Consider the following 55,530-nt stretch of genomic DNA (forward strand, 5'->3'; position numbering starts at 1 on the left):
GTCGACGTAGCATCGCGTTATGTGGATCAGGCGCGCATTGTTCACCTGGCTGTTCCCGGCGGCGCTGGTGCTTCCGCTGTGGCTGCTCGTCGGCTGGGGCGTGTTCCAGAGCGGCTGGGCGATCCTGTGGGTGCTGTTCATCGCAGCGCCGTCCGTGCTGATCGGCGAGCTGCTGATCGCGTTCCTGGTGCGGGCGCGGGCCAGCGTCCGCCAGGCCAGGGCGGTGTCCTGGCAGGACGCCGCCGGCATCGTGCTGTGGCACGGACTGACGATCGCTGTCGGCTTCTTCCCGAGCGCGTTCGGATGGATCCTCACCGGCGCGATCGTCGGATTTCTCGCGGTGTTCTGGTCGACGCTGGCGCAGCTCTGGCGGGAGTCCGCCTCGGCTCTGCGGCGGGCGATGGATCCCGATCTTCTCGCCCCCGGCGCTCCCGCAGACCCGGGGCCGGCGCCTTCTTCGACGCCCGCCGGCGATGCCTCGTCGATGCGCGGTCAGGTGATCGTGATCGCCGAGAGCCCCGGCGCCGCGGGGGCCGCACCGCGCTGATCCCCGCTCGGTTTGGCGCGGTCGCGGATCCGTGCCAAAATAGGTCCTTGTGCCGTGACCGGTTCTGCCCCAGGGGAACCCGCGGACGCAATGCGCGCCGTTCAGCACACCACACCTCCTTTTCCTTCCGACATGCATGCGACCTGAGGCGAGTGCAGAGAGAGACGATCATGCAGATCCTCGACGCTGTCGACGCGGCTTCGCTCCGCTCCGACATCCCCGACTTCTTCCCCGGCGACACCGTCAAGGTGCACGTCAACATCATCGAGGGCAGCCGCTCCCGTGTGCAGGTCTTCCAGGGCGCCGTCATCGGCCGCTCGGGCGACGGCGTGCGCGAGACCTTCACGGTCCGCAAGATCAGCTTCCAGGTGGGCGTCGAGCGCACCTTCCCGGTGCACTCCCCGGTGATCGACCACATCGAGGTCGTCACCCGCGGTGACGTGCGCCGCGCGAAGCTCTACTACCTGCGCAACCTGCGCGGCAAGAAGGCGAAGATCAAGGAGAAGCGCGACGCGCGCTGACCCTCAGATTTCTTCTGAAGCGCCCCGAGACACGTCGTCTCGGGGCGCTTCTTTGTCGCCTCCGACGTGAGAACCTAGAGGGTGCCGTCGTGTGTGACGGCGAACGGCTGTGAAGGATGGCGCATGACGGACGAGATCGCGGCCGAGCAGACCGGCGCGCGCCGGGAGCGACGGGACGAGCCGAAGCGCCGCGGCTGGCTGATCTTCCTCCGCGACATCCTCGTGATCCTGCTGATCGCCGTGCTGGTGTCGTTCCTCGTGAAGACGTTCGTGGTGCGCAGCTTCTACATCCCCTCCGGATCCATGGAGAACACCCTGCTGGTCAAGGATCGGATCCTCGTCGACGAGCTGACCCCGCACTGGAACGGCTACCACCGCGGCGACGTGATCGTGTTCAAGGATCCGGGCGGCTGGCTGCCCGCCGCTCCGCCGCCTCCGACGCGACCGCCGCTGCTGGAGGCCGGGGAGTGGTTCCTCACCCTGATCGGGATCGCGGCCCCCGACTCCGAAGACCACCTGGTGAAGCGCCTGATCGGGCTGCCCGGTGACCACGTGGTGTGCTGCAACTCGCTCGGCCAGCTCACCGTCAACGGGGCGCCGATCGACGAGAGCGCGTATCTGAAGCCGAATGTCGGCGACGATCGCGCGTCGAGCATCCCGTTCGACGTGACGGTGCCGAAGGGGGCCGTCTGGGTCCTCGGCGACAATCGCACCCGCTCCGAGGATTCCCGCTATCACCAGAACCAGCCCGGCCAGGGATTCGTGCCGATGGAGAACATCGTCGGTCGCGCATTCCTGATCACCTGGCCGTTCGACCGGTTCGGGACGATCGACGGGCACTACGCCGTCTTCAACGGCGTGACGGATCAGAAGCCCAAGGGGCGCCGCCGTGCCGGTCGTCGAACCTAGCCTCACCCTCGAACGGCGGCTGCTGCGCGAGCACCCGATCCTGATCTGTCTCGATGAGGTCGGACGCGGGGCCCTGGCCGGCCCCGTCGCTGTGGGCGCGACCGTCGTCGACGCGGCCGCGGCTCGGCGCCGGGTCCCGCAGGGGCTCCGCGACTCCAAGCTGGTGCCGCAGAAGCGCCGTCCCGAGGTTGCCGAACGTGCGCAGGCGTGGGCGCCAGCCAGCGCCGTCGGATGGGCGGAGAGCACCGAGATCGACGAGGTCGGGATCATGCGGGCCCTGGGGCTCGCCGCATCTCGCGCGATCATCGCCGCGTGCGCGGACGCCTACGACGCGAGCGCGGCGCTGGTGATCCTGGACGGCAACCACGACTACGTGTCGGCCGTGCACCCCGGCCGGCTGGCGGTGCGCTCGATCATCAAGGCCGACCGCGATTGTGCGTCGGTGGCGGCCGCCTCCGTGCTCGCGAAGGTCGCCCGGGACGCGCTCATGGTCGATCTCTCACCGGCCTACCCGGCATACCAGTGGGAGCGGAACAAGGGCTACGCCAGCCTCGAGCACCGCGACGCGATCCGCGCGTGCGGCCTCACGCCGCACCACCGCTCGTCCTGGGCGATCGCCGACGCGCCGACGCTGTTCTGAGCGGTGCACGGGGCGGATGCGGCGGCCCCGATCCCGTCCTCGTAGGATGGGGGGACCATGGATGACGACGCCTTCGACGACTACGACCGCGAACTCGAGCTCGCCCTGTACCGCGAGTACCGCGATGTGGTGCAACAGTTCCAGTTCGTCGTGGAGACGGAACGGCGCTTCTATCTCGCCAACGAGGTGAACGTGGTGCGCCGCGACACGGAGCACGACTTCTACTTCGAAGTGTCGATGAGCGACGTCTGGGTGTGGGACATCTACCGCGCCGATCGCTTCGTGAAGGCGGTGCGCGTGCTGACGTTCAAGGACGTCAACGTCGAGGAGCTCTCCCGGCGCGAGTTCGAGCTGCCGCAGGAGCTCTCCCTCGACGGCGAGTGACGTCCGGGGGATTGCTCCTCCCCACCCGGCGCGCTGCGCGGGTTTCGCACCGGTTGCGCTTTCGCGGCTCCGCGGGCCGAGCGCGGCCGCGAGGCTGTCCGCATGGCAGCGAAAGACGAGCTCGGCCGCGCAGGTGAGAACCGCGCCGCCGAGCACCTGACCCGGCTCGGGTACCGGATCCTCGATCGCAACTGGCGGTGCGACCAGGGCGAGCTGGACATCGTCGCGCTCCGCGGCGGCATGCTCGCGTTCGTGGAGGTGAAGACCCGGCGGAGCCTCGATTTCGGGCATCCGTTCGAGGCGATCGACGAACGCAAGCGGCAACGGCTCTGGCGGCTGGTGCATGCCTGGGTGCGCGCGCATCCGCAGTCCAGCCACGGCCTGGCGCTGCGGCTCGAGGCGATCGGCATCGTCGGAGCCGATCCGGCCGTCGGATCCCTGGAGCACCTGCAGGATCTGCGATGACCGCGCGAACCTGGGCTGTGGCGCTCTCGGGCCTGAACGGGCACATGGTCGACGTCGAGGCCGATCTGTCCCAGCAGACGCCGGGCTTCGACCTGATCGGGCTGGGCGATCGTGCGCTGGGCGAGGCCGCGCGCCGCGTGCACAACGCGTGCCGCAACAGCGGGCTCGATCTGCCGCGGCGCAAGCTCACGGTGAACCTGTCGCCGGCCAGCCTGCCCAAGCACGGCACCGCGTTCGACCTGGCGATCGCGATCGCTGCGCTCGGCACGGAGGGAACGCTCGACGCGTCCTCGCTCGCCCGCACCGTGCACCTCGGCGAACTCGGTCTCGACGGGCGCCTGCGGCCGGTCGCGGGGGTGCTCCCGGCCCTGCACGCGGCCAAAGCCGCCGGATTCGAGCACGCGGTCGTGCCCGTCGGGAACGAGGCCGAGGCGCGACTCGTGCCGGGCCTCACGGTGCATGCGGCCGCGAGTCTCGCGCAGGTCGCCGTGTTGCATGGAGCCCAGCTCGACGATCCGGGCGATCCGGATCCGATCCTCATTCCCGAGGCTCCGGAACGGCCTGAGACCGATGACGACCTCGCCGATGTCATCGGCCAGGAAGACGCGGTGGCGGCACTCGTCGTCGCGGCGGCAGGAGGGCACCACCTGCTGCTGACCGGGCCGCCCGGCGCGGGCAAGACCATGCTCGCCCGCCGGCTCGCCGGAATCCTGCCCGACCTCGACGAGGAGGCGGCCCTGGAGGCGGCATCGATCCGGTCGCTGATGGGGGAATCGCTGACGACGCTGGAGCGGCGCCCGCCGTTCGTCGCCCCGCATCACAGCGCATCGATCGCGGCCCTCATCGGAGGGGGCTCGCGGATCGCGCGGCCGGGGGCGATCGCGATGGCGCACGGCGGACTGCTGTTCCTCGACGAGGCCGCCGAGGCGCCGCGCGCCGTGCTGGACTCGCTGCGACAGCCGCTGGAGTCCGGCACGATCGAGATCCACCGCTCCGAGTTCACGGCCCGCTATCCCGCCCGTTTCCAGCTCGTGCTCGCGACCAACCCGTGCCCCTGCGGGGCGTTCGGCGTGGTCGGCGAGGAGTGCGTCTGCCCGCCCTCCGCGATCCGACGGTACGCGTCGAGGCTGTCCGGTCCGATCCGCGACCGGCTCGACATCGAGGTGCGGGTCGCCCGCGTCTCGGCGGTGCAGGCGATGGCGCAGGAGCGCGGTCGGCTGAGCACGGCGCAGGCCAGGGATCGCGTCGTCGCGGCGCGCGAACGTGCGGCGCTCCGCTGGCACGGCCTGCCCTGGCGGCTCAACGCGCACGTGCCGGGGACGTGGCTGCGGCAGGGCGAGCATCGGATCGCGGCTGGGGCACGCGCGCCGCTGGACCGCGCGCTGCAGCGGGGTTCCCTGACGCTGCGCGGATACGACCGGGTGATCCGCATGGCCTGGTCCGTCGCGGATCTCGACGGCGCCGACGCGCCCGCCCTCGAGCACGTCGGCCGCGCCCTCTACCTGAAGAAAGGGATGATGACATGAGTACCGCCCAGAAGAGCCGCACGGTCAGCGGCCCCGAGCTGCGCCGGCGTCTGCGCCTGGTGCGCGAGGACGTCGCGATCCGCACCGAGGCAGGTCGCATCCGTGGGGATGCGACAGACGCGGGGGTCCTCGCCGCGCTGCTCTGGAACCTCCTCACGGAGCCGGGGGACGGGGTCGCGGGCGCGCTGGTGACCGCACTGGGCGCCGAGGGGGCACTGGAGTGCGCATTCGGAGCCGAGGCGGAGCCCAAGCCCGCCGCGGACTCCTCCGAGTCGCGCCCGGCGGCACGGGCGCTCCGAGAGGGGCGCAATCGGTGGGCGGCACGGCTCGAGCCGGAGTTCGTGCTCGCGTCGCTGCAGGCGGCCGTGCGCTCGCGATCGAGGTTGCTGCTGCCGGGGGACCCGGAGTGGCCGTCGTCGCTCGGCGACCTCGGCGACCACGCGCCGCTGGCGCTGTGGCTGCGGGGAGAGGCGGCAGCGCTGTCGGACAGATCCGTGGCGATCGTCGGGGCCAGAGCCTCGTCCAGCTACGGCGAGCACGTCGCGTCCGAGTTCGCCGGTGAGCTCTCCGGCGAGGGCTGGATCATCGTCTCCGGCGGCGCGTACGGCATCGACGGCACCGCGCATCGCGCCGCTCTGGGAGCCGGAGGGCGCACGGTCGCCGTTCTCGCAGGGGGCATCGACCGTGCCTATCCGGCCGGCCACGCGCAGCTGTTCGAGCGGATCGCCGCCTCCGGTGCGATCGTGAGCGAGGTGGCATGCGGGGGAGCGCCCACGCGCTGGCGCTTCTTGGAGCGGAACAGGATCATCGGCGCTCTGGCCGGCGTCACCGTCGTGGTCGAGGCGGGCTGGCGCAGCGGATCGCTCAACACAGCCGGGCATGCCGCCGCGCTGGGACGGCCGCTCGGCGCCGTGCCGGGCCCGATCACGTCTGCGACCTCCGCCGGATGCCACCGGCTGCTGCGGGAGTACGACGCGCGCTGCGTGACGTCTGCGGCCGACATCCGCGAGCTGCTGGGAGCAGGCGTCGAGCCGGCCGCCGCGCCGCCGGGGGAGGATCCGGACATGATCCGCCTCGCCGATGCGCTGAGCGCGAGGGCGCCCCGCACGAGCGATGACCTGGCACGGCGCAGCGGGCTCGGCCTCGACCGGGCGGAGGCGCTTCTCGGCATCCTCGAACTGGACGGCAGCGCGGTGCGATCGGCGACGGGGTGGCGCAGCCTGGAGCGGTGACGGGTGGGCCGAGCGGGGAACGGCGGGCCGAGCGGGAACGGCGGGTCGAGGCGGCGCGCCCGCCCGGTACGCGCCTGGCCCGCGCGTGCTCCCGGTGGGTCACGGTGACCAGGCGCATGCTGGACGCATGCGCGTATCCGAGGCCGCCGCGGCGTTCACGGCGCACCTCGCTCAGGTGCGCCGGCTGTCGCCCGCGACCGTGCGGGCTTATCGTTCGGACCTCGCCGACCTCGCCGACGCGAGCGCCGATGCGGAGCTGTCCAGCGTCGACCTGGAGACGCTCCGGGACTGGCTGTGGCGGGCGACGCAGCGCGGCGACGCGCGAGCCACGCTCGCCCGGCGGACGGCGGCGGTGCGCTCCTTCTTCGCCTGGGCGAGCGAATCCGGTGCGGTTCCGGCCGATCCCAGCCTGCGGCTGATCGCCCCGAAACGCGGCCGCACCCTGCCCGCCGTCGCGTCCGTCGACGCCATGCGGGTGCTGCTGGATGAGGCCCGCGACGCCGCGCGGGAGGGAGATCCGATCCGGCTCCGCGACAGCGCGGTCCTGGAGCTGCTGTACGGATCGGGTATGCGGGTCTCCGAGCTGTGCGGGCTCGCCGTCGACGACGTCGATCTGGACCGCGGCACGGCGCGTGTGCTCGGCAAGGGCGGCAAAGAGCGCGTGGTGCCGTTCGGCGGCCCGGCCAGGACCGCGATCGCGGCGTACCTGAGCCGCGCCCGCCCCACGCTGGTCGCCCGCGCCGAACGCCCGGGCCCGGCGCTCTTCCGCGGCTCGCGCGGGGGAGCGCTGGGCACGCGGGCCGTCTACGAGCTCGTGGCACGGGTGCTGGCCCCGGTGATCGGCGCGGACACGGTCGGGCCGCACGCGCTGAGGCACTCCGCCGCGACCCACCTCCTCGACGGCGGCGCCGACCTGCGTGCGGTGCAGGAGATCCTCGGACATGCGAGCCTCGGCACCACCCAGATCTACACGCACGTCTCCGCGGAGCGGCTCACAACGACGTACCGGCTGGCGCACCCGCGGGCCTGAGCCCCGCTGCGGGTCAGCAGCCGCCGGATCCGCAGGGCAGCAGCACGGCCCGCTCCACCCCGCCGAACAGCAGCATCGGGTTGATGTAGGCGCCGTTCCAGCGCACGCCCACGTGCAGGGCGCCGGCGGGGCTGTGCCCACCCGTCTCGAGGGATCCGACGACGTCGCCGCGATGGACCGCGGCCCCCGGCGAGAGCGCCGTGCGCACCGGCTCCAGGGTCGTGACGAGCCCGTTGCCGTGATCGATCGTGAGCAGCGGCCGATCCACGACCGTGCCCGCGAACGCGATCACGCCGTCGGCGGGGGAGCGCACCTCGCCCGCGGCCGCGATGTCGATGCCGCGATGACCCGGCCCGTAGTCGTGCGCGGGCGCGCGGAACGGGGCGACCACCGAACGCGGACCGGCCCAGGGCCAGACCCACCCGCCGTCGGGCAGATCGGGCGGCACGGCGGCGGCGGGCGTCGCCGTGAGCAGCATCAGCCAGACGCACAGCACGGCCGCGCCGACCCGGAACCGGTGGCCGCGCAGGCGGGCAGCGCCCGCAGTGCCGATCGAATGCATGTGCCGAGCATGCAGCAGCGGAGCAGGGCGGCAGCGCCCCCCGACGCAATCGGTGCAGGATCCGCGGCGGGCGCGCACTGTGCGGAGCCGAGGCGGAGCCCGCGCCCTGGTCCTGATATGCTTGACGGGCATCCCGTGTGACGGGGTGACTACGCGTGCCCACAGCGTTCAACGTGGCGAACACTCCACAGGTCCTTCGCGAGAAGGTGGAGTGCGCGCCGGGCACCAGGATCGCCGGTCGTCCGACCGGCAGCACAACCTCAACCAACAAGGAGTACGACCATGGCCGTCGTCACCATCCGCCAGCTGCTCGACAGCGGCGTTCACTTCGGACACCAGACCCGCCGGTGGAACCCGAAGGTGAAGCGCTTCATCCTCACCGAGCGCAGCGGCATCCACATCATCGACCTGCAGCAGTCGCTCGGCTACATCGACAAGGCGTACGACTTCGTCAAGGAGACCGTCGCGCACGGCGGCACCATCCTGTTCGTCGGCACCAAGAAGCAGGCGCAGGAGATCCTCGCGGAGCAGGCGACCCGCGTCGGCCAGCCCTTCGTGAACCAGCGCTGGCTCGGTGGCCTGCTCACCAACTTCTCCACGATCTCCAAGCGCCTCGCGCGCATGAAGGAGCTCGAGGAGCTCGACTACGAGGTCCCCGCGAACAGCGGCTTCACCAAGAAGGAGCTGCTGCTCAAGAAGCGCGAGCTGGACAAGCTGCACAAGTCGCTCGGCGGCATCCGCAACCTGACCAAGACGCCGTCCGCGCTCTGGGTCGTCGACGCCAAGCGCGAGCACCTCGCGATCGACGAGGCCAAGAAGCTCGGCATCCCGGTGATCGGCATCCTCGACACCAACGCGGACCCGGACGACTTCCAGTACCCGATCCCGGGCAACGACGACGCGATCCGCTCCGTCTCGCTGCTGACCCGCATCATCGCGGACGCCGCGGCCGAGGGCCTGCAGCAGAAGCACAACCCGGAATCGGGCGAGGCCGAGCCGCTCGCGGAGTGGGAGCAGGAGCTGCTCGAGGCGCCCGCCGCCGAGGAGACCCCCGTGGTCGCCGAGGCCGCTGAGGTCGAGACCGCCGCGACCGAGTCGGCCGATGACGCGACCGCCGCCGTCGAGCACGACGAGGCGATCGCCGCCGCGTCCGGCGAGGAGACCGCAGAGGTCGCCGCCGCCGAGGCCGCGGACAAGTAAGCATCCACCAGCACACGCACACACACGAAGCAAGGAGCCACCACAACATGGCCAACTTCACCATCGCCGACATCAAGGCGCTGCGTGAGCAGCTCGGCACGGGAATGGTCGACACCAAGAAGGCGCTCGAGGAGGCCGACGGCAACGTCGAGAAGGCCGTCGAGATCCTGCGCCTGAAGGGTGCGAAGGGCAACGCCAAGCGCGCTGACCGTTCCACCAGCGAGGGCCTGGTCGCAGCCCGCGAGCAGGACGGCGCCGTGACGCTCGTCGAGCTCGCCTGCGAGACCGACTTCGTCGCCAAGAACGAGCGTTTCATCGCGCTGGCCGACAAGGTCGCCGACGCGGCCGCCGCCGTCAAGGCGGACACCGTCGAGGAGGCCCTCGCGGCCGACGCCGGCGGTCAGAGTGTCGAGCAGCTGATCTCGGACGAGGCGGCCATCATCGGCGAGAAGGTCGAGCTGCGTCGCGTGCGCACGCTCACCGGCGACGCGTTCCAGGTGTACCTGCACCGCACCAGCAAGGACCTGCCTCCGCAGGTCGGCGTGGTCGTGGCCTACACCGGCACCGATGCGGAGACCGCCCGCAGCATCGCGCAGCACATCTCGTTCGCGAACCCCTCCTACCTCGCTCGTGAGGACGTCCCGACCGCGGACGTGGAGAAGGAGCGCGAGATCGTCACCGAGATCTCCCGCAACGAGGGCAAGCCCGAGGCCGCCCTGCCGAAGATCGTCGAGGGCCGCGTGACCGCGTTCTTCAAGCAGGTCGCCCTGCTCGAGCAGGACTACGCCAAGGACAACAAGCTGTCCGTGGGCCAGGTCGCGAAGGATGCCGGCATCACGGTGACCGGCTTCGCGCGCTTCAAGGTCGGCGCGTAACAGCATCGAAGGGGTTCGGATCCGACAGGGTCCGAACCCCTTCGTCATGCCCCCAGGTTTCTGCTGTGCCATGCACGGTAGTTTGATCACGATGAGAGGAAGCACCCCATGACCGAACGACAGGGCCGACGTCGCGTCGTCCTCAAACTCTCCGGCGAGGCCTTCGGCGGCGGGCAGCTCGGGGTCAACCCCGACATCGTCAGCCAGATCGCCCGGGAGATCGCCGCGGCCACCGACCGCGTCGAGATCGCCGTGGTCGTCGGCGGTGGCAACTTCTTCCGCGGCGCCGAGCTCAGCCAGCGCGGCATGGACCGCTCCCGCGCCGACTACATGGGCATGCTCGGCACGGTCATGAACGCTCTCGCGCTGCAGGACTTCCTGGAGCAGGCCGGCGCCTCGCCGCGCGTGCAGTCCGCCATCGCGATGACCCAGGTCGCCGAGCCGTATCTGCCCCTGCGCGCCGAACGGCACATGGAGAAGAGCCGCGTCGTGATCTTCGGCGCCGGCGCCGGCCTGCCGTACTTCTCCACCGACACCGTCGCCGCGCAGCGCGCGCTGGAGATCGGCGCCGATGAGGTGCTGGTCGCCAAGAACGGCGTTGACGCCATCTACACCGCCGACCCGAAGACGGACGCCTCCGCCGTGCGGATCGAGGAGATCACGTTCCAGGACGCGCTGGTGCGCGGACTGAAGGTCGTCGATTCCACCGCGTTCAGCCTCTGCATGGACAACGGCATGGACATGCGCGTGTTCGGGATGGAGCCGGCGGGCAACATCACCCGGGCCCTGCTCGGCGAGCCCATCGGCACCCGCGTCATCGCCTGATCCGGAGCCGCCTCGCGCCCGGTGCGGCACGTGCCGCGAGCCGTGGCTTCACGCGCACCCCCGATAGACTGAGTCGAACCCCCTGACGATAGGAGTCACCGTGATCGCGGATGTCCTCGCCGACACCACCTCCCGCATGCAGCGCGCCGTCGAGGCCGCGAAGGAGGACTTCAGCACGGTGCGCACGGGCCGTGCCAACCCGCAGATGTTCCAGAAGGTCCTGGTCGACTACTACGGCTCGCCGACCCCGCTCGCGCAGTTGGCCTCGCTGGCGAATCCTGAGGCGCGCTCCTTGATCATCACCCCCTATGACAAGTCGGCGCTCAGGGCGATCGAGCAGGCGATCCGCGACATGCCGAACCTCGGTGCGAACCCGACCAACGACGGCAACATCGTGCGCGTCACGATGCCCGAGCTCACCGCCGACCGCCGCAAGGAGTACGTCAAGCTGGTGAAGTCGAAGGGCGAAGACGCCAAGGTGCATGTGCGCGGCATCCGTCGCAAGGCGAAGGACGAGCTGGACGGACTCAAGAGCGACCTCGGCGAGGACGAGATCGCTCGCGGCGAGAAGGAGCTCGATGCCCTCACGCGCCAGCACGTCGATCTGATCGACGACGCTGTGAAGCGCAAAGAGGCCGAGCTGCTCGAGGTCTGAGGCCCCGGGATGAGCACTCCCTCCGGAGACGACGACGCCTCGGGGATCCCCCCACGCCCGCCCCTGCCGACGCGCACGGGTGACAACCTGCACGCGCAGTGGCAGGCGAAGAAGGCGGAGCTCGAGACGCACGTCTCGCACGCGCGCGACCAGATCGACCAGGCGAACGAGCGGATCAAGGAGCGCACAGGCCGCGACCTCGTGCTCGCGATCGTGGTCGGCGTGCTGATCGGCGCCGTGATCGTCTCCTCGCTGCTTCTCGTGAAGTGGTCGTTCGTGATCGTCGGGCTGGCCATCGTGCTGCTCGCGATTTGGGAGCTGGCGCTGGCGTTGCGCGTCGGCGGCCGCCACGTCGATGTCTGGCCGCAGCTCGTCGTCGGTGCCGCGCTGACGCTCGGCGGGTACTTCGCCGAGCCCTGGCTGTGCTGGGTGATGCTCTTCGTCGCCGTCTTCGTCGTGGTGGTGTGGCGCCTGCTCGGGCAGATGATCGTGCGTGACGGCCGCACCTATGGGGATGTCCTGACGGACGTGCTCGCGGGCGGGTTCATCCAGGTGTACGTGCCGTTCCTGGCCGCGATCACGTTCCTGCTCCTGCGTCAGCCACGCGGGGAATGGTGGGTGCTGGGCTTCATCATCGTCGTGGTCGTGGCGGACACCGCCGCCTACGCGTCCGGACTGCTGTTCGGGCGCGGGGGGCGCCACCCGATGGCGCCGCGGGTCAGCCCGAAGAAGACCTGGGAGGGGTTCGCCGGAGCCGTCGTCGCCTCCTTGGCCGCCGGCGCGTTGATCGGCCAGTTCATGCTGGACATCCCCTGGTGGGCCGGACTCATCCTGGGCGCCGGTCTGGTCGCGTCCGCGACGCTCGGCGACCTGGGCGAGTCCCTGCTGAAACGCGATCTCGGCATCAAGGACATGAGTTCCTGGCTGCCGGGTCACGGAGGGCTGCTGGACCGGCTGGACAGCATCCTGCCCTCGGCCGTCGTGGCCCTCGCCCTGTTCCACCTCTTCACACCCCTGGCGGCCGCATGACGAACTCCGCGCAAGAAGCGAACACCTCCGGCCCGAGCTTCCCGGTGCTCGGACGGCGCGAGAAGGGCTATCAGCGCGCCGCCGTCGACGCCTTCCTCGGGCGCGCCCGTCGCGCCTTCGAGGACGAGGCGGAGGGGATCGCCGCCGCCGACATCCGCGCGGCGTCGTTCCCGCTCGTACGCCGCGGGTATCAGATCGCCGCCGTCGATGCGGCCCTGGCTCGGGTCGAGGAGGCCTTCGCGCAGCGCGAACGGGCGATGGCGGTCGCCGCGCAGGGGGCGTCGGCCTGGGTCGGTCAGGCACGGACGGACGCTCAGGTGATTCTCGAGCACCTCAGCCGGCCTCAGGGCCACCGCTTCGCCCGGACGAGTCTGCTGACGTTCGGCTACCGGGTCGACGAGGTCGACCACGTCGCGAAGCGGATCGTGCGCTTCCTGCGCGACGGCGATGCGCTGAGCGCGGAACAGGTGCGCCAGACCGCCTTCCGCATGCAGCGCCGAGGCTATCGCGAGGAGCAGGTCGATGCGCTCCTGGACGCGACCATCGACGTGCTGCTCGCGATCCATTGAGCGATTCTCATGGCAGATTCAGGTTCGTCTGGCTAAACTCGGAGCCATTGTGACTCCCGATAACGATTTGATTGCGGCGCCTGCCCGAAGCGCCGCTCAGAAGGATTCCGGATCCGGCTTCCGCCGCGATACATCGCCACGACTTCGGCGTCGCCCGATGGCCGCCGTTCTGGCCGGCCTCGCGGTCGTAGGTTTCTCTGTCGCGATCGTCGCCCCTGCCGGTTTCGCGATGTCCAGCGCGGTGCCCTCCGCGGCGGCCGCCACGACCGCGTACTCGCTCGCCGCCCACGATGTGCAGAACATCACGGTCTCCGTGCACGGGGCGGCCCCCGCGCCGCAGACGCGCGACGTGTTCGAGGTCTACGTCACGCCCAAACCGACGCCGACGCCCGAGCCGGCATCCTCGTCCGACTCCTCCTCTTCCTCCTCGAGCGGCAGCTCGAGCAACGCCCCGCTGTTCTACAGCGGCGGCGGCGCTCCCGCCGAGTGGATGGCGGCGGCCGGCATCGCCTCCGGCGACTGGGGCTACGTCGACTACATCGTGAGTCGCGAGAGCGGCTGGAACCCGAACGCCACGAACGGATCCGGAGCGTGCGGACTCGTGCAGGCGCTGCCGTGCAGCAAGGTGCCCGGCAACGGATACGACCCGGTCGACAACCTGCGCTGGGGCAACGGCTATGCCGTGGGTCGCTATGGCAGCTGGGCCGCCGCTCAGGCGTTCTGGTCCGCCAACAGCTGGTGGTGAGCAGCGCTCGCCCATGCCACGCCCGCATCGACGACGTCCGACGCGCCCGCACGAGGACTCCCTGGACCGCCTCATCGCGGGCTGGAAGCGCACCGAGGTGCGTGGCGGCGTCGAATGGTATGTGCAGCCGCTGACGGCAGCCCAGGCGCACAAGGAGTATCGCTGCCCCGGCTGCTCGGGGATGATCCCGGCGGGCACCGCCCACCTCGTGGTGTGGCGCGCGGACGGCGTCCTCGGTGATGCAGCGGATCTCGCCGCCCGCCGGCACTGGCACAGCAGCTGCTGGGGGAGGAACTGACATGGAGATCCGCGGACCTCGCCAACTGCCCGCCTTCCGTGAGGAGATCGAACTGCACACCGGCGACGGGCTGTGCCTCGTCGGTGAACTCGCGCTGCCGGAGAGCGTGGATCCGGTCGCCACGCTCGTGACGCTGCACCCGCTGCCCACCGCGGGGGGCTTCATGGACTCGCATATCCTGCGCAAGGCTGCGGGGCGTCTCCCCGCGATGGCAGATCTCGCCGTGCTCCGCTTCAACTCGCGAGGCACCTCCTCTCCGCGCGGCACCAGTGACGGCGTCTTCGACGGCGGTGCGGCCGAGCGGCACGACGTGGCCGCGGCCATGGCTTTCATCCGCGAGCGCGGGCTGCCCCGTCCCTGGCTGGTGGGCTGGTCCTTCGGCACCGAGCTCGCCCTCAAGTACGGACGAGAGCACGACATCGAGGGCGTGATCCTGCTGTCACCGCCGCTGCACCGTGCGACGCCGGACGAGGTCGCGGCCTGGGCCGACGATCATCGCCGCGTGGTCGTGCTCGTCCCCGAGCTCGACGACTACCTGCGCCCGGCCGAGGCCGCGGAGAGGTTCGCGGCGATCCCGGACGCGACGTTCATCGCCGTCGCGGGCGGCAGGCACCTGTGGGTGGGAGAGACGCAGACCCGCCGGGTCCTGGACGAGATCGTGGCCGCCGTGAACCCCTCCGCGCTTCCGCTGCCGAAGGAGTGGCCCGCGGCCTGAGATCCGGCTATCTCTCGTTCATCCGCGGGATCAGCACCTGGCGGTAGATGATCAGGATGCTCGCCGCGACGGGGATCGCGATCAGGGCGCCGAGCAGACCCAGCAGCGCGCCACCGGCCAGCGCCGCGATGACGACCACGGCGCCGGGTACCGATACGGCCCGGTTCATCACGCGCGGGGAGAGCAGGTAGGCCTCGATCTGCATGTAGATGAGGTAGTAGATCGCGGCGACCAGCGCCGTCACGGGCGTGGAGCTGAGGCCCAGGCACACCAGCACGATGATCGTGGATCCGGTCAGCGTGCCGACCAGCGGGATCAGCGAGAAGAAGAAGGCGATGACCGCGAGCACGATCGCGAACGGCGCCTTGATGATCGACAGGAAGATCATGCTCAGCAGCCCGTTGATCACGCCCATCGTGACCTGGCCCATGACGTAGTAGCCCACGGAGGCGGTGATCTGCTCGGCGAGATCGATGAAGCGATCGCGCTTCGACGCCGGTACCACCTGATAGACGGCGCCCTTGAGAGAGGGGATCGCGGCGGTGAAGTAGATCGTCAGGATCAGGATGATGAACGCGCCGCTGATCCCGGCGAACAACGCCCCGCCCACGACGATCACGCCCTGCCCGATGGAATTGCTGATGTCGCCGAGGTTCTTGTTCACCCAGTCGTTCACGTAGCCGAAGACCGTGTCGACGTCGAGGTTCGGGAGCAGGCCCTCCAGCCAGTGCTTGAAGTCGGCCATGGCGGTGCCGCTGTTCACGATCGAGGTGATCTGCTGGACCAGGAGCGAGATCTGGCTCACCAGGATCGGGATGACCATCAGCACGATGCCGGAGAAGACACCGAGCACCACGAGGATGGTCACCAGCACGGCCGCCCAGCGGGGCAGCCGCCGACGCGTGAGCCAGCTCACCATCGGGTCGAGGCCGAGGCTGAGGAACAGTGCGGTGCCGACGTAGAGCAGGATCGTGGACAGCGACTGCAGGCTCTGCAGCAGGAGGATGCCCAGGCCCACGCCGAGCGTCGCCACCAGGGCGGTGCGGAACGGGTTGTGCAGCTTCATGTCGGGATCCTTCGCGCTCGGCCACCAGCGTAATCGGAGGAACCGACCAGGTCGCAGCGCATCGCCGTGCAGACGTCGCGCAGGCGACATGCAGACCGGACCGGGTCGCCTCGTGGCGTGCATACAGGTCGTTTCGCTAGTCTGAAACGTCGAGCGGAGATCCCGGGCGCCGGCCCGTGGATCGCGGAGGAGTCTTTTCGTGCGTTTTGTATGGGCCGTCCTGGCCTTCGTGCTGGCGGCCGTCCTGATCGGGGCAGGCATCGCGCAGCGAACCCTCTTCCTCGGACCGAAGGACGTCTCGGCGGAATTGAGCGTGCAGGCGCCGCAGGCCTACACCGTGATCGATTCCGCGGTGCTGCGCGCGCATCCCGGCGAGCAGACGCTCGTGGCGCACGGCGACGGCACGATCTTCGTCGCGCAGGCACGCACCGCGGACCTGAACGCGTGGCTGTCGGACGTGAGCTACAACCGGGTGACCCTCGCCAAGGACGGCACGACCCAGACCAAGGTCGTCGAGCCGAAGAGCGGGTCCGACGGCGCCAAGCCGCAGGAGCGCAACCCCGCAGGCTCCGATCTGTGGCTGGACAGCTTCACCGACAAGAACGCGCTCGTCGACCGGATGCAGGTGCCCGAGGGCGTGAGCGTGCTGGTCGCGTCAGACGGGAAGGCGGACGCGCCGAAGGATCTGGTCGTGTCCTGGCCCCTGGACAACGCGACGCCGTGGGCGGGACCGCTGATGGTCGCCGGCGGGGTGTTCCTGCTTCTCGGCCTGATCCTGTACGTGCTCGCGATCCGGCATTCCCGGCGTGGCCGGGGCCCCCGTCGCAAGGCGCCGCCGCCCCTGCCCGTGACCGAGCCGATCGACGTCGCCGATCATGCGGAACTCTCCGACGCCCGCTCCGAGGAGCCCCGCGAGGCGGCGCCCGCGGCGCCCGCCGCGACTCCGGACGGCCCAGAGCATGCTCCTCAGGGGGAAACGAAGACCGAGCGCCGTGCCGATTCCGGCCGGCGGCGCCGCGCGCTCCTCATCGTTCCGGCGGTCGGCGTCGCCGCCGCGCTGCTGAGCGGCTGCACGCCCGACGCGTGGCCGCACCCCGCCGTGTCGGCGACTCCGACGCCCACGACCACGGCAGCGGTCGAAGACGGCCAGCAGACTCCGGCCGTGACCGAGGCGCAGGCGTCGAGGATCCTGCAGGGCATCTCCGAGACCCTTGCCGAAGCGGACAAGAAGCTCGACGCGACCCTCGCGGCGACGCGCCTGGACGGTCCGGCTCTGGACGCGCGCAAGACCGCGTACGCGGTGCGCGGAAGCGTGACGGATTTCGCGCTGCCCGCGTCGATCCCGGCGGACAAGATCAAGATCCTGGTGCCGCAGGCGTACGACTCGTGGCCGCGCACCGTTCTGATGCTCGTCGAGCACGGCAGCGATCAGAAGGTCGCGCCGCTGATCATGACCATGACGCAGTCCGATCCGTGGGCGAACTACAAGATCTCGTACGTCGCCGAGATGCAGGCGGCCGCGAAGCTTCCGGGCATGGCGCCGGCCTGGCTGGGAGCCAAGCTCACACCGCCCGACTCGCCGTTCCTGACCGTCGAGCCGAAGGAACTCGCCGCGCACTTCGCGGACGTGATCGACAACGGCGACAAGAGCGCGTACTACGACGAGTTCGACAAGACGGCGCTGGACTTCGTCAAGTCGGTGCAGGACAGCCGCGCGGCCGTGCAGAAGGCGCTCAAGGACGCCAACGCCGACACGACGTCGAGCTTGGCGTTCGCCGCGGCAGCGGGAAAGGCCGCTCCGGTGTCGATGTCGACGATCGACAGCGGCGCGATCGTCTCGGTCATGGTCGATGATTCGCAGACGATCAAGCCGACCTCCGCCGATGCGGTCATCAAGCTCGACAAGAATCCGTCCGCGAAGGCGCTCACCGGGGTCGATCAGTCGGCGGCCGGCTTCGTGTCGATGTACGGCGTGCAGCTCTTCTTCTCCGTGCCCGTTCAGGGTTCCAACGGGAAGGTGACGCTGCTCGCCGCGTCCCAGCAGCTTCAGAGTGTTACGGAGATCAAGTGACCGAGATGTCCGCCGCCGCCCTGCGCGGCGCTGTCGATCTGTCCTCCCTGCGCAACCGTCCGGCCGCGCCGGCCGCGGACGCGCCCCGTCCTGAGGGCGGTGCGACCCCGCTCGTCGTCGACGTGACAGACGCGACCTTCGGGCAGATCCTCGAGCTGTCGCAGAGCGTCCCGGTGGTCGTGGACCTGTGGGCCGAATGGTGCGGCCCGTGCAAGCAGCTCAGCCCCGTGCTCGAGAAGGTCGTGATCGAACTCGCCGGGCGTGTCGTGCTGGCGAAGGTCGATGTCGACGCGAATCCGCAGCTCGCGCAGGGCTTCCGGGCCCAGTCGATCCCGATGGTGGTGGCGCTGGTCGCGGGCCAGCCGGTGCCGATGTTCACCGGCGCCGTCCCCGAGGAGCAGGTGCGCGAGGTGTTCGCGAAGCTGCTGGAGCTCGCCGCTTCGCACGGCGTGACCGGGACCATTCCCGTGGGCGACGCGGGTGACGAGGTCGATCCGGCCGAGCCGGTCGAGAAGCCGCTTCCGCCGCTGCACCAGGCGGCCTTCGACGCGATCGAGGCGGGAGACTACGCGGCGGCGATCACCGCCTATGAGAAGGCGCTCGCGGAGAATCCCCGCGACGAGGAGGCCAGGGCGGGTCTCGGCCAGGTGCGTCTGCTGCACCGCACGCAGGACCTGGACCTGCACGCGGTGCGCGCCGCTGCCGCAGCGGCCCCGGCCGATGTCGACGCGCAATTCGCCGTGGCGGACATGGACGTCGCGGGCGGTCACGTCGGCGACGCGTTCGACCGTCTGCTCGGCCTCTTCTCCGCGGTCGACCCCGAAGACAGGGGGCGGGTGCGCGAGCGCCTCGTCGAGCTCTTCGGGCTCGTCGGCGATGCGGATCCGCGGGTCGGGGCGGCCCGCAAGCGGCTGGCGACGCTGCTGTTCTGAGCGGGGCCCGGAGGTTCTTCCGGTGCTCGACGGAATAGCGCCCCGGAACATGCGGTTGAATCGTGGTGTGAGTGAAGCCATCTCGATCGACATCTGGTCCGACATCGCCTGCCCCTGGTGCTACATCGGCAAGCGCAATCTCGAGGCGGGGCTCGCAGCCACGGCCGAGGATGACGACGCTCCGCAGGTGTCGATTACGTTCCACTCGTTCGAGCTCTCTCCGGACACGCCCGTCGACTTCGAGGGCGACGAGACCGACTTCCTGATGGGGCACAAGGGCATGCCGCGTGCACAGGTCGAGCAGATGCTCGAGCGGGTCTCGGGGATCGCCCAGGCGGCCGGGCTGCAGTACCGCTTCGACCTGCTGCAGCACACGAACACCGTGAAGGCGCACGAACTGCTGCACCACGCCAAGGCGCAGGGGCGTCAGCAGGACATGGAGGAGCGGCTGATGTCCGCCTACTTCACCGAGGGCCGCCACGTCGGCCGGATCGATGATCTCGCCGATCTCGCCGAGGAGGTCGGCCTGGACCGTGCCGCCGCGCACGAGGCGCTGACGAGCGGGCGTCATCTGGACGATGTGCGGCAGGATCAGGCGCAGGCGCAGGCCTACGGCATCCAGGGCGTGCCGTTCTTCGTCATCGACGGGCAATACGGCGTGAGCGGCGCGCAGCCCCCCGAGGCGTTCGCGAACGTCCTGCGCGAGCTGTGGGCCAAGCGCGCCGAAGGCTCCCTCACCGCCTGACCCCCACCCCGCCCGTCCCCTCTGTGATGCGGGGCGGTCGGGGCCGAGCGGTTCAGATCAGGGCGGCCTCGATCGCGGCGACGATCTCGGGCGAATCGGGGACCTGCTTCGGACGGAACCGGCGCACGGATCCGTCCGGCGCGACGAGGAACTTCTCGAAGTTCCACTCCACGCGGCCGGCCTTGCCGTGGCCGTCCTCGGTCTGCTTCAGGGTCTTGTAGAGATCGGCGGCGCTGCGCCCGTTGACCTTGACCTTGTCGTTGATCGGGAACGAGATCCCGTACGTCGTCGAGCAGAACTCGAGGATCTGATCCATCGATCCGGGTTCCTGACCGAAGAACTGGTTGCACGGGAATCCGATCACGGTGAATCCGCGATCACCGAACCGGCGCTGCAACTCCTCCAGCTGCTCGTACTGCGGAGTGAGGCCGCATTTCGACGCCACGTTGACGACGAGGACCGGTCCTGTCCCGTAGTCGTCGAGCGTGCGAGTGCTGCCTTCGGCATCGATGAACGGGATCTGGCGCAACGCGGTGTCCGACATGTCCACAAGCCTAGGCGGGGCGGGGATCGACGGCTCCGGATCTGGGACAATGGAAAGGTTATGACTCTCGCCCCCGCCTCCGTCCGGCCCCTGCAGATCGGCCCGCTGCAGATCGACGTCCCCGTCGTGCTCGCGCCGATGGCCGGCATCACCAACACGGCCTTCCGACGGCTCTGCCGCGAGTACGGGGCAGGGCTGTATGTCAGCGAGATGATCACCTCGCGGGCGCTCGTGGAGCGCAACGCGATCACGATGCGTCTGATCCAGCACCACGAGAGCGAGACGCCGCGCTCGATCCAGCTGTACGGGGTGGATCCGACGACGATCGCCGAGGCCGTGCGGATCATCGTCGCCGAAGACCGCGCCGACCACATCGACCTGAACTTCGGCTGCCCGGTGCCCAAGGTCACCCGCAAGGGCGGGGGAGCGGCGCTGCCCTGGAAGATCGGCCTGTTCGCCGACATCGTGGAACGCGCCGTGAAGGCCGCGGGCGACGTGCCGCTGACGGTCAAGATGCGCAAGGGCATCAACAAGGACCATCTGACCTTCCTCGACGCGGGTCGGGCCGCGGAGGACGCCGGGGCCGCGGCGGTCGCGCTGCACGCCCGCACGGCGTCGGAGTACTACTCCGGGCATGCGGACTGGTCCGCGATCGGCGAGCTGAAGCAGGCGGTGACGTCCATCCCCGTCCTCGGCAACGGCGACATCTGGTCGGCGGACGACGCGGTGCAGATGATGGCGGAGACCGACTGCGACGGCGTCGTGGTGGGGCGCGGGTGCCTGGGTCGTCCGTGGCTGTTCGGCGAACTCGCCGGAGCGTTCGGGGACGAGCAAGGGGTCACCGTCGATGCGACGCTGGGCTTCGTCTCCGCCGCGTTCCGCCGTCACGCGGAGCTGCTCGTCGAGTTCTTCGAGGACGAGGATCGCGGTTGCAAGGACGTCCGCAAGCATGTCGCGTGGTACTTCAAGGGCTACCCGGTCGGCGGCGAGACCCGCGCGGCGCTCGCCCGGGTCTCGACGCTGCAGGAGATCGACGACCTCCTCGGCACGCTGGGCGACGCCCCCTACCCCGGCGCACCCGCCGAGGGCCAGCGCGGGCGGGCCGGCACGCCGAAGCGCACCGCGCTGCCGGACGGCTGGCTGGACTCGCGCGAGGTGGCGACGGAGACGACGGACATGATGCGAGGCGCCGAGGTCGAGAACAGTGGCGGCTGACGTGTCCGCATCCGGCGCGGCGCAGGGGACCGGCGCCACTGTCATCGACGGCGCGCCGCTGATCGACGGCTACGACGCCCACGACGGCGCCCGCTTCTTCGCCGAGACGCATCGGTCCGAGCGCGACGACTTCGCCCGCGACCGTGCGCGGGTGCTGCACTCGGCGGGCCTGAGGCGGCTGGCGGCGAAGACTCAGGTGCTGAGCCCCGCGAGCACCGCCGACTTCGCGCGCAACCGGCTCACCCATTCGCTCGAGGTCGCTCAGGTCGGGCGGGAACTGGCGATCGCCCTCGGCGTCTCCGCCGACGTCGTCGACACCGCCTGCCTCAGCCACGACCTCGGCCACCCGCCGTTCGGGCACAACGGCGAGCGCGCCCTGAACGACTGGGCCGAACACATCGGCGGATTCGAGGGCAACGCGCAGTCGCTGCGGATCCTGACCAGGCTCGAGGCGAAGGTGCTCGACGACCACGACCGCTCGGTCGGGCTCAACCTGACCAGGGCCAGCCTCGACGCCACCTGCAAGTACCCGTGGACGGTGGACAGTCCGGTGCCGGACCCGGGCGGACGGCTCAAGTTCGGCGTCTATCCCGAGGACGAGGACGTGTTCCGCTGGATGCGCGAGGGCGCTCCAGGCAGGCTGCGCTGCATCGAGGCCGAGATCATGGACCTCTCCGACGACATCGCCTATTCCGTGCACGACTTCGAGGACGCGGTCGTCAACGGCTACCTCGACGTGGCCCAGCTCGCGGATCCCGCCGAGCACCATGCGCTCGTCGGACGGATCCAGCAGTGGGTCGGCTACGACTTCACCCGGGAGGATCTCGCGGACGCGCTGTACCGGCTCACCCGGCAGCCGATGTGGCTGAACTCGTTCGACCGCTCCCGTCGCGACCTGGCGCGCCTGAAGAACCTCACCAGCGACATGATCGGCCGGTTCGCCCGCGCGGCGGTCGCCGCGACCCGCGAGGCCTACCCCGGAACGACGCTCGCCCGATACAGCGCGCATGTCGTCGTCCCCAAGGTGATCGAGGCCGAGATCGCCGTGCTCAAGGGCATCATGGGGCAGTCGATCGTCACGATCGACGCGCGCCGCGGTGTGTACAAGGAGCAGCGTCGGGTACTGAAGCGCCTCGCCGATGCGCTGTGGTCCACCGACGCGCTGTGGACCGCGGGTGCCGACGTGTTCGAACCGGCGTTCGCGGCGGACTTCCACGATGCCGGATCCGACGCGCAGCGCGCCAGGGTGGTCGTCGACCAGGTCGCCAGCCTCACCGATCAGACCGCGGTCGACTGGCACAACCGGCTGGTCGGCGACATCGATCCTGCCGAGGTCGGCATCTGGTCGCCCCGGCATGTCCGTCCCCGGGCCTCGCACGGTTCTCGCGCCGCCGCCCCCGATGCAGAACGCCGTGTGCCCTGATGCCGCGCATCCTGCAGGCCGACGTCGATGAGGTGAAGTCGCGCACGAACATCGCCGACATCGTGGGGGAGCGCGTCGCGCTGAAGTCCGCGGGTGTGGGGTCGATGAAGGGCCTGTGCCCGTTCCACGACGAGAAGAGCCCGAGTTTCCACGTGCGGCCGCAGGTCGGCTATTACCACTGCTTCGGCTGCGGGGTCTCCGGCGACGTGTACTCGTTCCTGCGCGAGATGGACCACGTCAGCTTCACCGAGGCCGTGGAGCGGCTCGCGGGGCGCGTCGGCTACACCCTGCACTACGAGGACGGCGGTCCCGCTCCGGAGACCAGCGGCCGCAGCCGGCTGTACGCGGCGAACACGGCTGCGGCCGAGTTCTTCCGCGGCCAGCTGCTCAGTGCCGAGGCGGAGTCGGCCAGGGCCTTCCTCGGCCAGCGCGGCTTCGATGCCGGCGCGGCGGCCCACTTCGGCGTCGGCTACGCGCCCCGCGGCTGGGACGGCATGCTCAAGGCGCTGAGCACGCAGGGCTTCACCCGCGATGAGCTCACGGCCGCCGGACTCGTGTCCGCCGGACAGCGCGGGGTGTACGACCGGTTCCGGGGCCGCGTGGTGTGGCCGATCCGCGACGTCACCGGTCAGACCATCGGCTTCGGGGCGCGCAAGCTCTACGACGACGATCAGGGGCCGAAGTATCTGAACACCCCGGAGACGCCGATCTACAAGAAGGCCCAGGTGCTCTACGGGCTCGACCTCGCCAAGCGCGACATCTCGCGCGGCGACCCCAAGCGGGTCGTGGTGGTGGAGGGGTACACCGATGTGATGGCCTGCCATCTGGCCGGCGTCACCACCGCGATCGCGACCTGCGGCACCGCGTTCGGCTCCGAGCACATCAAGCTGCTGCGCCGAGTGATGGGCGACGACTCGGCGGCCGGCGAGGTCGTGTTCACGTTCGACGGCGACGAGGCGGGCCAGAAGGCGGCGCTGCGCGCCTTCACCGAGGACGACCGCTTCAATGCGCAGACGTTCGTCGCGGTGGCACCGGACGGCCTGGACCCCTGCGATCTGCGCCTGCAGCGCGGCGACCAGGCCGTGCGGTCGCTGATGTCGGCCAAGGTGCCGATGTTCGAGTTCGTGATCGATCGGAAGATCGGATCCTTCGACCTCAGCACGGCGGAGGGGCGGGTCGGGGCGCTGCGCGCCGCGGCCCCGATCGTCGCCGAGATCCGCGATGCGCTGCTGCGCCCCGAGTACGAGCGGATCCTCGCCCGACGGCTCGGAATGGATCCGACCGACGTGCACGCCGAGGTCCGCCGCAACGAGCGCCGCCGCGGGCAGGGCGAGACCCCTGCATCGGAACGCTCCCACGGCATGGCGACGGCCGCGCCGAGCGCCGATGCGGCTCCGTCGGTCACTCTCGTGACGTTGCGCACCCTGCCACGCACGGGTGATGCGCATCTGGAGCGCGACGCGCTCATGGGCGCGCTGCAGTACGGTCACCAGCTGGACGCCGCGCTGCTGCAGCGCGCGATGAGCGCTCCCTTCACGGTGCCCGCACTCGACGCGGTGCGGGAGGCGATCACGCAGATCGCCGACCGGCAGCGTCCGGGGTGGGCGCTGCAGGCCGTGGACGCCGTCCGCGAGCCCTATCGCTCTCTGGCGGGAGAGCTGCTCATGGCGGCGTTCCCCGCGAAAGACGAGGAGAGCGCCAAGCAGTCATCCGCGGGCCTCTGCCGCCGGCTCATCGTGCGGGGGCTGGATCGGGAGAAGAACGAGCTGCTGGGCGCCATCCAGCGGCTTCCCGCCGAATCGGACGGTGCGCGTGCGATCGCCCGCAGGCTCGTCGAGATCGACGTCGAGAGGCAGAAGTTCATCGAGTCCTGACATGCTGCCGTCGGTTCAGGCAGGATGGAGCCATGGCGCGAGCAGCGGGGGAGGGATCGGCCGCGATCGTCTGCGAGGACATCGTGATCGATCGGATCGGGCACTCCGGTCCCACACGAGCGATCGACGGCGTCACATTCGCGCTCCCGGCGGGTGAGCTGATGTGCATCGCCGGGGCGACCGGATCCGGCAAGTCGACCCTCGTCGGAGCGCTGTCCGGCGCCGCCGACCCGTCGATCCGCATCGTCGGCGGAGGAGCGACCGTCTGCGGCGTCAAGGTGCGCCATCCCGGGCGGCGCCTGCGCGAGCTCACCTATCGTGTCGGATACCTGCCGCAGAATGCGGGGGCGCAGCTCACCCCGCAGCTCACGGTGCAGGAGATCATCGCGGAGCCGATCCTGCAGCGCGAGCGACGCGTGAACGTCAAGGCCCTGGCGATCCGGGTCGCGACGCTGCTGGATGAGCTGCACCTGCCGCTGGGCCTGGCGTCGTCGTTTCCGTACGAGCTCAGCGCGGGCATGCGGCAGCGCGTCGCGATCGCGCGGGCGTTCGTGCTCGATCCGAAAGTGCTCATCGCCGACGAGCCGCTCGCCAACCTCGATCTGGAGGTGCGCCCCGTCGTGTTCGCTGCGATCAGCCGGCGCCGCACCCAGACCGGGATGGCCGCGCTCCTGGTGAGCAATGACGCCGCGTTCGCCCGGGAGCTGGGCGCCGAGACCCTGATGATCCGTGGCGGGCACGTGGTCGCCCGAGGTGCCGGGGCCGACCTGCTCTGGACACCGGGGGTGGAGCGCTCCGCCTGACGCCGTTGCACGAGTCGCCCGTCGGACATGGGGCCCTTGCCCTCGCCGATGCCCGGTGCGAGACTCGGCGCATGAGTTCAGAAGCTGCCATCGCCGTTGCGATGTTCACCGTCGCCGACCAGGATTCCGCCGTCGCCTTCTACACCGAGGTCCTTGGCTGGGAGGTCCGCATGGACGTGAACTGGGGTGAGGGAGAAACCGCCGGACGCTGGGTCGAGGTCGCCCCTGCCGGGTCCACGGCACGCCTTGCGCTGAACCCGCCCATGGGCGGAGAGCCCGGAGGCGGTTCGATCGGCATTGAGGTGGCCGACCTCGCGGCAGAGAAGGCACGGCTGCAGGCAGCGGGCCTCGTGGCCGCGAACGAGATGCCGGCAGGCGGCCCCGTGCCCGCGATGTTCTCGATCAACGACCCGGACGGAAACTGGATCTGGGTGGTGCAGGCCGACTGACGAAGCCCCGTCGCGAGGACGGGGCTTCGGGGGATTGCTCCCCGGCTTGGACTCGAACCCGAAACCCAGCCCTATCGTAGTGCGGACGATTTCCCCGAGTGGCCGAGATGACGCCTACTTGAGTCGTCCTTGATCCCGCCCGATCACAAGCAATCTCGGCCAATTGTGGGCAGAATGTGGGCACAGGAAAGCCCCGTGCGATGGTGTCGTGTGCACGGGGCTGACCTGTACTGACTCAGTCCGCGGGGTGCGCATTCCTGTCGACCCAGTCGAGTTCCTCAAGCCGATCGTCCAGATCGAGGAAGAGCGCGAGCTGACTGATCAGGTCGAAGTGCTGGCAGAGTGCGAGCACAAGTTCGGCGCGGTCGATCTGGAAGGATGCGCTCTCGCGCCCGCGTGACCCGTCGGGGTTCACGATGTTCGAGTACAGAAAGACACTTCCGGGCTCATGCGGAACCTCCTCGAACGTGATCATGCAAGCCCGGTCGGTATCGAGTATCGTAGTAGACATTCCAGTTCCTCCATTGAATTGGGATCATGCCCCGGGATAGTTACAGCTATCGCCGGGGTTTATTTGTTGAGTTGTGAACATTCTACGGGGATTGCGCGTCGGAAGCAATAGGAATGCGTTGGATTAAGCGGTCCATTTTGAATCGCAAGGGCAGAGAGAGAACTCATATTTAAAAGAACTCATATGGGCGTAGCCGACTCTGGGCAGAATGCGCGCAGGATTTTTTCTTTCTAAATTTGTCAAATATCATTGAGGTAGCAATTCGGGTATCGATGACGTGTGCATCTTTGGCGGAGTGGTGGCTGCCATCGCCAACGACTACGCTCAGCGCCATGACCCGAGTCGCCGCGGCACTCCTACTCTCCGCAATGGTCTTCGCGCTATCCGCTTGCTCAGCTCCGGCAACCCCAGAATCGCGATTCGCCGAGGATGTCAAGGTGGCCGCATCCGCGGAAGGCGTCAACCTCTCTAAGGTCCCAGACTTTGTAGCGCTGGGGAAGTCGGCGTGCGACCTCGCGGAGACCGTTGCGGATCAGAAGAGCATTCTCGGAATCACGACCAAGCGAGAGCAGATCGACGCTGCCGCAGCCCTGGGATCGGTCGCTGATCCGAACGGCTACAACCGGATGCACGTGGTAGTCACTGCCGCGCTTGCCGACTTGTGCCCGAAGGTAGCCCTCCCCGCGAGTAAGTAGCCTGGGCGTTCTTCGGATCGGCCTAAGACTTCGACTCTGTGCGCGTCTAGGTTGCCTAGGAGACGAGGAACGACCTGATTGCCGGCGCGACATCCGGCGAAGTCCGTGGCACCCTGTCCGGGGCTTCCGGAGCGCCCCCGACAGCGTGAAGCCTCCATCCGCCAAGCTCAGGGCGCCAGACCCAGGTGAAGACGAATGCGATCTCTACCGATTGGGTAGCGGTGATCAGACCAATACTGCCCAGGCGAATCAACCAGACATAGGCGACATCTCGAGCCCCAGGTACCTGCCTGGCGGCGTCGACGAGCGCAAGTGGCTCCTGTCGACGGAGCGCATCGCCGACCGCGCGGAAGTCACCCCAGGCGCGCCTCGACTCCGGTGTGACGAACTCGCCGACGATGTGAAAGTCCTCATCACCTGTCAGGACGTTCCGGATCGCACCAGTGAGCTTGACGGGCTCGTTCTCTGGGAGCACCTCGAAGGCAACTCGTTCATCGTCGAGATCTGTCCACTGTTCATCCGGCACCGCGCGGAGTCTAGCCAGGCGTGTGCTGCGTGGAAAGTCTCTCCGAGGGAGGATTTGTCATCTCCTGTGCTTCGACGCCCTCATTCGAGGTCGATGACGACGGTGTCCCATCAAAGCCTTGGGACGAGAACGGCGAAGCACGGTCCGCGCGTCGTCTTCGAGAAGCTCGGTAGAGGCCATCGACGCCAGAAGCGTCCACGCGAGGCCGAGGACGGATACTCCCGTGCACACCCATGCAAGTGCGCCGAGGAGTCCAGAAAGTCCGTTCACGGCACAACCACTGATCGCAAATGCGAGCCCAAACAGGGACGCAGACAGGACCCATACCGCGATATCCCTAAACCACTTTCGCCTTCGCAACTTGATCGCCGTGCTTCGCCGCTCGAGTACCAGCGTGATCATTACCAAGGGAAAAAGCGATACGAGCGCCTGGCACGTCGCAGCATTCATCACCATGTGGAAGTGGTCCTAAAGGCAGTGGGCATCGGTTACCCGACTTGTGAGGTCGGGCGTTGCGTCGCCTGCGTATTTCAGTTCAACCACCGCTGGGTGCTGGGGGTCGAGGGCGCCAGTGATGGAGTTTGTTCTGCCCACGACCACGCCGTCGGAGGTTTCGAGGTTCGCCGCTATGTAGACCCCAGTCACGCATGGGCTAACAACCGCCACTGAAATCCACGAACACAGCAGCATGGTGGTGCAGCCCCCATCCATTGGCTTGATGAACACCTCGCCATCCGCCGTCGGTGACGGGAAGAATCCCGCCGCCACCGCGGCAGCGTCAGCCTCGGCCTTCAAGCGTGCGGTCTCAGCCGCTGCCGCTGCGACGGCTTGCGCAGCGGCTGCCGCCTCCGCGGCCGCGGCGTCATCCTTCGCCTTCTTGTCCGCCACCGCCTTGTCCAGCGCTTCCTTCTTCTTGAAGGCAACTGCATGCTCGGATTGCGCGATTGCGACCTGCGTCTGTTCGAAGACGAGAAACCCGCCGCTGCCGACAGCGACAAATAGTGCGACAACCAGCAAGAGCGTCACGCTGCCGCGAGCGAGGCGTCTTTCCGCAGGCCTCTCCACGGTCGCGCGAGACAGCGGTCGCGAAGTGGGCGGCTCCGGCGGGTCACTCATTTGTTGTCTTCTGCTCAAGCAGCGCCGTCTGATGCGCGATCGTGCGCATCTGCTGGTAGGCCTGTAGCCCCAGGACTCCCGCGCCGACGGAGCAGGCGAGTAGCAGCGCGGCCGCAGTGATCCATGGCCACGAGCGCCGCACGCGCTTCTTGCGCCACGGGATCTTGGCGCGACTCTCCCGTTTCGACCGGATGCCCTCAGCCTCCGTCTCGAGACGGTGTTCGGCGTCAGGCGTGGGCTCCCACCCATCCAGCCTCGGAGGTCGTACGTTCCATTCCTGGATGTACGCGATCTCGTAGCCCGTGAGAAACCACGGCCATCCGCCGTCGGGCGCTGGATTACGACCACGAACGAGGAGCGGGCTTGCTGGCTCAGCTCTTGACATGACATGCCTCCCCAGAAGGCTTGATTCACACAAGGTAGCGCCTTGACGGGTGGGGTAGCCAGGCCGGAACGGAGAGATGCCATTGTGATCGAGTCCTCTGCCCCGGTTCGAGTAGGGAGCGACGGGTGGTCCTCTCGGCACGTTCGCTGCCGTGCGGTAGTCGATAACATGTGTAAATGGGGAACGCCGCTGATGAGCTTCACGCGCTGTACTCTTCGTGGCGTGCCAAGGTCGAGGAAGCGTCCAACGTCGCGAATGCTCTCCAGGTTGGGGAGTCTCACGGGATTGCCGAGATTCGGAGAGCATTTGGACTACTCGGGACGATAAGCGGACAGCTGCAGATCCTCGGCGCCGCAGGTTTCAAGGTGCGCGTGTTCCAGCGACAGCTCGACGGCTGGTCGCGCGTTCCGCTTTCCCTCCCCGCCGGGTGGGCCCAAGGCGCGGCGCCCGATCATGTTGCCACGCTCGATCAGCTCGACCAGATCGAGGCATTGGCCGGATTTCTTGATGGCAAGGTGATCGACTTCGATGACGCTCGGCTTCAGGGGTTAAGACCGCTCATCGATCACGCGGATTCGCTGCTTACCGACGACGACATGGATCCCGCGCTGCGGTCGTACATTCGCCGCTTGATATCGGAGATCAGGCTCGCACTAGATGACGAAGCCGTAGGGCACACGTTCGACTTCACGTCCGCAGTTGAGCGGCTTCGGGTCGCGTTTCAGGCCGCTGCCGAGGCGGCGCCCACAGGAAAGAAATCTGCGTGGCGGGATCTGGCAACGCAGATCATCGTCGGCCTCGTGTCCACCGGTGCGGTTGAAGGTGGGCGGGCTCTTCTCTCCATCGCTATGGGCTCCTAGAACCCGCGCTTCGTTTCTGACACGAGTGGCATCATTGGCACTCAAGCGCCAAGTCGAGGCCACGGGTCTTCATCCACTTTGGCGTACATGGATGGCGAACAGCAGGGTACTAACTTGTGTCTATGGAACAGCAGCTACGAGCCTCGCAGCGGGACTTCTGGATGTCCGAGGCAGCCGCCGCGGAGGATCGGGCCAGAGCTGAGGGGCATCAGATCCAGGCGTGCCTTGGCCTTGGCGTGACGGTGATTGCCGGCGGGATCATCACTTCTGACATCAAGGTGCTGGACGTATCCCTCGTCGCGAGCATCGTGGTGTTTTCAATCTGGCTGTTGGCATTGATAGGCACTTTGCACTGGTCCGAGATGACTGCTTTCGCCACGAAGCGGTCTGTCGCGGAAGGCCGTGTTGCGAGTCTTCTTGAAGGGCACGACGCGGAACTGTACCGAGGCCTCCTGAACGAGACGAGATTCGGTCGGTTCTGGTGGGCGGGGCTTCTGGCAACGATTCTGATTTGCTCTTGCGTGTTCGGATACACCTTCGTCTTGAAGTTCTCGGAGGCACTCAAGCCCCTTGCTGGGTGGCAGACGCCCGCGGTCGGGCTAGGAACTGTCGTCGCGATCCTCACCGTGGTTCTGGTCGTGGCGTCTGGTCTGTCCCGGCGTAGGGCTATCCTCAACCATGCGGCGAGCGTTCCACAGTCTGCGGCGCCGCCTATAGCGTGACCCATCGGAGCAGCGGCGTGTCTTGCACGAGGATCACGCCTCTAACTCCTGGTGGCGCTCGATCTCAGTCCAGGCGAGCGTCATCGCCTCCAGGACGAGTTCATCCCACTTCTCCGCGTCGACGCTTTCGCGCAGCGCGCCTTTCATGTAAGTGAGCGCCAGGTCGACCACGTGACCGAGTTGGCGGCCCACGTTCTGGTTGTAGGTGTTCAGGTTGGTGGTCAGCTTTGACTGCCGCTTCTCAAGGCGGTCCAGCACGTCTTTCAGGTATGTGAGGAGCACCTTTGCCGCCTCGAGATCCTTGGACCCCGCGATCTGCTGGATGTCACCGATCTGGCGCAAGGCGATCGTGAGTAGAGCCTTCTCAGCCTCAGCGTCCTCGAGCCAGTCGCCCTCCTGGAGCAACTCTTTAACGCGCAGGCGGACCCGTGCCGGGGTGAGCGCGCCACCGATGCGCTCCGAGATGTCTTCGGGGGAGAGCTTCATCGCCGCGTAGACGATGATCTGCTCCTCGACGGAGCCTTTCGCGAGGTCTAGTTGCGCCATAAGGCGGCGTAGTTTAGTGGCCTGGCGTCATTGGCGCCACAGAAAGATGAGGCACCTTCCACGGCCCTCGCTGCCTGTCCATATCCCGAGCCACTCTCGAGATGATTCGCGAATCGTGCATCGTGGCCTGTCCGACAAGGGTGTGAGAACGTTACTTCATAGGGTCAGGGAGCGGGCCCCGCGCCCTTCCTCTACAGGCGTCCCACTGTGTCGATAGTGCGCGTGGCATGAATCTGGACTCCGCGCGCATGCTCAGTCGCTAGTACCTGCCCAGCGAATTGGCGGTAATGTTCGCTGCCCGGGCAGCGTTCCCAATCGCTTCGCTGCCGATCTGGAGGCTGGGAGAGTAGTAGGCGATTGCGCGCGCGAGCGTGTCGATGTCGGCCGGGTTCCAACGACCTCCATCGCTGGCACCCGAGAACCCCGCGAAGGATCCGTTCTTGCCCGCCATGTGCAGGCGGTCCATGAAGCCAACACCGAAGAAGTTCACGGCAGGTTTCGACATCACGTACTCGTCGCGGTGGACGTTGCCTGCGATGTCGAGAGGCGCACCCGCGCCCGTGTAGCCACCATCGGAGTAGTTACCGGAAGACAGCTGGGAGGAGAGTGCCTGGATCCGTGCGAGCAGGTCGTAGTTGCGGCTGACCTGCGAGTCGGTGCCCGCGTGCGGAAGCATGAGCGCCTGGAGGGCGGCGATCTGCGCGGTGAGCGCCTGCCCGCGGGACAGCTTGCCGTAGTCGGGCGCCTGGACATGGACGGGCACGTCGAGCGGCGTGTTGGCGATCTGCTGCTTGGCGCGGGCGAAGAACTCGCGCAGGGCCGCTTCGGCAGGTCCCAGGCCGGATACGCTGACGTTCGCGGGCGGGATGTTGTTGATCACCGTAATCAGGTCGTCGAAGTGGTTGGCGTACACGTCGATCTCCTGGCCGGAGAAGCCCATCTGGGTCGCCTGGGCGATGAACTCCTGCTTCAGCTGCGCGACGCGGACCTTCAGCTCGTCCTGAGACAGCCCGGACGCCGCGAGCGTCTTCACGTAGGAGTCGTAGGACTGGACGAGGCTGAGGATGTCGGACCGGTTCTGGATCGCCGCGGCAGAGTTGCCCTGTAGGGAGGCGGTCATCATGTCCTGTGCCTTGATGATCTCCTGCTGGTTGGCGGCCATCTGCGTGTTGATATCACCGATGTCCGCACGCAGCTGTGCGGCCTGCTTGGCGTCCCCGTAGGTCTGCGCGATCCCGAGCTGGTACTCCTTCGTCGACTTGGATGCGGCGAGTTGGCTCTGCTTGGAGTACAGGTCGGAGAGCTTCTGGTCGGCGTCCGCGATCTGCTGCTTGATCTTCGCCCAGCCCGAGGCGATCGAGTCAAGGCCCTGCTGGCCGCCGAAGCGGATGTCGAACGCCCGGGAGAACACTCCGCCGAGATCGTTCGCGTAGTCGATGAGCGTGCGGACCTCTTTGACAGCCTCCTGCGCGGACTTCTGGGCCGCCTTCGCCATCTGGTCCAGCTTGTCCTGCGCTTTCTGCGCGCCGGTGTCGATACCCGCGAAGAAGCTCGAGAAGTCCTGCACGGCAGGCTGGACGGTCTTGCCTCCAGCCAGGGAGGTGATCATGTCCTGGAGGAAGGAGAGCTGGTTCGCAGAGGCGTAACCGCCCTGCACGATCGTGTTGAAGAGTGCCTGGAGGTTGGAGGCGATGGTCTGCGAGTCACCCGGCGTATCCGCGGCGATCGCCTTCACCACGGCCATGAGCGCGCCCATGTTCGCACGTCCGGCCTCCGAGTAGACACTCCACTGGGCGCCGTTCTCCCCGAGCGCGGACCCCAGGCTGTAGACCGAGTTCTGGACGGCGAGCACCGACTCCTGCGCGTCGAGAATGTCCTTGATGGCGTTAGAGATGTCGTCGGCGGTCTGCTTCGACTGCTCGGCGAGGAGCTTCTGCGCGTTGACCCCGGTGCCGATGGCCGCGATCGCCGGCGCCATGTTGACGCGCCAGCCTTCCTCGAAGTCACGGGCCGACTGCCCGCCCGCGAGGGCCGCGTCTTTGGCGCGCTCTTTGAGTTGGTCGAAGGAGTCGAGAACCGCCTGCTGCTGGGTGGCCGTGCTCGCCTTGCTCCAGGCGTCCGCGTATGCCTGTGCAAACTTCTGGAGCTGGTTGATGGTGGGGTTCAGCCAGTCGTTCGCGAAGGCGAAGTCGGCCTGCTTCTTGCCGAGCGAGGCGAGCCCAGCGTCGAGTTGCTTCCCTGCGCTGTTCAGGTCGTTCTGTATGCCTGTCGTGATGCGCCCGGCCCTGGGTGCGCCGCTGCTGGTGGTGGCCGCGAGACCGTCCGCCGTCGACTTCCCGATGGCCTTGATCTGGGCGTTGATATCCGCGAGGTCCTGCTTGGAAGTGCTTCCGGAGGCAACTCCATTGAGCGCCTTCGCGAGGCGGTCAGCGTTGACGCTCGCGCCATCCGCCTCGAGTGCCCAGGAATGCAACTGATCGACGAGCGGTACCGCGATCATCGCGATGGCGGCGACGCCCAGGAACCGGAGTCCGATGCCGAGTGCGGCAACGGTCTTGCCCGCGCCTCCTGCGGCGGCTTCGGCGCCCAGGAGTGCGGTGGTGAGCGTGTTGACGGAGAGCGCGGATGCGGTGGTGGAGATGCCCATCTCCGTCGCGGCCGTGCGGACGGCGAACAGGGAGGCGGCGAACCGTGCCATGCCGCCCACGGCGATGAGGGTCACGCCACCGAGAAGCGTGATGGTCAGCAGGATGCCTGCGATCGTCGCGGAGAACGGGTTGTCGACGAGCTTCTGGAGCCAGCCGACCAGGCCGATCAGTCCGTCGACGAAACCACCCAGGACGGAGGTCGACTTGCCCACGTGCTCGATGAGCAACTGGAAGTTGTTGACGAGGATGCGGATCTTCTCCGCGATCGTCGACGTGATGACGTTGTAGTGCTGGGCTACGTCCGCGCCGGAGTCCCAGCCACCCTTGGCGTCTTTGAGTGCTTTCGCGAGCAGGTCCGTGTTCTGCGCGAGGCGGAGCATGGTGGGGATGTCGCGGGCGGACTTGACGCCGATGTCCTGGAGGGCCTGGATGGCCTGGGACTGGTCGAGGTTACCGATGCTGTTCAGGAGGGTCTGGAGGGCGCCCGAGGCGTCCGTGCCCCAGCTCTGGGAGAACTGCGCAGCGCTTTCGTTGCTGAGCCGGGCGAAAGCGTCCAGCTTCGTGCCGCCGTTGGCGACACTGGTGGCGATGTTGGTGAACAGGCGCGTGACGGTTCCGCGGGCAAGCTCCGGCTGGACGCCGAGGGACGCGAGCGCGCCGGACAGGCCGACCACCTGATCCGCGGTGAACCCGGCGACCCGCGCCATCGGGGCGATCTGCGTGGACAGGCTGAGGATCTGGGACTCGGTCGCGACACTGTTGACGCCGACACGGAGGACCGCGGAGCCGAAGTTCTGGAACTTCGCGGACGGGATGTCGAGCAGGGCCGCGAGGCGACCGAACGCGGTTCCGGCCTGGTCGACGGTGACATTCGTGGTCGCCGCGAACTGGGCGACGAGCTTCGTGAACTCGGCCACATCCTGGTTCGCAATACCCAGCTGTCCGGCCAGCGCGCCGATCTGCGTCAGGTCGCCCCAGGAGGTGGGGATCTGAGAGAACAGGTTGTCGAACTGTGCGCGTAGGGCTTCCGTCTGGTGCCCGGTCGTGTCCATGTAGGTGCCGGTGGTTCGCACGACATCCGCGAACTGGCGGTCCATCTTGATGGACACCGCGCCCACTGCGATCGACAGGCCCGTCATCGCGATGCCGGTGTAGGTGGCGGTCTGGGCTACGTCGTACAGCGCGTAGCGCAGGCGGGGGAGGGACTGGATGGCGCCCTGGCTGGCGGCGTCCAGCAGGCTGATGTTGGAGCCCTGCTGGAAGGCGTTCAGGTCGGCCTGTGAGACGCTCTTCGTGTTCGCCGGAGAGGCAAGGAACTGCTGCGCGCTGACGGGTGTCTGACCGGATGCGAGGCGAGCCTGGTTCAGTGTGCGGTACGCACCCGCGGCCTCGAGGACCTTCGCCTTCAGCGTGTCCCAGGATGCCGTGGAACCTGCGGGGATCGCGACGGCGGTCTTGGTGGTGTTCGCTACGCCCGCGAGTTCTTTGAAAGAGGTGCTGACTCCGCCGAGCGCCTTGTTCATCGCCTGGCTGGAGGTGCCTGTCTCCTGCTCGAGCTGGCGGACGAGCGCGACGACCTTCTCGAGATCAGCCTGGCCCTGCACGACGAGACGAAGAACGTTCTCGTTGACGTTGTCGGCCACAGATCACCTCATCCCGGCCTTGCGCGGCACGGCGCGGAGTCTAGGCGTCAGGGTGCTTCCTCATCCCGGCTCCAGCCGGGGCGTGGGGGGCGTGGGTCAGCAGAGTGTGCTTGCTGGCACCCTTCGCGCAAGCATGGGTCAATCCGACCGGCGCGCGGGATCGTGATTCTGCTGAGAATCCGCCGCATAAATCCGGCTCATGGCGTGGCGCACACGGCAGAAACCTGCTCCCGCATGCAAGCTGATGCTTGCCGGTAAGCACCCCGACCTGAAAGAGGACGCTCATGGCTGAAGAAGGTTCCCGAGAAGAGAAAGATGAGGCGCTGTTCGATGCGAGTGAGGGCGGGAAAGCCAGGGCGCGCAAGCTCAGCCCAGAACGTCGCAGGGAGATAGCCCAGCGGGCCGCGGAGTCGAGGTGGGACAACACGATCCCGCGCGCGACCTATACCGGGGCGATCATCATTGGGGAGCGCAGGATCGAGTGCGCTGTTCTGCCGGATGGGACGAGGGTGCTTTCACAGGGCACCGTGATGGCAGCTTTGGACCGAGCGACTAAGAGCGGCGTGCGACGCAACGCCGATACGCCTCGTCGCGCTCCGTTCCTCAACGCCAACAACCTGGACACGTTTACCCCGGAAGGGCTACATTCCGACCTGGAACCGATCCGATACCGACTTCCCAACCAGCGGTTCATCTCGACCGGGTATCGAGCAGAAACCCTTCCGAAGGTCTTGGAGGTATATCTCGCCGCCCGACAGGCGGGCGTGCTTCAGGACAGCCAACTCGGGGCCGCGCAGGCGGCCGAGGTGCTGATGCGGAGCTTCGCCCAGGTCGGCATCACGGCGCTAGTCGACGAGGCAACGGGTTACCAGGAGGTGCGAGCTCGAGATGAGCTTCAACAGCTCCTGTCGACGTATGTGTCAGAGATGTTCCGGCCGTGGGTGGCGGTGTTCCCAAATGAGTTCTTCCGGGAGCTCTACAGGCTCTACGGTTGGGACTACAAGGAGGGCAAGACCAAGCATCCGCAGTACATCGGCAAGTTCATCAACGATCACATCTACAAGCACCTGCCTGAGCCGGTGCTTGGTGAACTTCAGCGTCTTAATCCGCGCCGCGATTCCGGCCACCGAGCGCGCAAGCATCACCAGCATCTCACTGTGGACACCGGCATCGAGCACCTTGACAAGCAGATCGTGACCGTGGTTACGCTCCTTCAAGTCAGCGACGACATCGATCAGTTCCGTCAGCTCTTCGATCGTCGCTTTCCGCACCAGTCTCCGCGTCAGGCTCTGCGCGTCGTGGCGAGTGACACCCAGGGAGTGCTTACCGATTTCATCGACGATTGGCTCGACACGGACAAGTCCGACGACTGATCGGCCCGCCCCGTCTCCTCGGAGAAATGGGGTCGGCCTCGGTCAACGACGCGACCACCGCAGCTGGCAACTGTGACGATGAAACGCTTGCTCGCGTTAGAGGCGACCCGGGGTTCGTGTCGGCCAGCGGTCGAACTCCCACAGCCGGTCCAGTCACCGTGCCAAGGACACACGCCCCCGCCCACCCTCCTACACGAATTGTCTCACCCGTTGCCAGTCCGTTCCGCTGCGCGTTCGCGAGGAGCGCAGCTATGAGGCCACCGATCTCCGTTGCCCGCCGGCCTCGCCCAGCCGTGCACTCGGCACAGGATGCAACGGGCGAGTCTAAGACTCCGGCCATTGCACCTTTTCGACGGGTATGGCTCGCGCACGCTCCGGCGGCTCCCCGGTTAACGCCCGCTTTGCCACTACCGTGAGCGTAGACAGTCGCATTGTGAGGAGGGGGCATATGGCACAGCCTGGCCCGAAGTTGCGTGAACGTACGATCAACTTCTACGAAGTGGTGAAGTGGATCAACGTGACATCCAACGAACGTATGGAGCAGGCCGACTGGCAAGCCATCCTACGGGAGCTGGCGAGTGTGCCGCTCCATGATCGGGTCTGGAGTGGCCCTGATCGCACCCTCATTGGAGAGGTGATGCATGTAGGGGGCGCCTATCACCTGAAGTTGATGCTTGTCCGGGATCAGGACGCCTGGCTCGATGTCTACAACGAGCAGAAGGATACGATTGGCGAACTCGAGTTGGACGAGGCTACGCAGCTTGTCGAGCCGTCGATCATCGCGTTCCTCGACTTTGGCAACGTGATCGGGCTCATTCAGGGTTCAACGACAGCCCCGACGCCGAGCTCCTTCACCTTGTGGCTCAACAACTTGAAGATTCTGGGGGACGGATTCGTCGTGGACACCGAGCCAATGGTGTCGCATGAGATACAACAGATGATCAACCAGTCCACTGAACTTGATCGTATCTCGATCAAGGTGCACACCAACAAGGCCGATGCGCTGGAGAAGCGTGGATCGAAGCTCTCGAACGTGCTCCGGGCAGTTAAGGAGGAATACGGCTCGATGGTTGTCACCGTGATCCTGCAGCCGGGACGGGCGAAGGATATGGCCGAGGGGCGGAAGGCGGTTCGCGAGGAAGCGAAGGTGATCGCCGAGGCGTCCGACAACAACGAAATTCGTAGCGCGAAGGGGCGACTCGTCTACATCGAAGCCGACGACAAGCGACATGGCGTAGACGTAGACTTCGCGAAGCAGAAGATCACCGCGAAGAGGAAGATTTCCACGACCGCGGAGGACGGAAGCCCGATCCGAAACGAATCGGCCGTCCGCGCGATCATCGACGCGGCTCAGGAGCATGAGCAGGAGTTGCGCAAGATCGTGAACGCCTGACCCGATGTCGGTGGCCGCTGCGAGAATCGGGGCGGGATCGGAGAGGAGAGGGCATGCGTGACGCAACAATGAAGGCTGCGGCGAACGTCCGTGACTTCTGGATTGACCGCATTTGGTTGGACTACCTGATCACCGTCGCCATTCTTGGAGCGCACCTCCTCCTGATCCAATGGTGGCCGTGGCTGGACATCCTCGCCGCCGCTTCAGCGCCCGATCGGCGTGCCGTCTATTCCGCTGTGGCGATCGTTGTGTCGCTGCTCGGATCTTTTAGCGCGGTCGCCATCGGCCAGCTCAGTTCGGCGAAGGGCGAGCGCGCTGACATTCTGCGCGAGGCAGGCGGTGCGGACCTTGCTCATAACTGGCGCAGCGTATTCCGCACGGCCTTGCTATGTGCGCTGATCGCGATCTTCGGGCTCCTGCTTGACCCGTCCAATCCGCCGACGGTCACTGCGGCCAGCCCCCAACCGCTGACCCCGGAGATCATCCGGTGGGTCTTCGAGGCCGGTCTGATCTTGGCGATCGTGCGATTCGTGCGCCTGAGCGCGTTGTTCGTCGAGGTACTGGATGTGGCCTCCCGCGGCGGGTCTGATGCTCCCGGTAGGCTGGCCGCCCCACCGGTGCCTGACCCTGACTGGGCGAAGCGGCGCAGGGCGGGAAACGGGGCCTGAGGTCTTCAGTGGGCGATCGCTAGAAGTGTCTGACGCCCTGCGTCGGGGAGATTTGGCCTCTCCAACCCCCTCTTGTGTGATGTCTCGGAATCTCGGTGGCGAACTGCATCAGAAGATCCGTGGTGTTCTTGTCCCAGCCTGCGTTGCGAAGCCCTATCCGCTCAGCGCCGGCGGCTCTTGAGTGGCGTTCCTTCGTTCGCTTCGCCTCGTCGCTGGTGCGCGCACTCGTCTCCACGCATCCACGCGCGGAAGCAGGGCTCTTCCACATGCCAGGTGCCGCGCTTGAGTCGCTGTCCACCGTGAAGCTCGCCGCGCTGAAGGGCCGACATGATCGTCCAGCGGGAGAGGCCGCTCTCGGCGACCATCTCCTGGATACGCAACGGTTGGCGGCTGATGTGGATTGGCTCGGAACCATCTGCCGTCGGTAGCGACCGAGTCAGACGCTCTTCGATCAGGACGGTGATCGCGTCGCCGAGCAGATCGGCGAGGCGGTGGACGACGGCGTCCTCCCACTCCCGCGGAATGCGTTCTTCGTTCATGGGCGGAGACTATTCGCCTAGAAGGAGGCGGAGCTGGTAGTCCCAGTCGACATCTTTCTCGAGGTCGCTGAGTCCCATCTCCTGCTTCAGGAGGCGAAGGAGCTTGCTGCCGTCGAAGACGAAGCAGTGTTCCCCCTCGTTGCAGCCGCCGTCCTGGCAGGGAAACGAGATAAACACCCTTGTGAAGCCGTGCTCGTCTGTCCCGACCTGCTTCGCGAGCAACTCGATTTCACGAGCACCTTCGATTTGTTCCCGGACCATCGTTGCCATCTTGCAGAGTCCTTCCACACGAATACCCCTGGGGGGTATAGATTATCGGGGATATTCGGCCATGGCAAGAACCTCTGGCACATATCCCCACTTCATTCAGGGACCTAGAAGGTGCGTAATCCCCGGGCCAGCGAAAGCATCTCCCTATATCCCCCACTCCCTATAAGGGGGATGTAGGGGGATGATCACTCGGGGGAGTCTCCGGTCGAAGGGAGGGCGACCGAGAACAGTTTCTTGTTGCCTTCCGTGCGGACGTTGAGTTCTCCGTTCTCAACTGCGTTCCGCAGGAACAGCGAAACTGTGTTCTTGGAGATGCCGCGGATGCCGAGCTGCTCGATCTGTCCGCTGGTCATCTCTCCTCGCACCGATAGCGTGGTCTTCAAACTGGACAGATGGGTGTCGGCGATGACGCTTCTAGCGTCAGCCGCAAATGCGAGCCTCCTGCCGTCGTAAAGCGAAACGAGCCCACGCGGAAGATCTACATCGCGACCCTGGGCTTCGAAGAAGCGGAAGGCGCCGGGATCGTTCGGGTCCTCCCTCTGCAATTTCCAGATCGCGTCGGGCCAGTCTTCGAAACGAGAGTCGCCCCGGGCGTTGGTACCTGCGTGGCCCATGTGATGGACCACAACTCCTTCCGAGATACCCGCTTCAGCCTTGAGAGCATCGAACGCGCTAAGAAGCTTCCCCGCCTCACGGTTCTCGTCCAGCCCGAGCGAGTCCATCAGCGGTCGTACCGGGTCGAGTATGAGTACGTCGAACCCCCGGAGCTGTTCTGCCCACCGCGCGCGAGTGGAGGGGTCGGTGATCCGGAATGTGCCGCCCTTGCCGCGGAGGGGGACCGTACTGAGCGCGTCGGTTCTGACGATGCCCTGGCCGTCGAGCCAGGTCAGGGCGGTAGCACGACTCATCTCGAAGTCCAGGATGGCGACGCGACGAGGCTCGCTCACAGCGAAGCGGTCGAGGAACGGCACGCCGTCAACCAGGGAACGCGCGAGGTTGTTCACCATGCTCGTCTTGCCGGTCTTCCGCTGCGCTGCGAGAAGAACGTTGCCGCCGCGGTGCATGAGCCCTTCGATGATCCAGGGCTCCTCGCGGATTTCGCTCGCCAGGAGGGCGCTGAGAGTTTGGAGGGGAGGGATCTCCAGCATTTCCGCCTTCTCCGCGTCGAGGTAGGCCTTCCCCATTTCTCGCGCACGGAGGTTGACTACCTCCTTTTGCATGGGCTGGGGGAGTCGCTTGTCTTCCTCGCCGAGGATGACTGACCGCTCGTGCAGGTCCGCGATCTTCGCGCGCTCGAGCGTCTCCTGGTGCTTCTGTTTCGCGGCGAGCGCTCGTCGGCCGACCTCGGCTGCTTGGAACTCAAGAAAACGTCGTTCCACGTCCTCCTTGTCGTACCAGGCATCGCTCGCGTAGGTCGCCGCGTCGGGATGGAGGTTCAAAGGCGCTCCTTGATGATTCGCCCCTCCAGGCGCGCGTCGGCCACGTTTGCGCGAATGATGAAGTCCCGCGACTCGGGGCTGCGCTCGAGCATGTGTCGCTCCAGGTCGCTAGGGAAGAACGCATAGGCCTCTGGGAAGCCGCCGGCTGCTTCTGCCGTATCGACGAGGCGGCCCACCACCTCGCGAACTGCCGCGCGCCGCACGGACGCCCACATGTCATCGATAAGTTGATCCGTGTAGACCGCGGGCTTCGTCGCCTCCTGGAAGGCGTGCTCTCGCGCCTCGAGGAACCGACGGAGCAAGTCTCCTTCGGGGCCTGCCAGGCCAGCGAGCAGGTCGAAGAAGGTTGCGTCAGTCTCCGCGTTCTCCTTCCGCTCTAGGGCTGCGGGCCCCAGCTCTCGGAACAAGTCTTGACCGCGCGACACCTCTGCTTCGGTAAGCCCTGCTTTTGTCATCGCTGTCGTCATCGACTGCGCAACCGTTGCAATTGTAGGAGGCCACGCCTGGAGCGCGGCCGCTTCCACCTCGGATCGCAGCTCGGTGTGGGCGGAGCCGTCATATCGAAGCTTCCAGTCAAGCACTCGCACAGAGCGGATCCGGTCCAGCTCCGTGCAGACGAAGGAGGTGAACTCCGTCTCGATCAGGAAGTAGATGGCTTCTTCCCTCGGATAGGCCACATACTCTTCGATGGCGCCGTCGGCGACGCGCTTCAGGTGCTCGAGGTAGTCCTTCGACTTGGAACCTCGCCACTCGTCTCGCATCGCGATCACTGTGGGGTTGGGGTTGCTTGTTCGCGTGCTGTCCTGAACGCTCATCATGCGACCTCTCGCGTGCTCGTGAACGCGGAGCGCTCGAGCCAGTGAATGACATCGTCCCGGCGATAGAGGACCAGCTTTGCGGTGGGCTTGAGATACGTGGGTCCGAGACCGCGGTATCGAAGCTGGGCAAGCGCCGCCTTCATCATGCCCGGGATGAGGAGCGCGACCTGCGCCGGCGTCAGGTAGACCTCTTCTGGTGTCGTGGTGGGGTGAATGTCCGTCAACGGGAACCTCCTCATGTTGATCGATCTGGGCTGTTGTCACTCTCAGTCTATCAATATGATCGATCGAGATGATAGGGTTTGGGTATGGCTGAGACAAACACCGGACGGGCGAAGGTCGTCGTCGGACCTATGGGCGAGTACCTTGCCGGCAAGGTGCGCGAGATCCGCGAGGAGAAGGGACTCGGTTACGCCGAGCTGTCGCGGCGAGCCGGAGGCCGACTTGCCGATCTTGCTTTTCGCCGTATCGAGAACGGTCAACGTCGTGTGGATGTCGACGACCTCTTCGTCCTGGGGCAGGCGCTAGGAGTTCCACCGGTCGACCTTCTCGGGTTCGGCGTTGCCACTGAAGTTAGTGTCGACCCGCAACGTGATCTTGATGAGGCGGAGGCGCAAGATCGGCACATGCGATCCCTTGAAGAGCGTGTCGCGGCGCTCGAAGCACGGCTGGGGTCTGATGGGTAGTATCACTCCTTATGCGACCGATGGCGGCAAGCGCTACCGGGTTCGCTTCCGGAATCCCGATGGGCGTCAGACCGACAAACGGGGATTCCGCACGAAGCGCGAGGCTGAGATCTTCCTCGCCTCCATCGAGGTGGCCAAGGCGCGCGGGGACTTTGTCGATGCGGCCGCGGGACGGGTCAAGCTCGAGGATCTGGCGAACGACTGGCTGACCTCGGCGGAGGCGCGTCTGAAGCCGTCCTCATATGTGTGGCTCGAGGGCGCATGGCGCGTGTACGTTCAGCCGAAATGGGGATCGGCGCGGATCGCTGAGATCCGGCACTCCGACGTGCAGAAATGGATCACGGCTCTCGCGGATGGCACGGCGCCCAGCACGAAACCTATCAACAAGCCGCTGAGCGCCTCGAGCGTCCGGCGGGCCCACAGTGTTCTGCATGCGATCCTGAACGGCGCGGTCAAGGACCGGCGGATCTCGTTCAATCCCGCAGCCTCCATCGCCCTCCCTCGGAAGACGGGCAAGCGACGGCTCTATCTGACGCACACCCAGGTGGAACGACTCGCGCTGGAGTGCGGAGACATGGGCGTCATTGTGCGCGTGCTTGCGTACACGGGGCTGCGGTGGGGGGAGCTGATCGGCCTGCGGGTTCGTGACCTCGATCTCACCAAGGGTCGTCTGAATGTCACGGAGAATGCTGTTCGCGTCAACGGACGCATCGAGGTCGGGACGCCGAAGACGCACCGCACACGTTCCGTCCCGCTGCCGGCGTTCCTGCATCCCGCGCTGCTGCGAGTATGTGAGGGCAAGTCTCCCGAGCATCTGGTCTTCGGTGACGGGCGCACATATCTGAGCCAGCCCACCCACCGGGATGCTTGGTTCACTCGACATCTGAACGCGCTGCGCGCATCTGATCCGGCGTTCCCGGCCGTGACGATCCACGATCTTCGACACACCGCAGCATCCTTGGCTATCTCCGCCGGCGCGAATGTAAAAGTCATCCAGCGGATGCTTGGTCACGCTTCCGCCGCCATGACTCTCGACACGTACGCTGACCTCTTCGATGATGATCTTGACGCCGTGTCGCGGGCGCTGGATGCCGCACGAACCGCAGCGAATGTGGGCAAAATGTGGGCAGAGCGTGCCCTGAACGCGCCTGACGATATCGTGACGTACCCACAACCCGCGGAAACACAAGGGGAAAGCCCCGACCCAGGGACCTGGATCGGGGCTTCACAAGCTCCCCGGCTTGGACTCGAACCAAGAACCTGCCGGTTAACAGCCGGCTGCTCTGCCAATTGAGCTACCGAGGAATGTCTCCCGCTGCGCGGGCAACTCGACAACTATAGCAAAGGTTGCACATCGGCTCCGCCATCGGCTGACGCCCGGGCGCGTCGCGCCGGAGTGTTCCGTTCAGCCCTCGAGGTGCTCGACGCCCGGCGTCCAGCTGACTCCTGGACGGCCCCAGCCGCGCTTGCGGGCGATCTTCTGCACGGTCTTCCAGTCCCCGTCGTCGAGCCGGTCGACGTACAGGATCCCGTCCAGATGGTCGAACTCGTGCTGCATGATGCGCGCCCGCCAGCCGTCCACCTCGATCCGCACCTCGTGACCGCCGAGGTCGGTGCCGGTCACGAGCACGCGCTCGGAGCGGCGCAGCGGGAACCGCTCGCCCGGGAACGAGAGACATCCCTCGGACTCCAGATCGGGATCCGGCGCGCCCGGCTCGAGCGGCGCCATCCAGAGCACCGGGTTGATGATCTCGCCGCGCCACGGGTTCTCGTCGTCATCGACGTACGAGTACACGTAGATCCGCAGGCTCACCCCGACCTGGGGCGCTGCGAGGCCGACGCCGGGGGCGACGTCCATCGTCTCGTGCATGTCGGCCACGAGCGTGCGGATCTCATCCGTGATCTCTGCGACGGGGTCGGCGATGGAATGCAGGACGGGGTCGCCCATGATGCGAATCGGAAGCACAGCCACGCGTCAACCCTAGCCCGCGCGAATGGCCGGGTAAGGTCGAAGGGTGCACGGAGACCTGACCCTGATCATGGCGGGCAACGTCGGTGATCACCTCGCCGGTGTCTTCGGCAACCCAGGGCTGCTGTTCGGGATCCCGCTGGCGCTGGCCGGCGCGGTGTTCATGTCCCTGGGTGCGCAATACCAGCATCGGGGTGTGCAGAAGGTCGAGCGGCTGAGCGGCTCCGACGCCGCCACCGGCCTCAGCTGGGCGCAGGTCAGAGGGCTGCTCACACGTCCGTCCTGGATCGCCGGCACGCTCATGCTGGCGCTGGCCGTCGTCTGTCAGCTCGCGGCGCTGACCAAGGCGCCCCTGATCGTGGTGCAGCCGCTCGGCGCGATCGCCCTGGTGATCACCACCCTGCTCAACGCGCGCGTCAGCGGCGTCTCGCCGACGAAACGCTCCGTGATCTCGATCGTCGCGTGCGTGGGCGGCATCTTCATCTTCGTGCTCTTCGCGGCGCTGTTCGCAACCGAGCACGAGATCAGCGAGATCCAGCTGTTCACGATCCTCACGATCCTGCTGCTCGTGATCATCCTGCTCGGCACCTGCTGGCTGATCCTGCGACGCCGCATGCGCGCGCTCTTCTACGTCACGGGCGCGGGGATCCTGTACGGCTTCGTGGCGACGCTCGCGAAGGTCGTGATCACGCGGATCCAGTTCAGCCAGTTCGACTGGCTCACGGTGGTCTGCGTGATCGCACTGATCGCCGCCGCAGCCGCCGGCGCGTACTTCGTGCAGACCGCCTACGGGTCCGGTCCGCCCGACCTCGTCATCGCGGGTCTCACGGTCGTCGACCCGATGGTCGCGGTGCTGATCGGCCTGCTGGTCCTGCAGGAGGGATCCGCCGCTCAGCCATGGGTGTTCTTCGTCTTCGGCGTTGCCGGCGCTATCGCGGGCTGGGGCGTGGTCACGCTCGCGCGCTACCACCCGCAGGTCGTGAGCGAGAGTCAGGAGCTGCCGATCGTCCGGGGAAGCTCCGGCAGCGCGGGGCCGGCCGCCGCGCCGAGCACGGCTCCGTCGAGGTCGCAGGACGGTCCGGCTGCGCCCGAATGGCCCTCGAACGTCGCACCGCTCCATCGTGACGATCGGTCCGCCGCCGACCACGCAGACGAGCACGACGGCGGATCCGCCGGTCGCGCGCAGTGACCGACGCCGCTCAGTAGTCGATGTCGATGAGGTCGGGAGCGACCTCGGCGGCCGCGGCCTCATCCACGAAGAACACCGTGCGCTTGCGCCCCTTGGCGCCGGCCGCCGGCACGTTCTCGTAGTTCGCGCCGGCGAGGGCGAGGCCCAGGGCCGACGCCTTCTCGGCTCCGGTGAGCACCAGCCAGACGCGCTGGGAGGCGTTGATCACGGGGCGGGTCAGCGTGATCCGCTCCGGCGGCGGCTTGGGGGAGTTCCGCACCGGCAGCACGGCCGCATCGGTCACCGTGATCTCCGGGTGGTCCGGGAACAGCGATGCGACGTGGCCGTCCGGCCCGACCCCGAGGAAGCAGACCGCGAACGACGGCCAAGCGCGCTCGTCATCGCCGAAACGCGCGAGCTCGCCAGCGTAGGCGGCGGCGGCCTCGTCCAGGCTCAGACCCGCATCACTGGCGGCCATCTCGTGCACGTTCGCCGCCGGCACCGGGATCCGGTCCAGCAGCGCCGTCCTGGCCTGCCCGGCATTGCGATCCGGATCCGCGGCGGGTACGAAGCGCTCGTCGCCCCACCAGAAATGCACCAGCGACCAGTCCAGGCCGGCGGCGCGGGAATCCTCGGCCACGGCGCGCAGCACTGCGGATCCCATGCTCCCGCCGGTGAGGGCGATGTGCGCGAGGCGGCCGTCGCGGATGCGCGCCTGGACGCGGACCAGGAAGCGGTCCGCGACGAGGCGGGCGAGCTTCGCGGGATCCGCCGCGATCACGACGCGCTTGGCGGGGTCGCCGGCCATGTCAGGCCGCCGGTTCCGGCGCGGACAGCTGCTCCCAGCCGTCGGTGATCACGCGGCCGTAGAGCAGATCCGGATCGAGCCGGCGCAGCTCCTCGGCGAGGCATTCGCGCAGCGTGCGGCGGGGGAGGTGCAGCTCGTGGTCGGGCTGGCCGGGCTGGGTCAGCAGGGCGGATCCGGGAACCGGACGCTCCAGCAGGATGTCGCCGCTCGCGCGGGACAGACGTACGGACTTGATGCCGTGCGCCCAGTGCTGCGGTTCCTCGTACGCCCAGCGGACGGGGACGTCCAGCGCCAGCCCGAGCCAGCTCGCGAGCAGAGCCGTCGACGGTGAGGCGGCGGACCCGCGCACCTCGACGGAGGTGACCTCCTCGAACGGCGGCTGGTCCAGCACCGCGGCGAGCTGCTCGCGCCAGTGCGTGAGGCGGGTCCAGGCGAGATCCGTGTCGCCCGGCACGTGCGTGCGACCGAGCACCTCGAGCTGCGCACGCACGTTCACGGCCGTGGCCGCGTCGGTGATCCGCCGCTGCGCGATCCGGCCCAGAGGCGATTCGGCGGGTGCTTCCGGAGCCTCGGTCGGCCACCACACCACGACAGGGGCGTCCGGAAGGAGTAGGCCGGTGATGAGGCTCTCCTCGTTGCTCGCCGCGTCGCCGTAGGCGTGCAGCACGACGACCTCGCTCGCGCCGGCGTCGCCGCCGACCCGGATCTGAGCGTCCAGCCGGGCCTCTCCCGTGCTCGTGGTGAGCACGATCACACGCATCGGATGCTCCCGCGAGGCGTCGTTGGCGGCGTCGATGGCCGCCTCCACGCTGTCGTCGGGCGAGGCGATGATCAGCGTCAGCACGCGACCGAGGGCGACCACGCCACCGTCCTCGCGGGCCTTCACCAGGCTCTTCGCGACCTGACTGGTCGTGGTGTCGGGCAGATCGATGATCACGGGCGCCTCCAGACACGTCCGTCGCGGGCGAGCAGGGCGTCGGCCGATGCCGGGCCCCAGGATCCGGGTGCGTACTGCTCGAGCGGCGTGTTCTGCGCCGCCCAGTAGTCCTCCACGGGGTCGAGGATCTTCCAGGACAACTCGACCTCCTCATGTCGCGGGAACAGCGGCGGGTCACCGAGGAGCACATCCAGGATGAGCCGTTCGTACGCCTCCGGGCTGGCCTCGGTGAACGCGTGCCCATACCCGAAGTCCATGGTCACATCGCGCACGTTCGTGCCGTTGCCGGGAACCTTCGATCCGAACCGGATCGTCACGCCCTCATCGGGCTGCACGCGGATGACGAGCGCGTTCTGGCCGAGCTCCGAAGTCTGGCCGCTGCCGAACAGATGCTCCGGCGCGCGCTTGAAGACCACGGCGATCTCCGTCACCCGGCGGCCGAGGCGTTTGCCGGTGCGCAGGTAGAACGGCACGTCGGCCCAGCGTCGCGTGTTGATCTCGAGTTTGACGGCGGCGAACGTCTCGGTGGTCGAGGCGGGGTCCATGCCGTCCTCGTCGAGGAAGCCGGTGACCTGCTCACCGCCCTGCCAGCCGCCGGCATACTGCCCGCGTGCGGAGGCGAGGGACAGATCCGCGGGCAGCGACACCGCGGCGAGCACCTTCTCCTTCTCGGCGCGCAGGTGCGCGGCGGAGAGGCTGATCGGCTCCTCCATCGCGGTCAGCGCGAGCAGCTGCAGCAGGTGGTTCTGGATGACGTCCCTGGCCGCGCCGATGCCGTCGTAGTAGCCGGCCCGACCGCCCACGCCGATGTCCTCGGCCATCGTGATCTGCACATGGTCGACGTAGTTGCGGTTCCAGATCGGCTCGTACAGTTCGTTCGCGAAGCGCAGCGCCAGGATGTTCTGCACCGTCTCCTTGCCGAGGTAGTGGTCGATCCGGAAGATCGAATCGGCGGGGAACGTGCCCTCCAGCGCGTCGTTGAGCGCCCTGGCCGACGCGAGATCGTGACCGAACGGCTTCTCGATCACGACGCGACGCCAGTGGTCGGCGTCCGCATGTCCGTCCACGAGCCCGGAATCGCGCAGCTGCTGCGCGACGAGCGGGAACTGGTTCGGCGGGATCGAGAGATAGTACGCATGGTTTCCCATGGTGCCGCGTTCGACGTCGAGCCTCTCGACCGTCTCGCGGAGCCGCCGGAACGCGTCCGGATCTCCGAACTCGCCGGAGACGAAGCGGATGCCCTGCAGCAGCTGCTCCCACGTCTCCTCGCGGAACGGCGTGCGGGCGTACTGCTTGACTGCGTCGTAGACGACCTGGGCGAAGTCCTGATCCTCCCAGTCGCGGCGGGCGAAGCCGACCAGGGCGAACCCGGGCGGGAGCAGACCGCGATTGGCGAGGTCGTAGACGGCGGGCATGAGCTTCTTGCGCGACAGATCGCCGGTGACGCCGAAGATCACGAGGGCGCTCGGCCCGGCGATCCGGTTCAGCCGACGGTCGTCGGGATCGCGCAGCGGATTGTGTCCGCGGGAGACGGGAACGGTCATCAGTGGGGGATTCTCCTGGATACGGGGGAGGGGACGGCTACTGAGCAGCCTCGAACAGTTCGAGCACGTCGTCCTGCGGTTCGGTGATCGTGAGCGTCACGACGGGGCGGCCGTGCGCGGCGAGCACGCCGGCGTCGCCGGCGGCCTGCGCCTCGATGAGCTGGCCGAAGGTGAACGGCCGATCCGGGATCTCCAGGTCGACGTCGCCGCGCTCGGTGATCTGCAGGAACACGCCCTGGGCCGGCCCGCCCTTGTGATACTGACCGGTCGAGTGCAGGAAGCGGGGTCCCCAGCCGAAGGTGGTGGGACGGCCGGAGTCGGCGGCGACGAGCTCGCGCAGACCCTGCAGCTGCGGCATCTCCAGTCGATCCACGTAGGCCTGGATCGAGACGTAGCCGTCGTCGGCGAGCCGGGACCAGAGCGCGTCCAGCACGCCGGCGATCGTGCCGGACGCGACCAGCGCGGGATCCGTCGCGCGCACCTCGACACCGTCCTGCACGAACGCGGCGGGTGCGGCCTCGGGGCGGGCGTCGAGCAGGCCCCGCGCGGCGACCTTGGCCGATTCCACATCGGGCTGATCGAAGGGGTCGATGCCGAGCAGGTAGCCGGCGATCGCCGTGGCGTACTCCCACACCAGGAACTGCGCACCGAGGGTGCCGCTGATCAGGATCTCGCCGGGGTGGCGCTCACGCAGGTGGAACTCGTCCGCGTCGTCGACGAATCGCACCAGCTGCAGGTCGGACGGCGTGTTCTCGACCTCGGGGGACACCGGGAGCAGCACGACGGGAAGGATCCCCGTGCCCGCCTTGCCGGTGGATTCCGCGACGAGCTGTTCGATCCAGTCCGGCAGGCCCACGATGTGCGTGCCGTCGGTGATCAGGCCCAGTTTGTCGCGGCGCGGGCCGTCAGGGCTCTGCCTGGTCGCGGCGATCGCCGCGCCGAGGAGCAGCGCCGGGTTCTCGGCGGAGTCGATCGCGACCTGCAGCAGCGAGGCCTCCGCCTCGTCGAGCAGCTCGGAGATGTCGACGCCGGCGAGTCCCGAAGGGACCAGGCCGAACGCGGTGAGCGCGGAGTACCGGCCGCCGACGTTCGGATCCGCGGTGAAGACCCGGTACCCCGCGGCACGCGCGGATTCGTCCAGGGGGGAGCCGGGGTCGGTGACCACGACGATGCGCGAGACCGGGTCGATGCCGATGTCGCGGAATGCGGCCTCGAAGGTGCGGCGCTGCGAATCGGTCTCGACGGTCGATCCCGACTTCGAGGACACGACCAGCACGACGTCCTGCAGGCCTGCGTCGATCGCGGCCAGCACCTGCCCGGGGGAGGTGGAGTCCAGGATCGTGATGTCGATCCCCGCGGTCTGCGAGATGACCTCGGGAGCGAGCGAGGATCCGCCCATCCCGGCCAGCACGACACGCGTGACGCCCTGCGCGTTCAGCTCCTCGCGCAGGGCGACGATCTCTGGCACCAGCGGACGCGAGACGGAGACCGCGTCCACCCAGCCGAGGCGGACGGCGGCCTCCGCCTCCGCCGCCTCGCCCCACACCGTCGGGTCGCCGGCCGTGATCCGCGACGCGATCAGGTCGCCGACCAGGTGCGGGACGATCTCGTCGATGGCCGCCTTCGGCGCCCCCGAGGTGTGGATGTGGAAGCTCACCGCTGCGCGTCCAGTCCTTCGCGGACCTGGGTGAGCAGGTGGTGCCAGGAGTCGATGAACTTGGAGACGCCCTCGTCCTCCAGGGTCTGGGTGACGTCGGCGAAGTCGACGCCCACGGACTCGAGACCGGTGAACACGGCCCGTGAGGCGTCGTACTCGCTCGTGATGGTGTCGCCGGTGATGACGCCGTGGTCGAAGGTCGCCTCGAGGGTCTTCTCCGGCATGGTGTTGACGACGTTCGCGGCGACGAGCTCGGTGACGTACAGGGTGTCCGGCAGCGCCGGATCCTTGACCCCGGTGGAGGCCCAGAGCGGGCGCTGACGGTTCGCGCCGGCGTCGAGGAGAGCCTGCGCGCGGTCACCGGCGAACGTCTGCTCGTACAGCTCGTACGCGAGGCGGGCGTTCGCGAGACCGGCCTTGCTCTTCAGAGCCAGGGCCTCGTCCGTGCCGATCGCGGCGAGGCGCGCGTCAGTCTCGGTGTCGACGCGGGACACGAAGAACGAGGCGACCGACTGGATCGTGGACAGATCGATGCCGGCGTCCTTGGCCTGCTCGAGACCGGACAGGTACGCGTCGATGACCTCGGCGTAGCGCTCCAGGCTGAAGATCAGCGTGACGTTGACGCTGATGCCGGCGGCGATCGACGCCGCGATGGCGGGCAGGCCCGCCTTGGTCGCGGGGATCTTGACGAGCAGGTTCGGACGGTCGACCTTGGCCCACAGCTCGGCGGCCTGGGCGGTGGTGCCGTCGGTGTCGTGCGCGAGGTCGGGGGAGACCTCGATCGACACGCGGCCGTCGACGTGACCGGTCTGCTCCCACACGGGACGGAACACGTCGAGGGCGTCACGCACGTCCTGCGTGGTCGCCTCGAAGATCGCCTCCTCGGCGGTCGCGCCGCGCTGGGCGAGCTCTGCGACCTGGGCGTCGTAGGAGGTGTCGGACGCGTCGGTGATCGAGTTCGCGAAGATCGTCGGGTTCGTGGTCACGCCGACCACGTTGCGCGACGCGATCAGCTCCGCGAGGTTGCCGGAGTGGATCCGGGTGCGGGACAGGTCGTCGAGCCAGATGCTGACGCCGGCGGCGGAGAGGGCTGCGGTGGGGGTGGTCATGCGTTCTCCTCGAGAGTCTCGCGCGCCGCCTGGACGACGGCCTCGGCGGTGATGCCGAATTTCTGGAACAGGGTCTTGTAGTCGGCGGAGGCGCCGAAGTGGTCGATGCCCACGGAACGTCCGGTGGAGCCGACGATGCCGTGCCAGGACAGGGTGGATCCTGCCTCGACGGAGACACGCGCCTTGATAGATGCGGGCAGCACCGACTCGCGGTACGCCTCGTCCTGCTCGGCGAACCACTCCAGCGACGGCGCGGACACGACACGGGCGTTCACGCCCTCGGCGGCCAGAGCCTCCCGGGCGGCGACCGCGAGCTGCACCTCCGAGCCGGTGCCGATGAGGATCACATCCGGCGTGCCGTTCGGCGCCTCGGCGAGGACATAGGCGCCCTTCACCGTGTTCGATGCGGCCGCGAATGTGTCACCGGATGCCGCACCTTCGCCACGCGCGAAGTTCGGCACGTTCTGGCGGGTCAGTGCGATGCCGGTGGGACCGCCGTGCCGGCGCAGGATCTGCAGCCACGCGGCGGCGGTCTCGTTGCCGTCCGCAGGGCGCACGATCGTCAGGTTGGGGATCGCGCGCAGGGCGGCGAGCTGCTCGATCGGCTGGTGCGTCGGACCGTCCTCGCCGAGGGCGACGGAGTCGTGGGTCCAGACGAACACGCTCGGCACGTTCATCAGGGCGGCCAGGCGCACCGCGGGACGCATGTAGTCGCTGAAGATGAGGAAGGTGCCGCCGAACGGACGGGTCGGGCCGTGCAGCACGATGCCGTTCAGGATCGAGCCCATGGCGTGCTCGCGGATGCCGAAGTGCAGCACGCGGCCGTACGGGCTGCCGTCCCAGTCGTGCGTGGACCAGGTGGCGGGGATGAAGGACTTCGCCGCGGCGATCGTGGTGTTGTTGGAGCCGGCGAGGTCGGCAGATCCGCCCCACAGCTCGGGCAGTTCGGGGGCGAGGGCGTTGATGACCTTGCCGGAGGCTGCGCGGGTGGCGAGCTCGGTGCCGGCCTCGAACACGGGGAGCGCGTTCTCGATGCCCTCGGGGAGCTCGTGCGCCTCGAGACGGTCCAGGAGCGCCTTGCGCTCCGGGTTCGCGGCGGCCCACGCCTCGAAGTCCTGCTGCCAGGCGGCGTGCGCCTCTGCTGCACGGGCGCCCAGCTCTCGGGTGTGCGAGATGACGGCGTCCTCGACCACGAAGGACTTCTCGGGATCGAAGCCCAGCACGACCTTGGTCGCGGCGACCTCGTCGGCTCCGAGCGCGTTGCCGTGCACCGACTCGGTGCCCTTCTTGTTCGGTGCCGGCCAGCCGATGATGGTGTTCAGGATGATCAGGGACGGCTTCGACGTCTCCGCCTTGGCCTGCTCGATCGCATCGAACAGCTCCTTCACGTCCTCGACATAGGTGCCCGTGCGCACCCAGTCCACGTGCTGCACCTGCCAGCCGTACGCCTCGTAGCGCGCCCGCACGTCCTCGGTGAACGCGACGTTCGTGTCGCCCTCGATCGAGATGCGGTTCGAGTCGTAGATCGCGATGAGATTGCCCAGCGACTGGTGGCCCGCGAGCGAAGACGCCTCGCTGGTCACACCCTCCTGCAGGTCGCCGTCGCCCGCGATCACGTACACGTAGTGGTCGAACGGGCTGGTGCCGGCTGCCGCGTCAGGATCGAACAGACCGCGCTCGTAGCGCGACGCGTAGGCGAAGCCGACCGCGGAGGCGAGTCCCTGGCCGAGCGGACCGGTGGTGATCTCGACACCCTTGGTGTGCCCGTACTCGGGGTGGCCGGGAGTCAGCGATCCCCACGTGCGCAGCGCCTCGAGATCGGTCAGCTCCAGGCCGAAGCCGCCCAGGTACAGCTGCACGTACTGCGTGAGGGACGAGTGCCCGACGGAGAGGACGAACCGGTCGCGACCGATCCAGTGCGTGTCGGCCGGGTCGTGGCGCATCACGCGCTGGTACAGCAGATACGCCACCGGTGCCAGGCTCATCGCTGTGCCGGGGTGGCCGTTGCCCACCTTCTGCACGGCGTCCGCGGCCAGCACTCGGGCGGTGTCCACCGCGCGCCGATCGATCTCATCCCACAGCAGTTCTGACACTCCAGAGCCCTTTCCAAGACAGTGAGTGCGCCCCGCTGTCTGCGCGCCACCCGCGTCTTCACGGAGGGCTGGCACGTTGACGGGCGCGCGAGTGGTTTCAGCATAGTGCGGTCGCGTCGCGCGTGTCCGGTCACGTCGGATTGTTGCGCGACCCGACCCGGTCAGGCGTCGAACGGGCCGGCACGAGCGGGGCCAGGCGGTTCCGTGGCGTAGGATCGAGGTGTTCCCGTGTGCGCAAGAAGGAGGCGGTCAGCATCGCGACCACCATCGAGTCCCCGGCTGCGGAGCGCTCCCTGAAGCGGACCTTCCAGGCCTATGTCGTGCTGACGAAACCGCGCGTGCTCGAGCTCCTGCTCGTCTCCACCGTGCCGGTCATGTTCCTCGCCCAGCACGGTCTGCCGAATCTCTGGCTGGTCGCCGCCACAGTGATCGGCGGGGCGATGAGCGCGGGATCCGCCGCCTCGTTCAACATGTACATCGATCGCGACATCGATGCGCACATGCATCGCACCGAGAACCGCCCGCTGGTCACCGGCGAGGTGAGCCCGCGCGGCGCGCTGATCTTCTCCTGGACCCTCGCGGTGCTCTCGACCGTGTGGCTGTGGCTGACCACGAACTGGCTTGCGGCGGCGCTGTCGGTGGCTGCCATCTTCTTCTACGTCGTGATCTACACCCTGATCCTGAAGCGCCGCACCGAGCAGAACATCATCTGGGGCGGGATCGCCGGCTGCTTCCCGGTGCTGATCGGCTGGTCGGCCGTCACCGGTTCCCTGGACTGGCCGGCTTTCGTGCTGTTCGTGCTGGTGTTCCTGTGGACCCCGGCGCACTACTGGCCGCTGTCGATGAAGTACAAGCACGACTACGAGGATGTGGACGTCCCGATGCTGGGCGTCACGCGGTCGGCGTCTCAGGTCGGCCTGCAGGTGATCCTGTACGCCTGGGCGACGCTCGCCTGCTCGCTCCTGCTGATCCCGGTGGCGGGAATGGGGCTGGTCTACTCGGTCTCCGCCGTGGTCTTCGGCGGCTGGTTCGTGTACGAGTCGCACCGCCTCTATGCGCAGGCCGTCAAGGGCGCCTCGGCCAAGCCGATGCGCGTCTTCCACGCCTCCATCACGTACCTCACGCTGGTGTTCGTGGCGATCGCGGTGGACCCGCTGCTGCCCTTCTGAGCCCGCCCGCTGAGACACCGACGCGAAGCGCCGCCCGCGGATCGCGGGCGGCGCTTCGCATGCGCGCGGGATTATCGCGTGCCGACGGGTTCGATCTCCTCGGCCTCGGCCTCGGCCTCCTCGGCGCTGGCCTCCTCGGTGACGGCATCCTCGACATCGGCGACCTCCGGCGCAGGCGCGTCGACCGTTTCGGCAGAGTCGGAGAAGTCCGTGAAGGGCTCCGCAGCGGTCTCTGCGGCCACGACCGGGGTGGCGGCGGCGACGAGGGCGGTGGCGGCCGCGAGGGCGAGGGCGAGCAGCACGCCGAGCACACCGGTGCCGAGCAGGGTGGCGCCGACCACGATCCACGACTGGCCACCGTAGACCTCGAGGCCGGTCGCGCTGCCATC

At 67.7% G+C, this 55,530-nt stretch carries 57 protein-coding genes, 1 tRNA gene and 1 pseudogene (1 of these 59 cut by a window edge); 36 read left to right on the forward strand and 23 right to left on the reverse strand.

Annotation, left to right across the window (positions count from 1 at the left end; translation table 11 throughout):
• Positions 1-19: 19 nt before the first annotated feature.
• The 9 genes from ABD882_RS05145 (at position 20) to ABD882_RS05185 (ending at position 7,254) form a co-directional block, all read left to right on the forward strand.
• Entirely contained in the window at positions 20-547 is a 528-nt protein-coding gene (locus tag ABD882_RS05145; RefSeq protein ID WP_345185030.1) for an MFS transporter permease, read from the forward strand.
• Positions 548-717: 170 nt separating this feature from the next.
• Complete coding sequence (gene rplS, locus ABD882_RS05150; RefSeq protein WP_345185032.1) at positions 718-1,068, forward strand: 50S ribosomal protein L19; 351 nt, start codon at positions 718-720, stop codon at positions 1,066-1,068.
• Positions 1,069-1,191: 123 nt separating this feature from the next.
• Entirely contained in the window at positions 1,192-1,977 is a 786-nt protein-coding gene (gene lepB, locus ABD882_RS05155) for a signal peptidase I (protein WP_345185034.1), read from the forward strand.
• Complete coding sequence (locus tag ABD882_RS05160; RefSeq protein ID WP_345185035.1) at positions 1,958-2,617, forward strand: ribonuclease HII; 660 nt, start codon at positions 1,958-1,960, stop codon at positions 2,615-2,617. Before lepB ends, ABD882_RS05160 begins: the two co-directional genes overlap by 20 nt.
• A gap of 57 nt (positions 2,618-2,674) precedes the next feature.
• Positions 2,675-3,001 carry a DUF2469 family protein gene (locus ABD882_RS05165; RefSeq protein WP_345185037.1) on the forward strand — a complete coding sequence of 109 codons (327 nt, stop codon included), beginning with the start codon at positions 2,675-2,677 and terminating at the stop codon, positions 2,999-3,001.
• A 102-nt stretch (positions 3,002-3,103) separates the two neighbouring features.
• Complete coding sequence (locus ABD882_RS05170; protein WP_345185039.1) at positions 3,104-3,466, forward strand: YraN family protein; 363 nt, start codon at positions 3,104-3,106, stop codon at positions 3,464-3,466.
• On the forward strand, positions 3,463-4,992 hold the full coding sequence (locus ABD882_RS05175; RefSeq protein WP_345185041.1) for a YifB family Mg chelatase-like AAA ATPase: 1,530 nt from the start codon (positions 3,463-3,465) through the stop codon (positions 4,990-4,992). Before ABD882_RS05170 ends, ABD882_RS05175 begins: the two co-directional genes overlap by 4 nt.
• On the forward strand, positions 4,989-6,224 hold the full coding sequence (dprA, locus tag ABD882_RS05180) for a DNA-processing protein DprA (protein ID WP_345185042.1): 1,236 nt from the start codon (positions 4,989-4,991) through the stop codon (positions 6,222-6,224). The genes ABD882_RS05175 and dprA overlap by 4 nt, the downstream gene beginning before the upstream one ends.
• A gap of 127 nt (positions 6,225-6,351) precedes the next feature.
• Positions 6,352-7,254, forward strand: coding sequence for a tyrosine recombinase XerC (locus tag ABD882_RS05185; RefSeq protein WP_345185044.1), 903 nt, complete (start codon positions 6,352-6,354; stop codon positions 7,252-7,254).
• Positions 7,255-7,267: 13 nt separating this feature from the next.
• On the opposite strand, the gene ABD882_RS05190 is transcribed toward ABD882_RS05185, so the two are convergent.
• On the reverse strand, positions 7,268-7,816 hold the full coding sequence (locus ABD882_RS05190; protein ID WP_345185045.1) for a murein hydrolase activator EnvC family protein: 549 nt from the start codon (positions 7,814-7,816) through the stop codon (positions 7,268-7,270).
• A 282-nt stretch (positions 7,817-8,098) separates the two neighbouring features.
• Between ABD882_RS05190 and rpsB the strand changes: the two genes are divergently transcribed.
• The 9 genes from rpsB to ABD882_RS05235 all read left to right on the forward strand — a co-directional run bounded on the left by rpsB (position 8,099) and on the right by ABD882_RS05235 (position 14,727).
• The gene (gene rpsB / locus ABD882_RS05195) at positions 8,099-9,016 is read left to right on the forward strand and encodes a 30S ribosomal protein S2 (RefSeq protein WP_345185047.1); all 918 of its coding nucleotides are present in this window, start codon (positions 8,099-8,101) and stop codon (positions 9,014-9,016) included.
• A 47-nt stretch (positions 9,017-9,063) separates the two neighbouring features.
• Positions 9,064-9,891 carry a translation elongation factor Ts gene (tsf, locus tag ABD882_RS05200; RefSeq protein WP_345185048.1) on the forward strand — a complete coding sequence of 276 codons (828 nt, stop codon included), beginning with the start codon at positions 9,064-9,066 and terminating at the stop codon, positions 9,889-9,891.
• 108 nt (positions 9,892-9,999) lie between these two features.
• Positions 10,000-10,716: a UMP kinase gene (gene pyrH, locus ABD882_RS05205; RefSeq protein ID WP_345185050.1), complete on the forward strand. Its 717-nt coding sequence runs from the start codon at positions 10,000-10,002 to the stop codon at positions 10,714-10,716.
• Positions 10,717-10,816: 100 nt separating this feature from the next.
• On the forward strand, positions 10,817-11,371 hold the full coding sequence (gene frr, locus ABD882_RS05210) for a ribosome recycling factor (RefSeq protein ID WP_345185052.1): 555 nt from the start codon (positions 10,817-10,819) through the stop codon (positions 11,369-11,371).
• Between the two features lie 9 nt (positions 11,372-11,380).
• Positions 11,381-12,400, forward strand: a complete 1,020-nt coding sequence (locus ABD882_RS05215) for a phosphatidate cytidylyltransferase (protein WP_345185054.1) — start codon at positions 11,381-11,383, stop codon at positions 12,398-12,400.
• Entirely contained in the window at positions 12,397-12,969 is a 573-nt protein-coding gene (locus tag ABD882_RS05220; protein WP_345185055.1) for a DivIVA domain-containing protein, read from the forward strand. The genes ABD882_RS05215 and ABD882_RS05220 overlap by 4 nt, the downstream gene beginning before the upstream one ends.
• Positions 12,970-13,126: 157 nt before the next feature.
• Complete coding sequence (locus ABD882_RS05225) at positions 13,127-13,714, forward strand: aggregation-promoting factor C-terminal-like domain-containing protein (protein WP_345185057.1); 588 nt, start codon at positions 13,127-13,129, stop codon at positions 13,712-13,714.
• Positions 13,715-13,727: 13 nt separating this feature from the next.
• Positions 13,728-14,012, forward strand: a complete 285-nt coding sequence (locus tag ABD882_RS05230; RefSeq protein WP_345185060.1) for a hypothetical protein — start codon at positions 13,728-13,730, stop codon at positions 14,010-14,012.
• Between the two features lies 1 nt (position 14,013).
• Complete coding sequence (locus ABD882_RS05235) at positions 14,014-14,727, forward strand: alpha/beta hydrolase (protein ID WP_345185062.1); 714 nt, start codon at positions 14,014-14,016, stop codon at positions 14,725-14,727.
• Positions 14,728-14,734: 7 nt separating this feature from the next.
• Here the strand turns inward: ABD882_RS05235 and ABD882_RS05240 are convergent, their stop codons facing one another.
• Complete coding sequence (locus ABD882_RS05240; protein WP_345185064.1) at positions 14,735-15,793, reverse strand: AI-2E family transporter; 1,059 nt, start codon at positions 15,791-15,793, stop codon at positions 14,735-14,737.
• Positions 15,794-15,992: 199 nt separating this feature from the next.
• Between ABD882_RS05240 and ABD882_RS05245 the strand changes: the two genes are divergently transcribed.
• The 3 genes from ABD882_RS05245 (at position 15,993) to ABD882_RS05255 (ending at position 19,541) form a co-directional block, all read left to right on the forward strand.
• On the forward strand, positions 15,993-17,864 hold the full coding sequence (locus tag ABD882_RS05245) for a DUF8094 domain-containing protein (RefSeq protein ID WP_345185066.1): 1,872 nt from the start codon (positions 15,993-15,995) through the stop codon (positions 17,862-17,864).
• A 5-nt stretch (positions 17,865-17,869) separates the two neighbouring features.
• Entirely contained in the window at positions 17,870-18,796 is a 927-nt protein-coding gene (locus ABD882_RS05250) for a tetratricopeptide repeat protein (protein ID WP_345185833.1), read from the forward strand.
• Positions 18,797-18,863: 67 nt separating this feature from the next.
• Positions 18,864-19,541: a DsbA family oxidoreductase gene (locus ABD882_RS05255; protein ID WP_345185068.1), complete on the forward strand. Its 678-nt coding sequence runs from the start codon at positions 18,864-18,866 to the stop codon at positions 19,539-19,541.
• 52 nt (positions 19,542-19,593) lie between these two features.
• On the opposite strand, the gene ABD882_RS05260 is transcribed toward ABD882_RS05255, so the two are convergent.
• On the reverse strand, positions 19,594-20,085 hold the full coding sequence (locus tag ABD882_RS05260; protein WP_345185069.1) for a glutathione peroxidase: 492 nt from the start codon (positions 20,083-20,085) through the stop codon (positions 19,594-19,596).
• Positions 20,086-20,145: 60 nt separating this feature from the next.
• Here ABD882_RS05260 and dusB point away from each other — a divergent pair, with 60 nt between their 5' ends.
• From dusB to ABD882_RS05285, 5 genes are all read left to right on the forward strand, one after another.
• On the forward strand, positions 20,146-21,300 hold the full coding sequence (gene dusB / locus ABD882_RS05265) for a tRNA dihydrouridine synthase DusB (protein WP_345185070.1): 1,155 nt from the start codon (positions 20,146-20,148) through the stop codon (positions 21,298-21,300).
• Between the two features lie 43 nt (positions 21,301-21,343).
• A complete protein-coding gene (locus tag ABD882_RS05270; RefSeq protein ID WP_425563339.1) occupies positions 21,344-22,723 on the forward strand; it encodes a deoxyguanosinetriphosphate triphosphohydrolase in 1,380 nt (459 codons plus the stop codon).
• Positions 22,723-24,597 carry a DNA primase gene (dnaG, locus tag ABD882_RS05275; protein ID WP_345185072.1) on the forward strand — a complete coding sequence of 625 codons (1,875 nt, stop codon included), beginning with the start codon at positions 22,723-22,725 and terminating at the stop codon, positions 24,595-24,597. Before ABD882_RS05270 ends, dnaG begins: the two co-directional genes overlap by 1 nt.
• Before the next feature lie 32 nt (positions 24,598-24,629).
• Positions 24,630-25,400: an ATP-binding cassette domain-containing protein gene (locus ABD882_RS05280; protein ID WP_345185073.1), complete on the forward strand. Its 771-nt coding sequence runs from the start codon at positions 24,630-24,632 to the stop codon at positions 25,398-25,400.
• Positions 25,401-25,471: 71 nt separating this feature from the next.
• Positions 25,472-25,849, forward strand: coding sequence for a VOC family protein (locus ABD882_RS05285; protein WP_345185075.1), 378 nt, complete (start codon positions 25,472-25,474; stop codon positions 25,847-25,849).
• A 235-nt stretch (positions 25,850-26,084) separates the two neighbouring features.
• Here ABD882_RS05285 and ABD882_RS05290 read toward each other — a convergent pair whose 3' ends face one another.
• Entirely contained in the window at positions 26,085-26,324 is a 240-nt protein-coding gene (locus ABD882_RS05290) for a hypothetical protein (protein WP_345185076.1), read from the reverse strand.
• 368 nt (positions 26,325-26,692) lie between these two features.
• Between ABD882_RS05290 and ABD882_RS05295 the strand changes: the two genes are divergently transcribed.
• Positions 26,693-27,055: a hypothetical protein gene (locus tag ABD882_RS05295; protein ID WP_345185078.1), complete on the forward strand. Its 363-nt coding sequence runs from the start codon at positions 26,693-26,695 to the stop codon at positions 27,053-27,055.
• A gap of 55 nt (positions 27,056-27,110) precedes the next feature.
• Here ABD882_RS05295 and ABD882_RS05300 read toward each other — a convergent pair whose 3' ends face one another.
• The 3 genes from ABD882_RS05300 to ABD882_RS05310 all read right to left on the reverse strand — a co-directional run bounded on the left by ABD882_RS05300 (position 27,111) and on the right by ABD882_RS05310 (position 29,082).
• Positions 27,111-27,581 carry a hypothetical protein gene (locus ABD882_RS05300; protein ID WP_345185079.1) on the reverse strand — a complete coding sequence of 157 codons (471 nt, stop codon included), beginning with the start codon at positions 27,579-27,581 and terminating at the stop codon, positions 27,111-27,113.
• Positions 27,582-28,049: 468 nt separating this feature from the next.
• Complete coding sequence (locus tag ABD882_RS05305) at positions 28,050-28,607, reverse strand: hypothetical protein (protein ID WP_345185081.1); 558 nt, start codon at positions 28,605-28,607, stop codon at positions 28,050-28,052.
• Positions 28,608-28,689: 82 nt separating this feature from the next.
• Positions 28,690-29,082, reverse strand: a complete 393-nt coding sequence (locus ABD882_RS05310; RefSeq protein WP_345185082.1) for a hypothetical protein — start codon at positions 29,080-29,082, stop codon at positions 28,690-28,692.
• A gap of 176 nt (positions 29,083-29,258) precedes the next feature.
• Here ABD882_RS05310 and ABD882_RS05315 point away from each other — a divergent pair, with 176 nt between their 5' ends.
• Together ABD882_RS05315 and ABD882_RS05320 are read left to right on the forward strand one after the other, a co-directional pair.
• The gene (locus tag ABD882_RS05315; RefSeq protein ID WP_345185084.1) at positions 29,259-29,942 is read left to right on the forward strand and encodes a hypothetical protein; all 684 of its coding nucleotides are present in this window, start codon (positions 29,259-29,261) and stop codon (positions 29,940-29,942) included.
• A 122-nt stretch (positions 29,943-30,064) separates the two neighbouring features.
• Positions 30,065-30,664: a hypothetical protein gene (locus ABD882_RS05320; protein ID WP_345185086.1), complete on the forward strand. Its 600-nt coding sequence runs from the start codon at positions 30,065-30,067 to the stop codon at positions 30,662-30,664.
• A 33-nt stretch (positions 30,665-30,697) separates the two neighbouring features.
• On the opposite strand, the gene ABD882_RS05325 is transcribed toward ABD882_RS05320, so the two are convergent.
• On the reverse strand, positions 30,698-31,210 hold the full coding sequence (locus tag ABD882_RS05325; RefSeq protein WP_345185089.1) for a hypothetical protein: 513 nt from the start codon (positions 31,208-31,210) through the stop codon (positions 30,698-30,700).
• A gap of 259 nt (positions 31,211-31,469) precedes the next feature.
• Entirely contained in the window at positions 31,470-35,501 is a 4,032-nt protein-coding gene (locus ABD882_RS05330) for a phage tail tape measure protein (RefSeq protein ID WP_345185090.1), read from the reverse strand.
• A gap of 284 nt (positions 35,502-35,785) precedes the next feature.
• Between ABD882_RS05330 and ABD882_RS05335 the strand changes: the two genes are divergently transcribed.
• The 3 genes from ABD882_RS05335 to ABD882_RS05345 all read left to right on the forward strand — a co-directional run bounded on the left by ABD882_RS05335 (position 35,786) and on the right by ABD882_RS05345 (position 38,935).
• The gene (locus tag ABD882_RS05335) at positions 35,786-36,874 is read left to right on the forward strand and encodes a P63C domain-containing protein (RefSeq protein WP_345185092.1); all 1,089 of its coding nucleotides are present in this window, start codon (positions 35,786-35,788) and stop codon (positions 36,872-36,874) included.
• Positions 36,875-37,322: 448 nt separating this feature from the next.
• Positions 37,323-38,267, forward strand: coding sequence for a hypothetical protein (locus tag ABD882_RS05340; protein ID WP_345185095.1), 945 nt, complete (start codon positions 37,323-37,325; stop codon positions 38,265-38,267).
• Between the two features lie 53 nt (positions 38,268-38,320).
• Entirely contained in the window at positions 38,321-38,935 is a 615-nt protein-coding gene (locus tag ABD882_RS05345; RefSeq protein ID WP_345185097.1) for a hypothetical protein, read from the forward strand.
• A 161-nt stretch (positions 38,936-39,096) separates the two neighbouring features.
• Here ABD882_RS05345 and ABD882_RS05350 read toward each other — a convergent pair whose 3' ends face one another.
• The 5 genes from ABD882_RS05350 to ABD882_RS05370 all read right to left on the reverse strand — a co-directional run bounded on the left by ABD882_RS05350 (position 39,097) and on the right by ABD882_RS05370 (position 42,225).
• The gene (locus tag ABD882_RS05350; RefSeq protein ID WP_345185099.1) at positions 39,097-39,474 is read right to left on the reverse strand and encodes a hypothetical protein; all 378 of its coding nucleotides are present in this window, start codon (positions 39,472-39,474) and stop codon (positions 39,097-39,099) included.
• A gap of 9 nt (positions 39,475-39,483) precedes the next feature.
• Positions 39,484-39,744: a hypothetical protein gene (locus ABD882_RS05355; protein ID WP_345185100.1), complete on the reverse strand. Its 261-nt coding sequence runs from the start codon at positions 39,742-39,744 to the stop codon at positions 39,484-39,486.
• A gap of 185 nt (positions 39,745-39,929) precedes the next feature.
• Positions 39,930-41,183, reverse strand: a complete 1,254-nt coding sequence (locus ABD882_RS05360) for an ATP-binding protein (RefSeq protein ID WP_345185102.1) — start codon at positions 41,181-41,183, stop codon at positions 39,930-39,932.
• Positions 41,180-42,001, reverse strand: a complete 822-nt coding sequence (locus ABD882_RS05365; RefSeq protein ID WP_345185104.1) for a hypothetical protein — start codon at positions 41,999-42,001, stop codon at positions 41,180-41,182. The genes ABD882_RS05360 and ABD882_RS05365 overlap by 4 nt, the downstream gene beginning before the upstream one ends.
• Entirely contained in the window at positions 41,998-42,225 is a 228-nt protein-coding gene (locus tag ABD882_RS05370) for a helix-turn-helix transcriptional regulator (protein ID WP_345185107.1), read from the reverse strand. Before ABD882_RS05370 ends, ABD882_RS05365 begins: the two co-directional genes overlap by 4 nt.
• 84 nt (positions 42,226-42,309) lie before the next feature.
• On the opposite strand from ABD882_RS05370, the gene ABD882_RS05375 reads away from it, so the two are divergent.
• Positions 42,310-42,687, forward strand: a complete 378-nt coding sequence (locus tag ABD882_RS05375) for a helix-turn-helix domain-containing protein (RefSeq protein ID WP_345185109.1) — start codon at positions 42,310-42,312, stop codon at positions 42,685-42,687.
• Positions 42,680-43,729 (forward strand): annotated as a pseudogene (locus tag ABD882_RS05380) (tyrosine-type recombinase/integrase); the annotation flags it as partial. The gene ABD882_RS05375 and the pseudogene ABD882_RS05380, both read left to right, overlap by 8 nt.
• Positions 43,730-43,919: 190 nt before the next feature.
• Here the strand turns inward: ABD882_RS05380 and ABD882_RS05385 are convergent.
• Together ABD882_RS05385 and def are read right to left on the reverse strand one after the other, a co-directional pair.
• A tRNA-Asn gene (locus ABD882_RS05385) sits at positions 43,920-43,992 on the reverse strand.
• Between the two features lie 100 nt (positions 43,993-44,092).
• The gene (gene def / locus ABD882_RS05390) at positions 44,093-44,659 is read right to left on the reverse strand and encodes a peptide deformylase (protein ID WP_345185111.1); all 567 of its coding nucleotides are present in this window, start codon (positions 44,657-44,659) and stop codon (positions 44,093-44,095) included.
• Positions 44,660-44,726: 67 nt separating this feature from the next.
• Between def and ABD882_RS05395 the strand changes: the two genes are divergently transcribed.
• The gene (locus tag ABD882_RS05395) at positions 44,727-45,845 is read left to right on the forward strand and encodes a DMT family transporter (protein WP_345185836.1); all 1,119 of its coding nucleotides are present in this window, start codon (positions 44,727-44,729) and stop codon (positions 45,843-45,845) included.
• 10 nt (positions 45,846-45,855) lie between these two features.
• Here the strand turns inward: ABD882_RS05395 and pgl are convergent, their stop codons facing one another.
• The 6 genes from pgl to tkt are packed head-to-tail and all read right to left on the reverse strand — an operon-like array spanning position 45,856 to position 53,972.
• Entirely contained in the window at positions 45,856-46,632 is a 777-nt protein-coding gene (gene pgl / locus ABD882_RS05400; RefSeq protein ID WP_345185113.1) for a 6-phosphogluconolactonase, read from the reverse strand.
• Between the two features lies 1 nt (position 46,633).
• Positions 46,634-47,569 (reverse strand): glucose-6-phosphate dehydrogenase assembly protein OpcA, encoded by a 936-nt coding sequence (locus ABD882_RS05405; RefSeq protein ID WP_345185115.1) that lies wholly within the window; start codon positions 47,567-47,569, stop codon positions 46,634-46,636.
• Complete coding sequence (zwf, locus tag ABD882_RS05410) at positions 47,566-49,113, reverse strand: glucose-6-phosphate dehydrogenase (RefSeq protein ID WP_345185117.1); 1,548 nt, start codon at positions 49,111-49,113, stop codon at positions 47,566-47,568. The genes ABD882_RS05405 and zwf overlap by 4 nt, the downstream gene beginning before the upstream one ends.
• A gap of 37 nt (positions 49,114-49,150) precedes the next feature.
• Positions 49,151-50,770: a glucose-6-phosphate isomerase gene (locus tag ABD882_RS05415; protein ID WP_345185120.1), complete on the reverse strand. Its 1,620-nt coding sequence runs from the start codon at positions 50,768-50,770 to the stop codon at positions 49,151-49,153.
• Positions 50,767-51,879 carry a transaldolase gene (gene tal, locus ABD882_RS05420; RefSeq protein WP_345185121.1) on the reverse strand — a complete coding sequence of 371 codons (1,113 nt, stop codon included), beginning with the start codon at positions 51,877-51,879 and terminating at the stop codon, positions 50,767-50,769. The genes ABD882_RS05415 and tal overlap by 4 nt, the downstream gene beginning before the upstream one ends.
• The gene (gene tkt, locus ABD882_RS05425; protein ID WP_345185124.1) at positions 51,876-53,972 is read right to left on the reverse strand and encodes a transketolase; all 2,097 of its coding nucleotides are present in this window, start codon (positions 53,970-53,972) and stop codon (positions 51,876-51,878) included. Before tkt ends, tal begins: the two co-directional genes overlap by 4 nt.
• A gap of 254 nt (positions 53,973-54,226) precedes the next feature.
• Here tkt and ABD882_RS05430 point away from each other — a divergent pair, with 254 nt between their 5' ends.
• Complete coding sequence (locus tag ABD882_RS05430) at positions 54,227-55,141, forward strand: heme o synthase (RefSeq protein ID WP_345185838.1); 915 nt, start codon at positions 54,227-54,229, stop codon at positions 55,139-55,141.
• A gap of 71 nt (positions 55,142-55,212) precedes the next feature.
• Here ABD882_RS05430 and ABD882_RS05435 read toward each other — a convergent pair whose 3' ends face one another.
• On the reverse strand, positions 55,213-55,530 hold the 3' portion of the coding sequence (locus tag ABD882_RS05435; protein ID WP_345185126.1) for a hypothetical protein. Its footprint extends 138 nt past the window's final position; 318 of the gene's 456 nt are visible here — the last part of the coding sequence; the start codon falls outside the window, past its right edge; the stop codon is at positions 55,213-55,215.

The organism is Microbacterium panaciterrae, assembly GCF_039541635.1.
GTDB classification, from domain to species: domain Bacteria; phylum Actinomycetota; class Actinomycetes; order Actinomycetales; family Microbacteriaceae; genus Microbacterium; species Microbacterium panaciterrae.

What these genes read in the sequence shown, in the direction of transcription:
- zwf (WP_345185117.1), bottom strand. Translation starts at nt 49,113, where the DNA reads ATGACCGTTCCCGTCTCCCGCGGACACAATCCGCTGCGCGATCCCGAC.
- ABD882_RS05280 (WP_345185073.1), top strand. Translation starts at nt 24,630, where the DNA reads ATGGCGCGAGCAGCGGGGGAGGGATCGGCCGCGATCGTCTGCGAGGAC.
- tal (WP_345185121.1), bottom strand. Translation starts at nt 51,879, where the DNA reads ATGACCACCCCCACCGCAGCCCTCTCCGCCGCCGGCGTCAGCATCTGG.
- ABD882_RS05165 (WP_345185037.1), top strand. Translation starts at nt 2,675, where the DNA reads ATGGATGACGACGCCTTCGACGACTACGACCGCGAACTCGAGCTCGCC.
- ABD882_RS05335 (WP_345185092.1), top strand. Translation starts at nt 35,786, where the DNA reads ATGGCTGAAGAAGGTTCCCGAGAAGAGAAAGATGAGGCGCTGTTCGAT.
- ABD882_RS05285 (WP_345185075.1), top strand. Translation starts at nt 25,472, where the DNA reads ATGAGTTCAGAAGCTGCCATCGCCGTTGCGATGTTCACCGTCGCCGAC.
- ABD882_RS05325 (WP_345185089.1), bottom strand. Translation starts at nt 31,210, where the DNA reads ATGGCGCAACTAGACCTCGCGAAAGGCTCCGTCGAGGAGCAGATCATC.
- ABD882_RS05185 (WP_345185044.1), top strand. Translation starts at nt 6,352, where the DNA reads ATGCGCGTATCCGAGGCCGCCGCGGCGTTCACGGCGCACCTCGCTCAG.
- ABD882_RS05350 (WP_345185099.1), bottom strand. Translation starts at nt 39,474, where the DNA reads ATGAACGAAGAACGCATTCCGCGGGAGTGGGAGGACGCCGTCGTCCAC.
- ABD882_RS05250 (WP_345185833.1), top strand. Translation starts at nt 17,870, where the DNA reads ATGTCCGCCGCCGCCCTGCGCGGCGCTGTCGATCTGTCCTCCCTGCGC.
- lepB (WP_345185034.1), top strand. Translation starts at nt 1,192, where the DNA reads ATGACGGACGAGATCGCGGCCGAGCAGACCGGCGCGCGCCGGGAGCGA.
- ABD882_RS05290 (WP_345185076.1), bottom strand. Translation starts at nt 26,324, where the DNA reads ATGATCACGTTCGAGGAGGTTCCGCATGAGCCCGGAAGTGTCTTTCTG.
- rpsB (WP_345185047.1), top strand. Translation starts at nt 8,099, where the DNA reads ATGGCCGTCGTCACCATCCGCCAGCTGCTCGACAGCGGCGTTCACTTC.
- dprA (WP_345185042.1), top strand. Translation starts at nt 4,989, where the DNA reads ATGAGTACCGCCCAGAAGAGCCGCACGGTCAGCGGCCCCGAGCTGCGC.
- ABD882_RS05190 (WP_345185045.1), bottom strand. Translation starts at nt 7,816, where the DNA reads ATGCATTCGATCGGCACTGCGGGCGCTGCCCGCCTGCGCGGCCACCGG.
- ABD882_RS05215 (WP_345185054.1), top strand. Translation starts at nt 11,381, where the DNA reads ATGAGCACTCCCTCCGGAGACGACGACGCCTCGGGGATCCCCCCACGC.
- pyrH (WP_345185050.1), top strand. Translation starts at nt 10,000, where the DNA reads ATGACCGAACGACAGGGCCGACGTCGCGTCGTCCTCAAACTCTCCGGC.
- ABD882_RS05355 (WP_345185100.1), bottom strand. Translation starts at nt 39,744, where the DNA reads ATGGCAACGATGGTCCGGGAACAAATCGAAGGTGCTCGTGAAATCGAG.
- ABD882_RS05220 (WP_345185055.1), top strand. Translation starts at nt 12,397, where the DNA reads ATGACGAACTCCGCGCAAGAAGCGAACACCTCCGGCCCGAGCTTCCCG.
- ABD882_RS05295 (WP_345185078.1), top strand. Translation starts at nt 26,693, where the DNA reads ATGACCCGAGTCGCCGCGGCACTCCTACTCTCCGCAATGGTCTTCGCG.
- dnaG (WP_345185072.1), top strand. Translation starts at nt 22,723, where the DNA reads ATGCCGCGCATCCTGCAGGCCGACGTCGATGAGGTGAAGTCGCGCACG.
- ABD882_RS05315 (WP_345185084.1), top strand. Translation starts at nt 29,259, where the DNA reads ATGGGGAACGCCGCTGATGAGCTTCACGCGCTGTACTCTTCGTGGCGT.
- ABD882_RS05365 (WP_345185104.1), bottom strand. Translation starts at nt 42,001, where the DNA reads ATGATGAGCGTTCAGGACAGCACGCGAACAAGCAACCCCAACCCCACA.
- ABD882_RS05340 (WP_345185095.1), top strand. Translation starts at nt 37,323, where the DNA reads ATGGCACAGCCTGGCCCGAAGTTGCGTGAACGTACGATCAACTTCTAC.
- dusB (WP_345185070.1), top strand. Translation starts at nt 20,146, where the DNA reads ATGACTCTCGCCCCCGCCTCCGTCCGGCCCCTGCAGATCGGCCCGCTG.
- ABD882_RS05375 (WP_345185109.1), top strand. Translation starts at nt 42,310, where the DNA reads ATGGCTGAGACAAACACCGGACGGGCGAAGGTCGTCGTCGGACCTATG.
- ABD882_RS05145 (WP_345185030.1), top strand. Translation starts at nt 20, where the DNA reads ATGTGGATCAGGCGCGCATTGTTCACCTGGCTGTTCCCGGCGGCGCTG.
- ABD882_RS05235 (WP_345185062.1), top strand. Translation starts at nt 14,014, where the DNA reads ATGGAGATCCGCGGACCTCGCCAACTGCCCGCCTTCCGTGAGGAGATC.
- ABD882_RS05175 (WP_345185041.1), top strand. Translation starts at nt 3,463, where the DNA reads ATGACCGCGCGAACCTGGGCTGTGGCGCTCTCGGGCCTGAACGGGCAC.
- ABD882_RS05170 (WP_345185039.1), top strand. Translation starts at nt 3,104, where the DNA reads ATGGCAGCGAAAGACGAGCTCGGCCGCGCAGGTGAGAACCGCGCCGCC.
- ABD882_RS05320 (WP_345185086.1), top strand. Translation starts at nt 30,065, where the DNA reads ATGGAACAGCAGCTACGAGCCTCGCAGCGGGACTTCTGGATGTCCGAG.
- ABD882_RS05310 (WP_345185082.1), bottom strand. Translation starts at nt 29,082, where the DNA reads ATGTCAAGAGCTGAGCCAGCAAGCCCGCTCCTCGTTCGTGGTCGTAAT.
- pgl (WP_345185113.1), bottom strand. Translation starts at nt 46,632, where the DNA reads ATGGCCGGCGACCCCGCCAAGCGCGTCGTGATCGCGGCGGATCCCGCG.
- ABD882_RS05230 (WP_345185060.1), top strand. Translation starts at nt 13,728, where the DNA reads ATGCCACGCCCGCATCGACGACGTCCGACGCGCCCGCACGAGGACTCC.
- ABD882_RS05240 (WP_345185064.1), bottom strand. Translation starts at nt 15,793, where the DNA reads ATGAAGCTGCACAACCCGTTCCGCACCGCCCTGGTGGCGACGCTCGGC.
- ABD882_RS05225 (WP_345185057.1), top strand. Translation starts at nt 13,127, where the DNA reads ATGGCCGCCGTTCTGGCCGGCCTCGCGGTCGTAGGTTTCTCTGTCGCG.
- rplS (WP_345185032.1), top strand. Translation starts at nt 718, where the DNA reads ATGCAGATCCTCGACGCTGTCGACGCGGCTTCGCTCCGCTCCGACATC.
- tsf (WP_345185048.1), top strand. Translation starts at nt 9,064, where the DNA reads ATGGCCAACTTCACCATCGCCGACATCAAGGCGCTGCGTGAGCAGCTC.
- ABD882_RS05395 (WP_345185836.1), top strand. Translation starts at nt 44,727, where the DNA reads ATGGCGGGCAACGTCGGTGATCACCTCGCCGGTGTCTTCGGCAACCCA.
- ABD882_RS05345 (WP_345185097.1), top strand. Translation starts at nt 38,321, where the DNA reads ATGCGTGACGCAACAATGAAGGCTGCGGCGAACGTCCGTGACTTCTGG.
- ABD882_RS05260 (WP_345185069.1), bottom strand. Translation starts at nt 20,085, where the DNA reads ATGTCGGACACCGCGTTGCGCCAGATCCCGTTCATCGATGCCGAAGGC.